The sequence below is a fragment of the Kangiella shandongensis genome (genome assembly GCF_020005365.1).
GTDB lineage: Bacteria > Pseudomonadota > Gammaproteobacteria > Enterobacterales > Kangiellaceae > Kangiella > Kangiella shandongensis.
In genome coordinates this window covers 57,370-115,040 of sequence record NZ_JACNML010000006.1, presented here as the reverse complement: position 1 = coordinate 115,040, position 57,671 = coordinate 57,370, and the positions used below count along the sequence as shown (strand labels likewise).

The window sequence follows — 57,671 nt, the reverse complement described above, 5'->3', positions numbered from 1 at the left end:
TATGGCTTTGTCGGTCACCCTTTCCGTAAAGATTTCCCACTGATTGGTAATGTTGAGCTGCGTTTTGATGCCAAACAAAACCGATGCGTCTATGAGCCAGTTTCCATCGAACCGAGAGTCTTGGTGCCACGGGTGATTCGTAAGCATAAAGATGAAACCATTTATGTCGCTGCTCCAGAACCGGGAGGCAAAGATGGCTGAGATTCGTAATTACACGGTAAATTTTGGGCCTCAGCATCCGGCAGCACACGGTGTGTTGCGGCTAATTCTGGAAATGGACGGTGAAACGGTGGTCAGAGCCGATCCGCATGTGGGCTTACTGCACCGCGCAACGGAGAAGCTGGCGGAAAGCAAGCCGTTTAATCAAAGCATTGGCTATATGGATCGTCTGGACTATGTGTCCATGATGTCTAACGAGCATGCTTACGTCATGGCGATCGAAAAGCTGATGGGGATTACGCCGCCAAAGCGTGCGCAATACATCCGAGTGATGTTTGCCGAAATCACCCGAATTTTAAATCACCTGATGTGGTTAGGCGCCCATGGCCTGGATATCGGTGCCATGACCGTCTTCCTCTATACGTTTCGTGAGCGCGAGGCACTGATGGACGCCTATGAAGCAGTCAGTGGTGCGCGCATGCATGCGACCTATTTCCGCCCGGGTGGTGTCTACCGCGATCTGCCGGAAACTATGCCGCAGTACAAGGAATCGCCTTTTACTGACAAGAAAAAAGCCGAGGAACTTAACGCCAATCGTCAGGGTTCTCTGCTGGATTATTTGTGGGACTTTACTGAGTACTTCCCGCAATGCATCGAAGACTATGAAAGCCTGTTAACCGAGAACCGTATCTGGAAACAGCGCACTGTTGGCGTTGGCATCGTACAGGCCGAGCGAGCCTTGCAGCTAGGTTTTTCCGGGCCGATGCTACGCGGTTCTGGTGTGGCCTGGGATCTGCGTAAAAAGCAGCCTTACGAGGTGTATGACGAACTCGACTTCGATATTCCGCTGGGCAAAACAGGCGACTGTTACGATCGGTATTTAGTTCGCGTTGAAGAGATGCGCCAGTCGAACAAGATTGTACGTCAATGTATCGAGTGGTTACGCAAAAATTCAGGCCCGGTTATGTTGGATAATTACAAGGTGACGCCGCCGGATCGTGAAACCATGAAACACGATATGGAAGCGTTAATTCACCACTTTAAACTGTTTACGGAAGGGTATTGTGTGCCGGAAGGCGAAGCTTATGCCGCGGTAGAGCATCCCAAAGGCGAGTTTGGTATTTATCTGGTATCCGATGGTGCGAATAAACCCTATCGGGTCAAAATTCGAGCGGCGGGTTTCGCTCACTTATCGGCCATGAATGAAATGGTGAAAGGGCACATGCTGGCGGATGTAGTCGCAGTGATTGGCACGCAAGATATTGTCTTCGGTGAAATTGACCGTTAGCGGGTAATTGAGCATATGACTGAAACGGCACCAAAAACATTAGAAAAGCTGCTCTCTAGCAAAGGTTTGGAGCAGGCCGCTGTCTGGGTAAAAAAGTACCCAGAGGAGCGTAAACGAGCGGCGATTATTCCGATTATGACCATCGTGCAGGAAGAGCTCGGTTATCTCACGCAGGAGTCGATGGATGCTGTCGCCGATTATCTGTCCTGCCCGAAAATTGCAGCCTATGAAGTGGCTAGCTTTTATTCCATGTTCCGTTTAAAAGAGGCAGGCAAGTATGTTATTTCTTTATGTACCAATGTCTCCTGTATGCTGGCGGGCAGTGGAGATATAAAACAATGGTTTCAGGATGAGCTCGGTATTGCTCCCGGTGAAACCACTTCTGACGGTAAATTTACGTTGAAGGAAGTGGAGTGTATGGCCGCCTGTGGAGGCGCACCGATGCTGGAAGTGGACAAGCAATATCACGAAAATTTAACGGTGGATAAGGTGGCACATCTGATCCACGAATTGAAATGATGGTGTAGGCGAAATCATGGCGAATGAAGTTTGTTTTAGAACGTTAGAGCTAGACAAGCCTTGGACACTACAGGCCTATGAGTCTGCCGGTGGTTATGCCATGTGGCGCAAAATCCTGGCCGAAAAAACGCCGCCGGACGACATTATTGAGCAACTGAAATTATCGGCTCTGCGTGGTCGCGGTGGGGCGGGTTTCCCAACCGGGCTTAAGTGGAGCTTTATGCCTAAGCATGACCCGGGGCAAAAGTACGTTGTGTGCAATTCTGATGAAGGTGAACCTGGGACCTTTAAAGATCGCGATATCTTACGCTACAACCCACACCAGCTGATTGAAGGCATGGCCATTGGCGGTTACGTCATGGGCGCGACGGTCGGTTATAACTACATGCGTGGCGAGTTTTATGAGCCGATTGAGCGCTTCGAACAGGCACTACAGGAAGCCTATGAAGCCGGATTACTGGGTAAAGATATTTTGCAGTCAGGCGTCGACTTTGATTTACACAGTCACATTGGCGCCGGTGCTTATATTTGCGGTGAAGAAACGGCGCTCCTTGAGTCGCTTGAAGGTAAAAAAGGCCAGCCTCGCTTTAAGCCTCCATTTCCGGCGAACTACGGCTTATTCGGTCGCCCAACCAACGTTAATAACACGGAGAGCTATGCTTCGGTACCGCTTATTCTGGAAAAAGGTGGGCAGTGGTTTTTAGACTTAGGAAAGGAAAACAATGGTGGTACGAAAATTTTCTCAGTCTCAGGGCATGTCAATAAACCGGGTAACTATGAAATTGGGCTAGGCACGCCATTTAAAGACTTACTGGAAATGGCTGGCGGTATGAAAGACGGTAAAAAGCTGAAAGCGGTCATTCCCGGAGGCTCCAGCGCGCCAGTGCTACCAGCAGATGTGATGATGGATCTCACCATGGATTATGACGCCTTGGGTAAAGCTGGTTCCATGCTTGGCTCGGGTGCTGTCATTATCATGGATGAAGATACTGACATGGTGGAAGTGTTAGGTCGCATCGCGCACTTCTATTATGAAGAGTCCTGTGGGCAATGTACGCCGTGTCGTGAAGGTACTGGCTGGATGTCGCGTATGATCATGCGTATTTCTCGCGGCGAAGGCCAGCTTGAAGACCTGGATAAGCTGGATGAAATCGCAGGCAATATTATGGGCCGCACTATCTGTGCTCTGGGAGATGCTGCGGCGATGCCGGTACAGAGTTTTATCAAACATTTTAAAGACGAGTTTGTGGCGAAAATTAAACAGGCTCAAGAGCAACCGCGTAAAGCGAGTTAACGATTTAGACGAGAACGAGGTTAGCGAGTTTCCATGGTTTCAATAGAAATTGATGGTAAAAAAATAGAAGCCGAACAAGGCGCTATGATTATTGAGGTGGCCGATGCCAACGGCATCACCATCCCTCGTTTTTGTTACCACAAAAAACTATCGATCGCTGCCAATTGCCGCATGTGTCTGGTCGAAGTGGATGGCGTTAAGAAACCTCTACCGGCCTGTGCGACCCCAATTTCCGATGGCATGGTGGTGAAAACTCAGTCCGACTTCGCACAAGAGTCGCAAAAGTCGGTCATGGAGTTTCTACTGATTAACCACCCGCTCGACTGCCCTATCTGTGATCAGGGTGGGGAGTGTGAGCTGCAGGATGTGGCGTTAGAGTATGGAAATGATGTATCGCGTTTTAGCGAGAAAAAAAGGGCAGTCGTCGATGAAGATTTAGGGCCTTTGATTGAAACCGAAATGACGCGCTGTATTCATTGCACCCGCTGCGTTCGTTTTGGTCGTGAAGTTGCTGGCATTCGTGAGCTGGGAGCGGTCGGTCGGGGTGAGCATATGGAGATCAGCACTTTCATCGAGCAGTCGGTCGACTCTGAGGTTTCGGGAAATATCATTGATTTATGTCCGGTCGGGGCCTTAACCGATAAGCCTTCTCGTTATCAGGCGCGTTCCTGGGAAATGACACAGCGTGATTCTGTCTCACCCCACGATTGTATAGGTGCTAATTTGCACGTACATACATTACGTAACCGGGTTATTCGCGTAGTACCAAAGGATAATGAAGCCGTTAACGAAGTCTGGTTGGCCGATCGTGATCGGTATTCCCATCAGGCGCTGGATAAAAGTGAACGCCTGTTAAAGCCGATGATGCGGCAAAACGGTGCTGACTGGAAAGAGGTCGACTGGGAGACAGCATTGGAGCGTACTGCCAGTAAACTCAACATGATATCGCAAACCGATGGTGCCGATCAGGTCGCTGCCATTGCGCACCCAAGCTCGACCACGGAAGAGATGTACTTGCTACAGAAAGTGATGCGCGGCTTGGGCTCCAACAATATTGATCACCGTTTACGGGTGACTGATTTCGCATGGCAAAAGTTTGAACCACTGCATCCCGAGTTAGGAGTCGAGCTGTCAGACTTAGAAAACCTGGATGCTTGTCTATTAATTGGTGCTAACTTACGCAAGGAGCAACCATTGGCATCGCTGCGAGTGCGTAAAGCGACGCGTTATGGTGATATTGCATCAATTGGTCTGTATCCGGTTTATCACAATTTCGATGTTAAGCATGAAATTATTACCGATGCTGAAACCTGGCTGGTGCAGTTAGCTGCGATAGCAAAATATCTTTATGAGAATCAAGCGGCTAGTGACAAAGAACATTGGGCTGACGCTATGGATCTGGAGGGGTTGGAAACCTTAATTGCTCCAATTAATGTGCAGGAGGAGCATCGTGAAGTCGCAGGTATGCTGCTGCAAGCGGATAAGGCCAGCATTATCCTTGGTGCCAGCGCCCTGGAGTTCAGTTACGCCGGTCATATTCGTTTGCTGGCAAAAGCAATCGCCAATCTGTCTGGCTCGAGTTATGGCTTTTTCCCTCACGGCGGCAATAGTGTCGGCGCCTATCTGGCGGGAGCTATACCGCACCGTGGTCCTGCGGGGGCTGACGTTGAGCAGAATGGACAACACATTAAAGATTTGTTTGAGCAGAACAAGAAATCTTATGTGCTGCTTAAAACTGAACCAGGTAAAGAAAGCGTCATTGCCGAAGAGGCTCGCCGAAGTTTAGCGCAGGCCGATTTTGTGGTGGCACTGACCTGTCATGCGGACGATGAGGCCTTTGAGTATGCCGATATCGTATTGCCAGTGGCTAGTTTTCTCGAAACGTCCGGGTCCTACGTAAACGTCAATGGGTTGTGGCAAGATTTTGCTGCTGTGGTCAGTGCGCCGGGCGAGGCCAAGCCGGCCTGGAAAGTGTTGCGCGTGCTCGGCAATTTACTTAATTTAAAAAATTTCGACTATGTCTCGGCAGAAGATGTGCGCAAGGAAGTCAAAGGTCGTCTAAGCGCTGTTGGCGATCGTATTAAGCCGAAATGGCAATGCCCGGAGACTCTACCACGCGATGGTTTCGCTCCTCGTCCAGTCAATATGTATCAGATTGATGGTTGGCTGCGTCGAGCACCATCACTGCAGCAAACGGCTTTGGCCCAGGGCCGTGAAATTCTGAAGCGTCCACGTTTAAGCCCATTCCATAATATTGTTGGAGGAGTCTGATGCTGGATATGATCATCGACTTCTTCGTTATCGGCGCCAAAATTGGTCTGATCCTGCTGCCTCTGATCCTTGCTGTGGCTTACACTACTTATGCCGAGCGTAAGATTATCGGTTACATGCAGATGCGTCTGGGACCAAACCGCGTCGGGCCCAAAGGCTGGTTGCAACCGATCGCTGACGTCATCAAATTATTGATGAAAGAGGTGGTGGTACCATCGGGTTCTAACAAGGCTTTGTTTCTGTTGGCTCCGATATTGTTTATCGCGCCGTCTTTTGCTGCCTGGGCGGTAATCCCCTTTGACGTCGAATTAGCACTGGCTAACAGCGATGTTGGTTTACTTTATATCTTGGCCATGACTTCGATTGCTGTCTATGGTGTGATCATTGCGGGCTGGGCATCGAACTCGAAATACGCCTTATTAGGCTCGCTACGCTCTGCCTCACAAATTATCTCCTATGAAATCGCCATGGGCTTTGCACTGGTTGGTGTGTTGATGGCATCGGGCAGTATGAACCTTGGTGAAATCGTCAAGGCTCAGGACGGTGGTTTGTTGCATTGGTTCTGGATCCCGCTATTGCCTCTTTTGGTTATTTACTGGGTTTCCGGTGTGGCTGAAACCAATCGTGCGCCATTTGATCTGCCGGAGGGCGAATCGGAAATTGTGGCCGGATTCCACGTTGAATATGCTGGAATTTCCTTCGCGCTATTTTTCCTGGCTGAATATGCCAATATGATTTTAATCTCGGTGTTAACCACCTTATTTTTCTTCGGAGGCTGGTTAAATCCCTTTCAGGGAATTCCATTTGTTGAAGAAGTAACGGGCTGGATTCCCGGTATCGCCTGGCTGCTTCTAAAAGCCGGATTCTTTTTATTCCTTATGATATGGCTAAGAGCAACTTTCCCGCGCTACCGTTATGATCAAATTATGCGCTTAGGCTGGAAGGTGTTTATTCCCGTAACGGTGGTTTGGTTAATGATATTAACCTTTATGATCAAAGCCGGTGTCGGTCCCTGGTTTACCGGAAGAGGTGTGTTATGAGTAAGTTAAAACACTTCTTTAAAAGCTTCACCTTGCGCGATCTGTTAACCGGGTTGCGCATCACCGGTAAGCATTTGTGGCGCCGAAAAGTCACCATCCAGTTTCCAGAGGAACAAACGCCACAGTCTCCTCGCTTTCGTGGACTGCATGCTTTACGACGTTACCCTAATGGCGAAGAGCGTTGTATCGGCTGCAAACTGTGTGAAGCGGTTTGTCCTGCGGCAGCAATCACGATAGATGCTGGCCCAAGACAGAGTGATGGAACGCGACGTACTACGCGCTATGAAATTGATATGTTCAAGTGTATCTACTGTGGCTTTTGTGAAGAGTCGTGCCCGGTGGATTCGATTGTCGAAACTCGTGTGATGGATTATCACTTTGAAAAGCGGGGCGATCATATTTTAACTAAAGCACAACTATTGGCGATTGGTGATAAATACGAAGAGCAGATCGCTGAGGATAGAAGGCAAGATGCAAAATATCGATAAGAACAGCACTGAGAAGGATGGCGAATGACCGTTGAATCCGTCGTATTTTATTTATTTGCAACGTTAACTCTTGTTGGTGCTATCGGTGTTATCACAATGCGTAACGCGGTGCAGGCCGTGCTGTGTCTGGTGCTGACGTTCTTCTCTGCTGCGGTCTTATGGATGCTGCTAGAAGCCGAGTTTCTCGCGGTAACTCTGGTTCTGGTTTATGTCGGTGCGGTCATGGTTTTGTTTTTGTTCGTGGTGATGATGCTGGATGTAGATTATGCCAGCCTCAAAGCTGGTTATACCAAATATTTGCCACTCGGCATTATTACTGCGCTAGCCTTGTTTGGCGGTATCTACTGGGTTATTCGCAGTGAAGTGTTTGGCGTGGAGCAGATGCCTGAGCCGGCAAAGCACGGCGCTGATTACAGTAACGTGACCGAGCTGGGCCGGTTGCTATATACCGATTACTTTTTTGCTTTTGAAGTGGCTGGCGTCATTTTGCTGGTGGCAATTGTCGCTGCCATCAGTTTAACGTTCCGTGGACGACGAGACCGTCGTGGCCAAAGCGTTCCGATGCAACATCAGGCGAGTAAAGAAGAGCGGTTGCGTGTTGTCAGCATGGAATCAGGGCCAAGGCAGGACGGTCAGGAGAAAACCGAGAAGAAGAAAAGAATACGACGCAAAAAAGGGGGCGGTTCATGAGCTTAACACACTATCTGATCGTCAGTGCTTTGCTGTTCTCGATCAGTGTTGTTGGAATCATCATCAATCGCAAAAATGTGATCACGTTACTGATGTGTATTGAGCTGATGTTACTTGCCGTGAACACTAATTTTATTGCTTTTTCACGTTACCTGAATGACGAGGTGGGACAAATTTTTGTCTTCTTTATTTTAACGGTTGCCGCTGCCGAAGCCGCTATTGGATTGGCGATTCTGGTAGTGTTGTTCCGCACCAATAAGAAAATTGACGTCGACGAACTGAAGGAGTTAAAAGGCTGATGACGATTCAAGCTCAGTTATTACTCGCTGTACTGGCGCCTTTGGTGGGGGCGATTGTTGCTGGTTTGTTGGGTAAAAAACTGGGCAAGGTACTGACCCACCGAATAACTATCGCCGGTGTTTTTATTTCTTTTGTTATTGCGGTGAACTGGTTCTTCAGTTTTTTATGGGGTGATGCTACAGCCGTGGATGTCACTGTATATGAGTGGGCCAGCTTTGGTGGACTCACGATTCAAATTGGCTTTCTGTTAGATAGCCTGACCGCAATCATGATGTTGGTGGTGACTTTCATCAGCCTGATGGTGCATATTTACTCGATCGGTTATATGCACGATGATGACGGTTATCAACGATTCTTCAGTTATATCTCCTTATTTACCTTTTCGATGCTGATGCTGGTCATGTCGAATAACTTTTTACAGCTGTTCTTTGGCTGGGAAGCTGTCGGTGTCATGTCTTACTTATTGATCGGTTTCTGGTACCAGAAAGAAACGGCCATTTTCGCCAACATGAAAGCCTTTTTGGTTAATCGTGTCGGTGATTTTGGTTTCATACTGGGAATAGGCGGCATTTTCCTGTTATTTGGTACTTTGGACTATGCACCGGTTTTTAAAACCATGGGACTGGCCGAAGAGCTGGTTTCTTTAGGCGATCAGCAACCCACCAATGCGCTGGCGCTGGTCGGGCTGGATCAGACGTTTGCTGTTTGGGGGGGGCTGGAATGGTCTGCGATGAGCTTTATCTGTATCTGCCTCTTTATCGGTGCTATGGGTAAGTCAGCCCAGGTCCCACTGCATGTGTGGCTACCAGATTCGATGGAAGGTCCAACGCCGATTTCCGCTTTGATCCATGCTGCTACCATGGTTACTGCCGGTGTCTTTATGGTGGCGCGGATGTCGCCTTTGTTTGAGTTTTCCGAAACGGCCTTAGCGATGATCACGGTGATTGGTGCCATAACGGCCTTGTTTATGGGACTGGTAGCGATTGTGCAAAATGACATTAAACGCATTATTGCCTATTCGACCCTGTCACAGCTGGGTTACATGGTCGTCGCTTTAGGCGTGTCAGCTTATTCGGCGGCTATATTTCATTTATTTACGCATGCCTTTTTCAAAGCCTTACTCTTTTTGGGCGCGGGCTCGGTTATCGTGGCGCTGCACCATGAGCAGGACATCCGAAAAATGGGTGGGCTTTATAAGAAGTTGCCGATAACTTACTGGTGTACGCTTATTGGTACTTTAGCGCTTATCGGGACACCTTTCTTCTCAGGCTTTTACTCAAAAGATACGATCATCTCTGCGGTCAGTAGCGCTCAGGGAGGTTTTAGCAGTTTTGCTTATTTTGCGGTATTAACGGGAGTACTTGTCACCGCCGTTTACAGCGTAAGGCTACTTCTGGTTGTGTTCCACGGCAAAACCAACGTAGAACCGCAGCTGTACGAAGAGTTACAGGAGTCACCTAAAGTGATCTCCTGGCCTTTAATAGCGTTGGCGGTGCCGTCTCTGGTCGCTGGTTTTATTTTTACTAAACCACTGCTGTTTACGACTTTCTTTGATGACTCGATTCGTGTGCTGGAGCAACATAATGTGCTGGCAGTTGTTGAACAGCATTATGACAGCGCTATCAATTTTGCTCTGCATGGCATGATGAACCCGGTCTTTATCATGTTACTAACCGGTATTACCATTGCCATCATCGTTTACGGTTGGGCGCCACGCTTTATTACCATGTGGGCCATTTTCCTTAAGCCGGTAAAGCGATTGTTGGAGCATAAGTATTTCTTTGATGAGTTAAACCAGAAAGTGTTTGCTCGTGGTGGTCATTGGCTAGGTCAGGTTCTTTGGCGCTATGGCGATAAAGCGGTGATCGATGAAGGAATCATCGATGGCAGTGCACAAACGCTAAAACATATTGCATTGAAAGTTCGTAAGTTACAAACAGGCTACCTGTTCCACTATGCGTTGTTTATGCTGGTGGGTTTGGTTGCCTTCTTGGCCTGGTTAATATTTAGAGGGTAAGAGGGGATAGACATGGATAATAAAAATTTATGTTAGAGCAGTTACCGGTTTTAAGTTTACTCATTTGGCTACCGCTTCTCAGCGGGGTGCTGGTGTTGCTTGGCCCCGGCGACAAGATGTTGGCCTGGAGTCAACGATTTGCGCTGCTGATTTCACTGATAGTACTGGTGTTGTGCGTTTGGCTGTTTGTTGAGTTTGATCGCACCACTGCTGCATTTCAGTTTAGTGAGCAGGCCAGATGGATCCCTTCCTTGAATATCGAGTATAAGTTGGGAGCCGATGGCATTTCCTTGCCGTTGGTGATGCTGACGTCACTGATTAACCTACTGGTGCTGTTTGGGGCGACCACATCCATTCGTTTTCGACAAACGCAATTTGTGGCAGCTGTATTGTTACTGACTGGTGCGATGAATGGTGTCTTTCTAGCACAGGATAGCATTCTGTTTTATGTCTTCTGGGAAGCGATGTTGATCCCGATGTTTCTCATGATCGGGATCTGGGGCGGTCCGAATCGAATTTATGCCACACTGAAGTTTTTTCTTTATACCTTTTTTGGTTCGATCTTTATGTTAGTGGCCCTGATTTATATGGGGCGAGATGCGGGCAGTTTTGCCATTGATGCGATGCGACAAATGCCTTTATCGGCTACAGAACAGAGCTGGATTTTCTGGGCTTTCCTGATCGCTTTCGCAGTGAAAATTCCGATGGTACCAGTACATACCTGGTTACCGGATGCCCATGTCGAAGCGCCAACCGGTGGTTCGGTGATTCTGGCTGCGATTATGTTGAAAATGGGCGGTTATGGCTTCCTTCGGTTCAGTTTACCGATTACACCTGATGCGGCTGCATCGTTCGCCGATATCCTGATCATCCTGTCTCTGATCGCCATCGTGTATATTGGTTTTGTGGCGCTGGCGCAAAAAGACATGAAAAAACTGATCGCCTACTCCTCCATCGCGCATATGGGTTTCGTGACTTTAGGTAGTTTTATCGTTTTGCAGTTGCTCAATCCCGATGCTCAGTCCATGGCAATGCAGGGTGCCATGGTACAGATGATTTCTCACGGCCTGATTTCCGGTGCACTGTTCTTCTGTATTGGGGTCTTGTATGACCGTTTGCACACCAGGCAAATTAGCGACTTTGGTGGCGTGGTAAACAGTATGCCTGTCTTTGCCACCCTGTTAATGTTATTCATTTTAGCCAACGCAGGACTACCGGGAACGTCAGGTTTCGTAGGTGAATTTTTTGTCATCATTTCTTCGTTTCAGGCGGACTGGCGGATTGCCCTGTTTGCTGCTTTGACCCTCGTCCTGGGTGCGGCCTACAGCCTTTGGTTCTATAAACGCGTTATTTTTGGTAAACCGGCGAATGAGAATATTGCACGGCTTGATGATGTTAATGGTCGTGAGAAGACCATTTTGATTGTATTAGCCATTTTTATTGTAACGCTTGGCGTCTATCCGCAGCTGTTAATCAGTGTGATGCAGCCGAGTATTGAGCAGTTACTGGATTTTGCTGGAAACAGTAAGTTGGGAGGAGGCTAGGCAATGTATAATTTGATGCACTTACTTCCTGAAATGTTCTTGCTGACTGCTGGCTGCGTGATCCTGTTGATTGATGTCTTCTCTAAAGACCTGGATCGCAATTTAACCTATCGCTTAACACAGTTGGCGCTATTAACGACTGCCATTATCTGTGTGGTGCAGTTCCCACAGTTACAGTACCACTTGTATGGACGGCACTATGTGCTGGATCCGATGGCAGGGATCATCAAAATTAGCGTTATCGTTTTGGCGATGTTAGCGTTATTATTCGCACGTCCTTATATTTTGCCGCGGCGTATTTTAAGAGGCGAATATTACCTGCTGCACTTATTTGCCGTGCTCGGCATGATGGTATTGGCCAGCGGTGGCAGCATGTTGACCTTATATCTTGGCTTGGAGCTGTTGTCGCTATCGTTATATGCCTTAGTCGCAATGCAACGTCACTCGTATCAGGCCGCCGAAGCCGCGGTGAAATACTTTGTGATGGGGGCGATAGCGAGTGGTTTCCTGCTCTATGGCATGTCCTTGATTTATGGTGTGACTCAGCAAATTCACCTGACCGATATTGCCGCGTACCTTGCTCAGAATGATGCCAGCTTAACGTTACGGTTCGGTCTGGTGTTTATTGTTGTCGCCATTGCCTTTAAGTTTGGCGCCGTGCCGTTCCAGATGTGGGTGCCTGATGTGTATGATGGCGCACCGACCTCGACCACCGCCTTCTTATCTTCAGCACCTAAAGTTGCTGCATTTGGTCTGGCCATCCGAATTTTTGGTTACGGTTTTATCGGTATTGCAGTGGACTGGCAGGGGCTCTTGATCATTCTCGCCAGCTTATCCATGCTACTCGGAAACATCGTTGCGTTAGCACAAAGCAATATTAAACGCTTATTGGCTTATTCGGCGATTGCCCATATCGGCTACTTCCTGCTGGGAATTATCAGCGGTACAGCCGCTGGTTTTAGCGCTTCTTTCTTTTATATTTTGATTTATGCCATCATGTCGCTTGGCGGCTTTGGTTGCTTGATTTATTTGGGACAGGGTTCTGAAGACGTTAAAGATATCGATCAGCTGAAAGGCTTGGGGCGGAAGAACCCATGGGGCGGTCTCTTGATCAGCTTCCTCTTCCTGTCCATGGCTGGTCTACCGCCATTCGTTGGTTTTTGGGCCAAGCTGGAAGTCTTCCTGGCGGTATTGAATGCAGGCTTTATCTGGTTGGCCGTGCTGGGTGCTGTGATGTCGATTATCGGACTGGTGTATTACCTGAAGGTGGTCAAAGTGATTTTCTTTGACGAACCCGAGACAGAGCAAAAGATCATTGCTGCTCGAGGCCTGCGTCTGGGGCTGGGACTGACCAGCCTTAGCGTGGTTGCACTAGGGGTATTTCCAAGTAAGTTGCTCGAATTATGCCGGCAGGCATTTGAGTATTTATAACAATATAATCATTCTAATATTAAGAAAATATAAGTAGAGAGGTGAAGGATGAAAAAAATCATCATAGGGATTCTTTTATTAATTATTTTTGGTGTTATTGTTTATCCGTACTATTTGGCCGGTGCGTTTAAAGAAAAAGTGGCGAATGCTGAGACTGCTGATGAATTACTGCAGTTAGTCGATGAAGAGGCATTAAAACAAAGTATTGCAACTAGCCTTAAAGCCGCTATGCAGGAACAAGTGAAGAAGGATCCGATGGCAGGCATGGCCATGGCATTTTTGGAACCGATGACAAAGATGATTTCTGAGATGGCGTTAAGTCCAGAAGGTTTGCAGGCGCTGCTCAAAGGAAAGTCAATCAAACAGATCCAACAAAAAGCTAAAGCAATTGAAGAAGATACCTGGCAGTGGGCTTACTTTACCGGCTTTAATCGCTTTAGAGTGGTGACCAAAGAAGTCGATTTTAACTTTGAAAGACAGAGTGGAAACTGGATTTTAAAGACGGTGGCGCTTAAGGCTGATGAAGAGCAGCGGTCAGCAAAGAAGTCAGAAACCACGACCAAGATTTACCAATCCGATGGTTCCATTAAGGAAGTTGAGGATTCTGATAAATATGGTAAAGCAAAGTACCACCAAACGAAAATTTCGTTCGAGCAGGCAAATGACAAAACATTTTTAAAAAATTATTTAAAGAAACACTTTTTCGTTTATGCCATATTTAATGAGCGGTTAGTTATACAAAATGACTTTGAGCAGCTGCCCTTTAACGTTGGATACAAGGTAGACTGGAATAAAGTTATTGGGAGTGATGGCAAAGATTTATTAAAGTCAGAGCTGACGGACAAGGAAGAAAAAAACTTAAAGGAACAGTCCGAAGAGTTTCAAGGACTTAGGTTTGGTGGTTGGCAGAGTGAAGCTTACATCAAAACTGGTGTGAAGGAAGACCAGCTGGCACTGGTTCAGGGGAATGTCACTTTTAGTTACCCAGCTGGTTGGAAACGGTTTGAGTTTGAGCTGTCAGAAGATGGTGAGAGCCAAACGGATGACCAGGTTAGCTTTACCGTAACTCAGGTTTCCAAGCAAAGGATAAAAATAGATTACTCTTACCCGACAAAGTACCATCAGTATGAAGCCATTATTATGGCTTTTGACGATGAAGGTAAAAGGCTTGAAGTGGATAGCAAAGGTGGAATGAGTATGAAAGGGCAGCAACAAGTTAATGGTAAAAAGGATGCTGTTTTTTATGGAAAAGCTGAGTCTATCGTTTTACTTTTCCCTACTAAGTATGAGCAGTTTACGGAGACGGTTCATGCTAATTTAGAACCGAAAGCAGAATCCATAGAACTTTTAGGGAAAGTCGATGTTGATCGTTACTTTGATAATAGCTTTAACGAGCCGGCGTTTAGAGATTTTGAAGAGGGTGAATTTAAGGAGCTGGTAGAAATTTCAGCTTACCGGAAAAGTGATGAGCGACAATTTAATTACCCTGCTTTAAAGCTGAAGGCTGAGGAGATAGCTAATAGCCGTTATGCAAGCTATGATGAAATCGAGTTGAAGGCTCTGAAGTCGGGGGTGCCTGTAGATAGTGTTAGATTTACTCCTCACCGCCATCGGAAGGGTTTCAACTTTTATGCTGACACCAAAGATAGAGAACAGAAACTACCTTTGGATATCGATATGTTTAAGGGCAGGATTGTTATTGACTACCCGGTGACTATTGAGACGCGAAGGTATCATAGTGGTGAAGCTGTTCCTGGGGTTATCTGGTTCCCCAGCGCCTTATCTCATAATAAAAAATTAAAAAAAGAGTGGCTTCGACTTAGAGGCTACAATAAAGAAGGGATGCGTCTAGCTGAAGTATCAAACGCATTGCCACATAACTGGGATAGTGAGGAGTATGTTTTTTGGGGCGACTTGGCTTATATAGAGGTCGATACGGTCTCAGAATGGGATAAAGTTACCTTTGAGATAGAACAGGAAGTGCCGGAGCTATTGGACGAAAAGTGTAAAGAAAGTAGCGATTGTTAGTCAGGTTTCTAGCCCTGATTTGATAAGCTGAAATCAGGGTTTGATAGCGTTATAAAGAAACTTAACAGAATCTTCAAAATACCCCTTGTCAAAGCGTTCTAAGTGAGTATAATGCGTCTCACGTTGATGTAGGGACAAGCTAAAACTTCCTACGGAGACATGGCTTTTAGAGTCAAACTTATTAGGTATACCAGAGTCTAATAAGTAAATATGGATGCGGGGTGGAGCAGCCTGGTAGCTCGTCGGGCTCATAACCCGAAGGTCGTCAGTTCAAATCTGGCCCCCGCTACCAAATTCTAAAAAGTCAGTCATTGGTGTAAAAATTGACTGATTTTATATTATGAATATAATAATAAAGCCCCTTCTATAGGGGCTTTGTTGTTTGTAGGTTTGCTCGTTTTAAACGACAAGCCGGTCTGGGTAAAGTGGATAACAGGCTTTATCGCTAGTATCCTTTAGCCCGTCATATAGATAGATTGAGCTTTATGCTCAACAGTTTAATAAATGATGGGGCCATAAGGGCCTTTTTTTGTATTTGGCATTTATGTTTTGTCGAATAAAGAGAGTATTTAGAGAGCGCAATGAGTAAACAGTCACAACTTGAGCAGATAATTCGCCCAGCCGTTGAAGCCGCTGGCTTTGAGTTCTGGGGTCTGGAATATTTGTCACAAGGCAAACATTCAATTTTGCGGGTTTTTATTGAGCATGAGAATGGCATCTCTGTGGACGACTGCGCGGAAGTAAGTCACCAGGTGAGTGGTGTGTTGGATGTAGAAGATCCTATTAACGGCTACTACAACTTAGAAATCTCATCGCCTGGGATGGATAGACCTTTATTTACGGAGCAGCAGTTTGCTCAGTATGTGGGTGAAGATGCTGAATTGCGTCTATCGGTGCCAATCAATGGCCGCCGTAAGTTTAAAGGTACTATTAAACAAGTAGATAATGGCATTATCAGTTTGGTGGTGGACGGTGAATCACACGATATTAACGTCCAGCAGGTTGAGAAAGCCCAGTTGATCGCAAAGTATTAATCTCGAAAGGATTAAAGTTAAAGATAATCGCGAGTTTTATTGAAGGTTAACACGTATGAGCAGTAAAGAAATTTTGTTAGTGGTTGAGGCCGTCTCCAATGAAAAGGACGTCAAGCCAGAGGTGATTTTCGGTGCTTTAGAAGCTGCGCTAGCTACAGCTACTAAGAAAAAGCACGGTGTGGATATTGATGTGCGTGTTGACATCGATCGTGAAACTGGTGAATACGATACATTCCGTCGTTGGACTGTGGTCGAAGATGATGCAGTTGAAGATCCTTTAACGGAAACAACGTTATCTGCAGCCCAGGTTGAGAGCCCAGATATTGAGCTTGGCGCTCATGTTGAAGAGCAGATCGAGTCGATTGAATTCGGTCGTATCGCAGCTCAAACTGCTAAGCAGGTCATTGTACAGAAGGTCCGTGAAGCCGAGCGTGCGAAGACAGTTGAAGCATTCCGCGATCGTGTGGGCGAGCTCATTACGGGCGTGGTAAAGAAAATCACCCGTGATTACATCTATTTAGATTTGGGTAATAACGCAGAAGCAGTCATTCAACGTGATGAAATGATGCCGCGAGAAACGGTGCGTGCTGGTGATCGCGTACGCGGTTTACTGTATACCATTAAGGATGAAAATCGTGGTCCGCAACTATTTGTGAGCCGTACGCGTCCCGAAATGTTGGAAGAGTTATTCCGCATAGAGGTTCCTGAAATTGGTGAGCAAATTATTGAAATTAAAGGTGCTGCTCGAGACCCAGGCTCTCGAGCCAAGGTTGCAGTTAAGACCAATGATAAACGCATTGACCCGGTTGGCGCCTGTGTTGGTATGCGCGGTGCTCGAGTACAGGCGGTGACAGGTGAGTTAAACGGTGAACGTATTGATATCGTGCTGTTTGATGACAATCCTGCGCAGTTTGTGATTAATGCGATGGCACCGGCTGAAGTTGTGTCTATTGTTGTTGATGAAGATAATCGCAGCATGGATATCGCTGTTGATGAAGAACAATTAGCACAAGCGATTGGCCGTAATGGCCAGAACATTCGCTTGGCCAGTGAGTTAACTGGCTGGGAATTGAATGTCATGACTGAGGAAGAGTTTGCTCAGAAAAACCAGTCGGAAACAGAAGCCATTGTTAGTTTGTTTACTGACGACTTGGGCGTTGATGACGATTTAGCACAGATTTTGGTACAGGAAGGCTTCACTACGTTAGAAGAAGTCGCTTATGTGCCTCAGTCAGAAATGCTGGAAATCGAAGGTTTTGATGAAGATTTGATCGATGCGTTAAAATCCCGCGCGAAAGACATTCTTCTAACCAAAGCGATTGCTAGTGAAGAACAGTTAGAGAAAAACGAACCAGCTGAAGATTTGCTTAACATGGACGGTATGGATCGTCACTTGGCGTACGTTCTAGCTAGCCGTGGCGTTATTACCATGGAAGATTTAGCTGAACAGTCAGTGGATGATTTAGTGGATATTGAAGAACTGGATGATGAGCGTGCTGCTCAATTAATTATGACCGCGCGTGCTCCTTGGTTCGAGGAGCAAGAATAACTTAAGCGGGGAGACTAAATGTCAGAAACTACAGTAAAACAATTTGCCGAAACCTTAAATACTCCAGTTGACAAACTGCTGGAGCAGTTAGAGGCGGCTGGCTCAAAAATAAAAAGTGCCGATGAAACGATTTCGGAAGAACAGAAGAAGTCGTTGCTCGCTTATTTGCAAAAGTCTCATGGTGGCGATGAGGCTACTGGCCCAAAGAAGATTACTTTGAGCCGCACTAAGAAAAGCACATTAAGCGTAACGAGTTCGGAAGGTAAGAAAAAGTCTGTACAAGTTGCGGTAAAAAAGAAGCGTACTTACGTTAAGCGTTCTAGTGAAGAAGTCGAAAAGCTTGCTGCGGAAGAAGAAGCGGCTCGTCAGGCAGAAGAGGAAGCCAGACGTAAGGCGGAAGAAGAAGCGAAACGCAAAGCGGAAGCAGAAGCCGAGGCCAAGCGTAAGGCGGAAGAGGAAGCTAAGCGCAAAGCGGAGGCAGAAGCCGAGGCTAAGCGTAAGGCGGAAGAGGAAGCCAAGCGCAAAGCGGAAGAGACTGGGAAAACCGCCAAGCAAGATAAAGGGCAGGCGAAGAAACCGAAAAAGTCTGTTGAAAAAGTTAAGCAAAAGATTGAAAAGCAGTTAGAGGAAAAGCAGGAACCAGAAGAGAAAGTGGTAAAAGCGGATCCGAACAAACCTGCGAAACCAATGTCTTTGCGTGACTTTGAAGAGAAATCAGGCCCGAATAAGAGACGTAAGAAGAAAAAAGGCAAAAAGAAAACCAGTGATGCAGATTTGGTCGCAAAAGCTTTTGAAGAAAAGAATAAGCGCGGCGGTGCATCCAAAAAGAAAGTGTATCAGGCACCCGATAATATGAAGAAACATGGCTTTAAGAAGCCAACAGACACCATTATTCATGATGTTCAAATCCCTGAAGCGATTACCGTTGGGGAATTGGCAAAAGCAATGGCTGTGAAAGCGCCAGAGTTAATGAAGGCTATGATGAAAGTTGGTGTTATGGCAACCGTTAATCAGTCAATTGATCAGGAAACAGCCAGTTTGATCGTTGAAGAGATGGGCCATAATCCAGTGTTGGTTAACGAAAACGCGATGGAAGAAGCTGCGCTATCAGAAGCAATGACGGATGAAGGTGACGGTAAACCGCGTGCTCCTGTGGTGACCATTATGGGCCACGTTGACCATGGTAAAACATCGCTATTGGACTACATCCGTGCGTCTCACGTAGCGACGGGCGAAGCCGGTGGTATTACTCAGCATATCGGTGCTTATCATGTTGAAACTGAACGCGGCATGGTGACATTCCTGGATACGCCAGGCCACGCAGCGTTTACCTCGATGCGTGCTCGTGGTGCCGAAGTGACCGATATCGTAATTTTAATTGTGGCTGCCGACGATGGTGTTATGCCACAAACAATCGAAGCGGTTCAGCACGCGAAAGCTGCTGGTGTTCCGATGATTGTAGCAGTCAACAAAATTGATAAACCTGAAGCCGATGCCGATCGTGTGAAAAATGAGTTATCACAGCATGACGTTATCCCGGAAGACTGGGGTGGTGACGTGCAGTTTGTGAACGTTTCCGCGAAGTCGGGTGAAGGTGTTGATAATTTATTAGAGTCAATCCTATTGCAGTCAGAGTTATTGGAACTAACAGCTGTTGATGAAGGTGCTGCGAAAGGCTTCGTGATTGAAGCACGTCTGGATAAAGGTCGCGGTGCGGTTGCTTCCATTCTGGTTCAAAAAGGGCAGTTGCATAAAGGGGATATCCTGTTAGCAGGGACTCACTATGGTCGTGTTCGAGCCCTATTGGATGAAAATGGACAGAACATTGAGTCAGCTGGCCCTTCTATTCCAGTTGAGGTACTAGGTCTGTCAGGTGTCCCTGTGGCCGGTGATGAAGCTGCGGTTGTCGCTGATGAGCGTACTGCTCGTGATATTGCCGATCGTCGCGAAACCAAACAGCGAGAAGAGTTCCAGGCGCGTCAGCAAAAAGCCAAGTTAGAGAATATGTTCGCTAACATGGGCAGCGATGAAGGAACCAAACAGTTGAACGTGATTATTAAAGCTGACGTTCAAGGTTCGGTTGAAGCCCTGAGTAAATCATTAACGGATTTGGCGACTGATGAAGTTGAAGTTAAAGTGATTTCCAGCGGTGTCGGCGGCATTAAAGAAACTGACGTTTCGTTAGCTGCTGCGTCGAGTGCTGTGATTATTGGTTTTAACGTTCGTGCAGACGGCACGGCGCGTAAAGTTGCTGAAAAAGAAGCGGTAGAAATCCGTTACTACAGCGTGATTTATGAAGCGATTGAAGATGTGAAAGCTGCTCTTAGCGGTATGCTGTCGCCAGAATCGCGTCAAGAAATTATTGGTTTGGCTGAAGTGCGTGATGTCTTTAAATCGCCAAAACTGGGTGCTATTGCCGGCTGTATGGTGGTTGAAGGCGTCGTTAGGCGTCACAGTCCAATTCGCGTTCTTCGTGATAACGTGGTGATTTATGAAGGTGAATTAGAATCTCTTCGCCGTTATAAAGACGATGTGAATGAAGTTCGTAAAGATATGGAATGTGGTATTGGTGTTAAGAACTACAATGACGTGAAGCCTGGTGATCAAATCGAGGTTTTCGAAGTTTTTGAAGTGAAACGTACACTGTAATTCCATCAAGAAACATCGAGTAACAATATGTCCCAAGCAAGAGCCAGTAGAGTTGCCGATCAGATCCAGCGTGAGCTGGCTCTGGTCTTCCAACGTGAAATGAAAGATCCTCGACTTGGTTTAGCGACCGTTTCTGCTGTCGAGGTCTCTAGTGATCTGCAAAATGCCAAAGTTTTCATGACTTTTCTCGGCAAAGATGAGCAGGAAGAGATTGATGAAGCGTTGGAAGTCGTGCGGGGAGCTGCTGGCTTTTTACGCACTCAACTCGCCAAAGAGATGCGTTTGCGTAGTGTGCCTACATTGCGCTTTTTCTATGATAAGTCGATTAAGGAAGGGCAACGTATGTCCAGCCTTATCGAAGACGCCATATCGGCGGATAAGAAAAAACACTCCTAAGTTCAGTTCTTAAATTCTGGAGCAACTAATGGCAAGACGTCGTAAACGCGGTCGTGATATTACCGGTATTTTATTGCTTGATAAACCGATGGATATGACCTCGAATAAGGCTCTACAGCAGGTTAAATATCTTTATTTCGCGCAAAAAGCCGGTCATACCGGAGCTTTGGATCCTATCGCCACCGGGGTACTACCCATTTGCTTCGGCGAAGCTACTAAGTTCTCTCAGTTTTTGCTGAATGCGGATAAAAAATATCGTGTGGTAGGCAAGTTGGGTCAGAAGACTACAACGTCAGATCGTGAAGGCGAAGTAATCGAAGAGAAACCGGTGGATGTTACGGAGGAGCAACTGGTTAAGGTTGTGCAGCAATTTATTGGTACTATCAGTCAAGTACCATCGATGTATTCTGCCTTAAAGAAAGACGGGGTACCGTTATATAAATTAGCTCGAGAAGGTATCGAAGTTGAAAGGGAAGCACGGGAAGTGACTATTCACTCCATCAATTTGTTAAGTTTCGACGGCGATACTTTTGAACTTGATGTTCATTGTTCAAAGGGAACTTATATCAGAAATTTGGTCGAAGATATTGGGGATGAACTGGGTTGTGGGGCGCATGTTCGAGACTTGTGCCGCACGGCAGTCAGTCATCTACAGCTGTCAGACTGCGTTACTATGCCGCAGCTGGAAACGATGAAACAGGCTGATGAAAAGCGGGCGATGGATGAGCTATTAATACCGTTAGAAGAAGCACTGCAACATATCCCTTCGCTCGAGCTGGATGATGATCAGGCGTATTACATTTGCCTGGGGCAGTCTGTTCAAATAAGCGGTGCTCCAGAAAGCGAAGAGTTTATTCTGAAAAGTCCACAGGGCTTTTTGGGAATTGGTTGTCTTGATGACGATGGCAAGGTTGCCCCTCGTCGTTTAATAAAGCAGGATTAAGAAGGATGCTATGAACCCAGTGGTAAAGCCATTAGTTATATTTTCTCACGGTAAAGTATCTGGCCCAAAGGGCAACAGGATTCAAGCCTTGTCAAAAATTTGCGAAGAGAAAGGTTTCGACGTCGAGTCTCTGGACTACCGTCGATTACCGACCAATGAGCGGGTCACGAAGCTTAACAATTATTTAATGAACCTGTCACGACCTTACATTTTGGTAGGGACAAGCATGGGTGGGTATGTTTCTGCGGTAGCGGGGTTGAGCAATGATCCCATGGGGATATTTTTGATATCTCCTGCGGTCTATATGGATGGTTATGCAGAAGCAGAGTTAGAGAAGCTGAACTGTCCGGTAACTGTTGTTCACGGCTGGCGTGATGATATTGTTCCGGTGGATAACGTTATCCGTTTTGCCCAGACGGCAAAAGCCGATCTACATGTATTTGATGGTGGTCACAGATTACGCGAAAAGTTGTCTGAAACAGAGTCCTGTTTTATACAATTTTTGCAGAACTGTCGCCGCCAATATCCCGAACTATCGTTGCGTAGCGTGGCGAATCAGTAGAAAATACCCCGAAACCCCGGCTACTTTTCTTTTTAAGGTAGAATCTATGCGCGGAGATGGGTTTTTCTTGCTGAAAGCCCCGAAATTAAGGTACAATCGCGCATTCATTGAGTCGGCTGAATTAGTGATTGGCTGGCTTGTACATAAAACTTGGGTCTTGTGCCCGAAATTGGAGACAAAGAAATATGTCACTAAGTGCAGAACAGAAAGCAGAAATTGTAAAAGAACACGCTCGCGTTGAAGGCGACACGGGTTCTCCGGAAGTGCAAGTAGCGTTACTATCAGCGCAAATCAACCACTTGCAAGATCATTTCAAGGCTCATAAGCATGACCACCACTCTCGTCGTGGTTTGCTACGCATGGTAAGCCAGCGTCGTAAATTGTTGGACTACTTAAAGCGTAAAGATCAAGCACGTTACTCAGACTTAATTAAGAAACTGGGTCTACGTCGCTAGTCAGAATTAAGGGGCCGTCAGGCCCCTTTTTGCTTTCAGACGAAGTAGGTTCTGGAAGTGTAGTAACTAAAACAGGAAAATATTGTGGATTATACAAAAAAATCATTTCAATACGGTGGCCGTGAAGTCACTATCGAAACAGGACGTGTAGCTCGTCAAGCATCAGGAGCAGTAATTGTTGATGTTGAAGGAACTACAGCGTTTGTATCCGTTGTTGGTAAAAAAGAAGCAAAAGAAGGTCAAGGCTTTTTCCCGCTGACAGTTAACTATCAAGAAAAAACATATGCTGCGGGTAAAATCCCTGGCGGTTTCTTGAAGCGTGAAGGTCGACCTTCAGACGAAGAAACGCTAACCGCGCGTTTAATTGACCGTCCATTGCGTCCATTATTCCCAGAAGGGTTTTTGAACGAAGTTCAGGTCGTGATCACTATCGTTTCAATTAACCCAGAAGTTGATCCTGCAGTACCATCAATGATTGGTGCATCAGCAGCACTAGCTATTTCTGGTATCCCATTTGCTGGCCCAATTGGTGCAGCGCGCGTGGGTTATATCGATGGTGAATATGCGTTAAACCCTTCAACAACTGACATGGCTAACTCAAAGCTAGACTTGATGGTTGCGGGTACGGATAAAGCGGTATTGATGGTTGAGTCAGAAGCTGACGAATTACCAGAAAACGTAATGCTTGGTGCGGTCATGTATGGCCATCAAGAATTACAAGTTGCTATCCAGGCAATTAAAGAATTACAAGCTGAAGCAGGTAAGCCTGCTTGGGATTGGACAGCACCAGAGAAGAACACGGCTCTGTACACTGCTGTTAAAGAGAAAATGCATGGCGCTATCGTTGAAGCGTATCAAATTGCCGATAAGGCTGATCGTTATGACAAAATTAGCGAGCTATCTGCAGAAGCAGTAGAAGCTTTAGCGGGCGAAGAAGAAGGTCAACCTTCTGCGGATGAAGTGAAAGAAATCTTCCACGACATCGAAAAAGAAGTGGTACGTACTCGCATCGTTTCAGGCCAGCCACGTATCGATGGCCGTGAACCAGATATGGTTCGTGCATTGGATATCCGTACTGGAGTATTATCTCGCACGCACGGTTCTGCAATCTTTACTCGTGGTGAAACTCAGGCTTTAGTCGTGGCGACTTTAGGTACTGAGCGTGACGCACAGATTAAAGACAGCATTATGGGCGAAGGCAAAGACCACTTCATGATGCACTACAACTTCCCTCCATACTGTGTAGGTGAAACTGGCTTCATGGGCTCACCGAAGCGTCGTGAGATTGGTCACGGTCGTTTGGCCAAGCGTGGTGTTGCTGCGATGGTTCCAAGCATGGCTGACTTCCCTTATACGCTACGTGTCGTTTCGGAAATCACTGAATCAAACGGCTCAAGCTCAATGGCTTCTGTTTGTGGTACTTCACTGGCATTAATGGATGCGGGTGTACCGATGAAAGCTCCTGTTGCTGGTATCGCCATGGGCTTAGTTAAAGAAGACGAAAACTTTGTGGTTCTATCTGACATCCTGGGTGATGAAGATCACCTTGGTGATATGGACTTTAAAGTTGCGGGTACTTCTGACGGTATCACAGCTCTTCAGATGGATATCAAAATCGATGGTATCACTCAAGAAATCATGGAAAAGGCATTACACCAGGCAAAAGGTGGTCGTTTACATATCTTGAGCGTCATGAACGAAGCAATCGACAAGCCTCGTGATGATATTTCTGAGCACGCTCCGCGTATTACAGCGATTAAGATTCCAGTAGACAAAATTTCAGAAGTTATCGGTAAGGGTGGTTCTACTATCCGCGCCCTAACAGAAGAAACAGGTGCTACAATTGAAATCGAAGACGATGGTACAGTTAAAGTTGCATCAAGCGATTCGGAAGGTGCTGCAGAAGCCGTTCGCCGTATCGAAATGATGACAATGGAAATTACAGCGGGCATGGAGTTTGACGGTAAGGTTGTTCGTATCGCAGACTTCGGTGCTTTCGTTGAGTTGACTCCTGGACGTGATGGTCTGGTACATATTTCACAAATCGCTCATGAGCGTGTGAACAAAGTAACGGACTACCTGAAAGAAGGTGACATTGTTAAAGTTAAAGTACTGGAAGTTGATCGCCAAGGTCGAATTCGTTTAAGTATGAAAGCTTTAATTGATCCGCCTGCGCAGGAAGAAGCGCCGGCTGGTCAAGAGTAATTATTTACTCGTTACATATAAAAAAGGGAGCTTCGGCTCCCTTTTTTATTATTACCTTTTTGAGTTTCCTATACACCAAATATCAATTTATGGTCAATCTGGTCTAACTTTGTGGATAAAAATTTACTATTAAGAGTATGTTTCGCTACTCAGCGAGTTACTCTTTCTTGTGTGGACAAGGAAAAGTAACCAAAAAGAAGTCCACCCCTATATTTAGGCCATTCAAGGAATGGCTGCCTTCGCAAACTTTAAGTCACTATACGCACCGTTAAATACAGCACCTCCATGTGCTGAATTTAACTATTCAAATCATCCACGATTTGAATTGCTATGACTTTAAGTGTACTCAGCTAAATATAACGGGATCCAGGGTGCTAAAGGTTTGCACTTGTTACTCTCCCTTAAAGTTTGCCAATTATCACGAGAAACGCAAGGGAGTCGAAGACCAGGTGACCGGAGTGTCGTTTCTTTTGGTTCCTTTTCTTTGGATAAGTGACCGTAGGGAATGCTTGAAGAACAAAGAAAATGAACATATAAAATAGTGTGCGGTAACTGAATAAGACGGAGCATTTATGAAATACCTGATACTAACTTTATTATTAGTAACTGGCTTTATAGCCAGTGGAGCTGAGAAGAAACAACAGCCATGTTCTGATGATGAATATCATCAGTTCGACTTCTGGGTTGGCGAGTGGGAGGTGTTTAATCCTAAAGGTAAGAAGGTTGGGGAGAATACGATCGAGAAAATTCTCAATGATTGTAGTTTAAAAGAAAGCTGGCGCGGTGTTAGTGGTAGTGTCGGGCATAGCTTTAATATCTACGATAACAGCAGTCAGCAGTGGCATCAGACCTGGGTCGATAACCGTGGAAGTTTACTGCAATTGGATGGCGGTTTAGTGAAAGATGCGATGGTATTGCAAGGGGTAACTCAAGGTCGTAATGGTGTTGTACTCAATAAAATTACCTGGACACCCGTTGCAGATAATGTGCGTCAGGTATGGCAGGTGTCTACGGATGAAGGTAAGACCTGGAAAACTATTTTTAATGGTTTGTATAAAAAAGCCAGCAAGTAGTTAAAAAAGCACACATCCTTGTGCGCAAATGGCTGTGGAAGCCAAACCCGTTTATTGTGGCGTTGCTTCAATAGTTAAGTTGAGTCCTGAAACTGCGTTATAACCACGGATACCGATGTGCCAGGTACCCGACTGTGGTGCGTTGAAGGTACAGGTTTCTTCGTTGCCCCACTTGTATGGACGGCAGTCATAACTTGATGTTGTTGGCTGTGAACCATGACGAACGTACAGATCGGCATCGCCAGTGCCGCCAGTGATGGTGACGGTCAGTGTACTGTAATCACCGTTTAAGTCTTGAGTGAAATACTCCCAGCCACCTTGTGCCACCGAGATATTGCTATAAGTTTCGTCGACTGGTGGAGTCGTTGGATCGCCACCGTCATTATAGCTACCGGTTAATGTGACGCCAGAGAAGCTACTGTAGGCTTTTACACGAATGTAATAAGTCCCACCACCTGAGCCGGAGCAACTTTCTTCGTTGCCGTTTTTGTATGGACGGCAGTCGTAGCTTGAGTCAGTTGGCTCTGAGCCTTTACGGACATACAGATCGGCATCGCCTGAACCACCCGTGATAGTGAAGCTGATATCGGTCGCGCCGGTTGGTACTTCCATGGTGTACATGATGTCGTCGCCGGTCGAAGCCGAAAGATCCGTTTCTGGAACACCATTTTCAAGGACGTTATCGGTTGGTGGATCCGTTGGATCTTGTCCGCATTCGCGTCCAGGGCTGACACTACTGTTTACACCAACAGCTTGCAATGTGGCATTAACCTCGTTGACGTCATAACCTAAGTCACAGGCAGCGTCTAAGACACCGTCACCGGCATTATCCCAGTTAGTGCTGGAGGTCCAGTAGCTCTGGTTTGCCTTGGTGTAAACCTCGAACGCCTTTTTGGTATCCCAGTTAGTAGTGGTCGCCAACAGGTAGAAGGCCTTGTTAAATACGCCTGAGCTATGGTGAACATCCATACCAGAATAATAATCGTCCTGGTGATCGATAGAACTACCATCCTGCGGTGGGTTGTTCATATAACGAAGTGCACCGTCAGACTTAAAGATTTGTTCGCCAACCAGGAAGTCGTTACTGCCATGCATATAAAACTCTGCTGCTTCACCCGCCATATCAGAGAAGGCTTCGTTTAAGCCGCCTGATTTTCCGCTGTAGACCAGGCCTGAGTTTTGCTCGGTGAAACCGTGACTCACTTCGTGCGCCATCACATCCAATGAAACCAGCGGATAGAAAGTGCTGGCACCGTCACCAAAGGTCATTTGTTGCCCGTCCCAGAAAGCATTCTCGTAGTTGTTGCTGTAGTGAACGCGCACACGAAGTTTTTGCGTTAGCGGGGCGGTATTGAACCAGTCGCTGTACATGTTAAACACTACGCCACCAAAGAAATGACCATCGTTTAACGGAGAGTAAGCACCGTTAATTTGCTTTACCGTATTTTCAGGACAGTCAAAGCTGTGTATGTCGCCACCATAGGTTGCATGGTTCATATTCACCGTTTCAACATTGGTGTTACTCATTGAACAAGTACCGCCGGATTGAGCCACGTTCATTGGATCAAAGTCCGTGCCGTAAAAATATTGCCCGGTCTTCTGGTTACCCCCAGGCCCGGTAGCATCAGCAGTTTGCAAGTTGTTATACGAGTGCAAAACATCACCAGTTTTCGCATCAATAAACATCTGTGGACGTGATGGTGATTCACCGTATGCGACATAACTCACAGAATAGGCCAGCTTGGCAACGCCACTGTTATCTTGCCAGATCACAAGCTGAGAGGATTCGTTTTCAACCTGTTGCGTTATACGACTGGTTTTACTGGTAACGCTGAGCGGCTGAGTATTTTTGGCGATGGATAAGGCTTCGGCTGATGTGATATCTGGCTTAACGTTTGGTACGTCCTGTTCAATATCACTCAGTACGGCACCGTGGGCAAAAGCAAACGCCCCCGAGGCTTTGCGAGTAATAATAACGTCATCGCCGACTACAGGGATGCCTTTATAGTACTGCTGATAGCGCTTGGTCACATTGCCGTTAGCGTTGTGATAGCTTTTGCGAACCTGGAGTGCGTCACTGCTGCTGGTTAAGCCAGCGATTTGCTTGGCGTTCATCGAAATTGAACCCGGTAGAGCCTGCTGCTCAGCAATCAGGTTATTGACGGTGGGGTTGTCACGTAGTGACTGTCGTTCGGCGGCATGACTAACGGCGGTCAGCATGCACAACGATACAGCACTTAACATGAACCTTGAACTAGTGTTCATAAACTTCTCCTTCTCTTTTTTTAATAAAAAAGCTGAGGATAACCTACTGTTGGAGGGGAACTGCTAGGTATAACCTCAGCAAAGTGTTTAGTTTTAACGGAAATATTTCCTAAACACGCTAGGTACGCTAACAGTGCCTTACCCCTTGTTCAATTATTAGGCGGTGTTACTTTGTAGCGTTCTGTAGCTTTGTGATAGAAGTGATTAATGCAGTGTGAGCCGCTGCCCACATTGGTCAAAACTGACTTTGCGTAAGATGCAGATATGAAAGGTTGTTTTGAGCTTTAAATAAAAAAAGGGCGCTAAGCGCCCATAATGTCAGTGTGGAGGAGAGTCTCTTATTGTTATTTTATTGGCAGTAACTAACTGCATTTGGGGATAACAATGTTCTGGGGTAACGTCCGTGTCCATTTGTCCTATGCTGGGGGAACGAAATCAGTTTTGTGCAATGCTGTTTTGATTCAACTGTTGCTCTAAATCCAGCTCGCTGGTTTGATGAAAGCCAACCAGTAACTGAGAATTCAACTCGTAGCGAACTTGATAGGTAATGCTTTCACCTTGTTTTAAGCTTAGCTGCTGTGGGTCATCCAGCTCGACAACAGCTTGATCAGACGTGACCTCGTAGTTAAGCAAGGCGCCTGGATTTGGTAGAGGCAAGTGATAGTAGCCTTCCAGTGGAGCCTCGCTGTTATTCTTAAAAGTTTGTGACAGGGTCAGAATGGTTAACCCATCTTTATGCTCTTGTTTAATGCTGCTTGAGCTAGGCTGCAAGTGTCGTACCTGACGAGATTCGTCGATGGTGTTTACCACACCAAACAGCTTAACGTTTTCCAGTGGCTCCGTTGGTTGATCGGCATAGCTGGCAGTGGTCATAGTGATGGCTGTAATAGTTAATGCTGTTACCGATAGTTTCTTTAGTAGGCTTACAATAGTCATGGTGTTCTCCTTAAACTCGTTTTTGGTTTGAGCTATCTCGTTGCTCGATGGTGTTATTAAACCGCATCTTTGTGGAGTTAATCTGGGAACAAAATGATAGAAACTTTATTGAATCGGGCAAAAAAATGGCGGCTAAAAAAGCCGCCAGGATAATTGGACTAACTATTTGGTCTTATTCACTTTTCTCTTGTTGTAAAGAGATATCAAAGGTTACAGGGACCACATAATCAATACTCTTTAATCCGGCAATTTCGCGTAACTTATTAACGCCCTCGACGACACCAAGTGCCTTAGCGGAAAGTAAGATAGGTTTACTGTTAGTGACTCGTAATGTTTGCGTGCTGATGGGTTGGACAGTCACTTCAGTATTTAATAGTACAGAGTTGCCAGCGATACTGAGTGTCGCCTGTAGCGGGTATTTGACCGGGTTGGTCCCTTCCAGGCTGCCGATAAAGGCTGGTTCAATCTCAGCGTTTAAAGTCGCCGCCGGAAACTGCTCTGTATCGAACAAATATTCCTTAAGGCGCTGATCACGAATTTCAATACCCGTATCAACGCTATTTAAATCAATCGTAATACTTAACTTACCAGCGTCAGTTAAGTCGCCACTAAAGGTTTTAAAATGGTGAGTTTCGCCTACAGCATCGTTTTTAACGCTAATAAAGTTAATTTCCGACTGCTGCGGATCCACTGTCCAGCCGGCGTGTGCGTTGAGGCCAGCCAAGCTTAGCAGCGAACCGATTAAGACTTTAGTTAACATTGGATACTCCATCTGTTGAGTAAATTTCACTGAATGGTATTGAGTGTAACAAATTCTTCTGAAGAAAAAGTGAATATGACAAGATTTTTTTAAGGTGAAACCTAATGAACACGGGACTTGTGGTAACATGGTCTTGCTTAAAAAATAGCCAATCAATACTGGCTTAGGAAGGGCTGCTGATGGTATAATTCGCGCCCTTTTTTAAACAAATCGGCTAAATTTAGCGAAATTGCTAAGCGTCAGGAGCAAGCAAGGTCACATGAGCAAGAAACTATTTATCAAAACCTGGGGCTGCCAGATGAACGAGTATGATTCGTCGCGTATGTCGGATCTACTGAATAAAACTCACGGTTTAGAAGCAGCGTCGTCGGCAGAAGAAGCGGATGTGGTCTTGCTGAACACTTGCTCGATCCGTGAAAAAGCTCAGGAGAAAGTGTTTTCTCAACTAGGGCAATGGAAAAACCTGAAAAAAAATAACCCTGATTTGATCATTGGTGTGGGTGGCTGTGTGGCTTCGCAGGAAGGTGATGCGATTCGCCAACGCGCGCCTTACGTTGATGTGATTTTCGGACCACAAACCTTGCACCGTTTACCTGAAATGATCAAAGAAGCGAGTGCAAAGGACGGTAAAAAGAAAGCCGTGGTTGATATTACCTTCCCTGAAATTGAGAAGTTTGACCGTTTACCTGAACCGCGCGCCGAGGGCCCGACAGCATTTGTCTCCATTATGGAAGGTTGCTCGAAATATTGTTCGTTCTGTGTTGTGCCTTACACCCGCGGCGAAGAAGTCAGTCGTCCGTTTGACGATGTGTTAGCCGAGTGTGCGCAACTGGCTGAGCAGGGCGTGCGTGAAATTAACCTGCTGGGTCAGAATGTGAATGCTTATCGAGGTCCAACGCACGAGGGTCACACCGCAGATTTAGCTGAGCTGATTACCTATGTGGCAGCGATTGACGGTATCGATCGTATTCGTTTCACCACATCGCACCCGGTTGAATTCTCTGATCGTTTAATTGAAGTTTACGCTGAAGTGCCGGAGTTGGTGAGTCATTTACACTTACCGGTACAGAGCGGCTCCGATCGCGTACTCGCCATGATGAAACGTGGTCACACGGCGCTTGAGTATAAGTCAAAAATTCGTCGCTTGCGTAAAATTCGCCCGAATATGTCGATGTCTTCGGACTTTATCATTGGCTTCCCGGGTGAAAGTGAAGCGGATTTTGAAGATACCATGAAGTTAATCGGTGAGATTGGATACGATCACTCATTCAGCTTTATCTATAGTGCACGCCCAGGTACACCAGCGTCGGACATCGTGGATGACACACCGATGGAAGTGAAGAAACAGCGCCTGTCGATTTTACAGCAACGTATTAACCAGCAAGCCTTTTCTATCAGCCGTAATATGGTTGGTAATAAAGAGAAGATTCTGGTCGAAGGCCCTTCTAAGAAAGATCCAATGGAGCTACGCGGTCGTACTGAAAATAATCGCATCGTGAACTTTGTAGGTCCCCACAGCTTGATTGGTCAGTTTGCGGAAGTCACTATTACTGAGGCATTCCCTAATTCATTACGCGGTGAGTTTGAGCCGGATGGTCTGGTTCACTAAGCGCCGTTAACATCATTGCAAAGGATATTTTTTGTCACAACTAGCAAACGAAACTTTTGATTTGCTGCCGGCTGATAATGATCGGTTATCAGCTTTATGCGGCTATTTGGATGAGCATCTAAAGCATATAGAACGTCGACTGGGTGTTGAGGTCAATGTGCGCGGTAACTCGGTCAGTCTGATTGGTGATGGCGTTAATACAGCGGCAGCTCGTCAGGTGGTGGAGAAGTTATACGCCGACACCGTCAAGAAAAAATTATTGGATAGCGCCGATGTTCATCTGGCTATCCAGGAAATTTCGACCGAGCTGGAAAACGCTCAGCCTAAAGGTCACGTCGATGATGATGTTAAATTGGTGACCAAGCGTGGCTTAATTAAACCGCGTAGTCCAAATCAAAAACAGTATTTGCAGAATATCATTCACCACGACATTAGCTTTGGGATCGGACCTGCGGGCACGGGTAAAACCTATCTTGCCGTTGCTAGCGCGGTCGATGCCTGGGAAAAACAGCAGGTGCGTCGTATCTTGTTAACCCGCCCTGCGGTGGAAGCTGGTGAACGTTTAGGTTTTTTACCGGGCGATCTGGCGCAGAAAGTGGATCCTTATTTACGTCCTCTGTATGACGCCCTGTATGAAATGTTTGGCTTTGAGAAAGTGGCTAAACTGATGGAGCGTAATGTCATCGAAGTGGCTCCATTAGCCTATATGCGTGGTCGTACTTTGAATGATGCCTTTATTATTCTGGACGAAAGCCAGAACACCACGATTGAGCAGATGAAAATGTTCCTGACGCGTATTGGCTTCAGTTCGAAAGCGGTCGTCACGGGTGATATCACGCAGGTGGATTTACCGCGTGGACAAAAGTCGGGGTTACGCCATGTGATCGATGTGTTAAAGCATGTCGACGGCATCAGCTTCACCTTCTTCCAGTCAAAAGACGTGGTGCGTCACCCGGTGGTGCAGCGAATTGTGCAGGCGTACGAAGAAGCAGATTCGGCAGAAGCCAAGCGCTCAGCTGATACCGCCAATGACGCCGCTAAGAAGCTGTAAATTGATGAGCGAATTAGATCTTGAATTACAAGTTGCCTGTGAGGCCACCGAGTTACCGAGCGAAGCTCAATTCACAACCTGGTTGAACACTGCGTTACAGCATTTGAATGAAGAGCAGATCACGGCCGTTACCGTGCGCATCATATCCGCTGATGAAAGCCAGTCGTTGAACCATCAATATCGTGGCAAAGACAGACCAACCAATGTATTGTCTTTTCCGTTTGAATTGCCGCAGGGGTTGCCTCAGGAACTAATGCCTGAAGAGCGGATTTTGGGCGACTTGGCTATTTGTGCCGAGGTGGTTGCGGCAGAAGCCGAGCAACAAGAAAAAGCGCTATTTGACCATTGGGCACACATGACCATTCACGGGTGCTTGCATTTGTTAGGCTACGATCATATAAATGACGATGAAGCTGAAGTCATGGAAGCGATAGAAGTCGCGATTTTGGCTCAGCTGGGTATTGATGATCCATATCACATTGAAGACTAACCATCATCATTAGTATCCTATTGGTTTTCAATGAATTTTCAGGTAATTAGAGGACAAGATAAAGCGCAATGAGCGATGACAAACCTCCGTCGAGGAGCTTTTTTCAACGAATTTTCGATATATTCCACACCGAACCCCAAGATCGCCAGCAACTGGTCGACGTGCTGCGGGTAGCCAAAGACGATAAACTGATAAAAACTGACTCCCTGGCGATGATGGAAGGGGTGTTGCAGGTTGCTGAAATGCAGGTACGCGACATTATGATCCCTCGGTCGCAAATGAACGTGATCCATGAAGATGCATCGCTGCAGGAAATCTTACCGATAGTCAGCGAAACACGACACTCGCGCTATCCTGTGGTGGGTGAAAACCGTGATGATATTGAAGGCATTATGCTGGCCAAAGAGCTGCTGAGTTATGCCTTTGATGATGAGGGAAAAGACAACTTCGACATCAAGGACGTTTTGCGTCCGGCTTATATCATTCCTGAAAGTAAACGCCTGGATATTTTGTTAACAGAATTTCGTTCCAAGCGTAATCATATGGCAATTGTTGTTGATGAGTATGGCTGTGTTTCCGGCTTAGTTACCATCGAAGACGTATTGGAGCAGATTGTTGGAGATATTGAAGATGAGTTTGATATCGACGAAGAAGAAAGTAATATCAAACTGCATTCAAATGGTGAGTACATCATTAAAGCGCAAACCGATATCGAAGACTTTAATGAACGCTTAGGTTCAGACTTTTCGGATCAAGAATTCGACACTATCGGCGGCTTGTTAGTTAACAAGTTCGGGCATATGCCAGCACGGGATGAAGCCATTACCATGGGTGATTTCAAATTTACCGTGCTTAATGCCGATCAACGTCGTGTTCATTTGCTGCGGGTCAAGCCTTTGGTGAGTGAAGAGTCTGTTTAATATTGGCCTGTTTAGGAAAACAGGCTTCTCTCTTGGAAGGTGTCTACTGGGCTAATCAAGTAAACTTTCTTCTAGAAACTAAGAAAACGAAACCGATTAACTGATAATAATACGATAGAGAGTCAATGATGACAGATAAATTTGCCAGTCCGACAGGCTGGCTGGCATTTTTTGTTGCCTTAATAGCTGGTGCCATTTATCCCCTGGCCTTCGCCCCATTGAAATGGTGGCCATTAGCGCTGTTATCCATCGCAACCTTTTGGTGGTTAATTACCGATAAATCCCCGAAGAAAGCTTTTCGGCTCGGCTGGGGCTATGGTTTTGGGCTTTTTTGTGCAGGCGTTTCGTGGGTTTATGTCTCGATTAATACTTTCGGAAATGCTTCGCCGCCATTGGCTGTTATCCTGACGATTTTATTCGCTGCCATTCTCGCCTTGTTCTTTGCTTTGCTCGGCTGGGCCATGCAGAAATTCTTCAGTCAGTACTCACTAATCTCACGTATCATTATGTTCAGTCTACTGTGGGTCGGTCTCGATATTGCCCGAGGCTCAGGCTTTGTCAGTTTTCCGTGGTTATATGCGGGTTACAGTCAGACCGAAGCATTGATGCAAGGACTCGCCTCGTTTCTGGGAGTGCATGGCGTGACCTTATTTGTGGTCGTGCTGAGCTGTTTTTTATCAGAGGTGGTTGCGAGCAAAGGTTATGCGCAGCAACGCCGCTTTATTTTGCCAATCTTGATGGTGTTAGCGATTCCTTTTGCTTCGACCCTGTATCTATTTTCAAAGGAGCCTGAGAAAGAGCAGACGTTAACTCTGGCCTTGATTCAGCCGAACGTGGATCAACATATTAAGTGGAACCCAGAGTATTTTAATTCGATCATGAACGATCTGTTTGAACAGACCGAGCCTTACTGGGGAGCTGACCTCGTGGTGTGGCCGGAGGGTGGAATTCCATCTTTTGAAAACCGGGTACAAGGTTTGATGTACCAGATCGAGCAGAAGGCTCTGAACAGCGACAGCCAGTTTATTACCGGTATTCCCATGTATGAGCCAGATAATAAATCGATTTATTATTCCGGTATACGTCTCCTCGGCGAGCAGAATCAGGCCTACCATAAACAGCAGCTGGTACCGTTCGGCGAGTATATTCCGTTTACCGAACTGCTCCGCGGTGCCATCGACTTTTTTGATCTGCCGATGTCCAGCTTCACGCCAGGTAGTCCGGAGCAGGAGCCATTACGCACGGAAAAAGCAGCTCTGGTACCGGCTATTTGTTATGAAATAGCTTTCTCTGGTTTAATTCAAAGTCTCGGCCAAAAGTCACAAGATCAATTCACCGCCATTTTAACCATCAGTAATGACACCTGGTTTGGCGATAGCTGGGGGCCGCTGCAACATTTTCAGATAGCTCAGATGCGTGCCATCGAAACCGGTTTGCCCGTCATTCGTGGTACCAACAACGGCTTAACCGCCGTGATTGATTCGCAAGGTCGCGTGCTGGATCAAGTTCCTCGCTTCGAACGTGACGTTCTGGCTGGTGCCTTTATTCTGGATAATAAACCGACCTGGTTTCTAAAATATGGCTATTGGGGGTTGCTGGTGCTGGCAGCGAGTTTGTTAGTGTCGGCCTTTGTGCTTAAGAAACCTCGAAAGTAGCATAGTGCTTATTTTCGATGGGTACGCATAGCTAACCTGTCCTATATGCTCTAAGAGCAGGAGACTGGGTCTCAACACTCTGTGGCTAAGAAGCTCATTCTTATATTTTTAGATAAATATAAGAGGTGTTTGAAATGTTGTCTATGCCTGATAGAATGCCGGCCAGCGATTTGAGTTATACCCACCCTGTTTAGGCAGTGCTGAGGTATTGCAGGAGTCGCGAATATTGACCCCAACGGATGACGTAAAAGTAAGCATAAGGACATATTATGGACAATAATTATAGTGTTAAAGACATTCCTTTCGATATTAGTTTTCAAGACTTACCGCCGAAAAGCAAAGTTGTGCAAGTGCTGGGCATCATCGTTTGTTGCATCGGTCTAGTTGGTTCTTTATGGGCTTTGTATCAAATGTTTGCGGGAGGGGCGGTTATGTTGAGAAGTTATAACATGATGGATTTCCTCGTCGCTAACCCTCGCTACGTTTTGATGTTGACCGGCCCAATAACGATCCTGGGTGCATTTATTTTTGTGTTAAGTAGTCACAAAAAAGATCAGGAAGCGATAAGGCGTGTTAATGAATTGCTTGGAATAGAGAATAACGAATTAAGTGATGGTCGGAAGATCAGGCTTATTGGCATTGGAGAACAGCGTTATCGAGTGAGCTTTCAGAACCAATAGAAAGTTTAAAGATAACAAGGAGCATATGATGAAAAAACATTCTTTAGAAGATTTACCCGTCGACATTGAGTTAGATGTAGCCGAGTCAGGTGGTTTGGGTACCAGCATTTTTTTGTTACTCAGTTTTATTGGTATCGGCTTAATTCTGGTTGGCGGCTATTTTATTATCTGGGGGCCTGAACGAGTCAGTTACAGTTTACCCGATATTGAATTTTTCTTTAAAGCATATCCGGGACCAATTGCTTCTATGGGCTTTATCCTGGTAGCTATCAGTAATGCCATACGTAATCAGATGGATCAGAAACACCTTCAAAAAATTGATAAGCAGCTCAGTGACCAGATGAGCTTTTCTGAAGACGAGCTGCCTGAGGGGAAGTTATTAAATATTGCACCGCTTGATTCTGGGAGATTCCGCTTGGAGCTTGTGGATGCGCCAGAGGAAATGTCACAGGAGGTCGCTCAGCCGAAAGAAGTCGAGCAGGACTCGGGACCTGTTGTTAAAAAATAGGGAAGTGTCATCAGAATAAAACCTTTAAAGTAGTTAAGTTGAGATAGGTTGGGGTGACGAATGAACCTCAACACCAACCTACGAAGCTGAGTATTAGATTTTAATAGCAGGTAGAATACATGGAAAATAACAACTTCCAACAGACAAAATATAGTCCAGATGATTTACCCGTAGACCTATATCTTGAATTACCCGAGCCGAGTGGTAGTCGTAACAATATCTCTATTCTATTCATTGTTATCGGGATTATTATTGGCTTGGTCGGTGGATATTTTATGATCTCCGGGCCAGAAACTGTTTATTATGATCCTGTCGCAGGAATGACTTTCACGCAATTCCTGCAAGCATATCCTGGCCCAATAGCAACTTTGGGAGTGGCCTGTTTTGGTATTGGAAACGCAATAGCCAAATCAGGTCATCAAAAGCTTGTCAGTGAGTTAGATAAGCAGCTATCCGAGAAGTTGGACTTTAACGAAGATGACCTGCCTGCGGGAAAGATGCTGGATATTCAGCCGCTGGAGGATGGTCAATATCGGGTTTCAAGTATTGATATCCCAGAAAAAAGTGAACAGAAGTCCTGGTAGGTCAAATTTTAAAGCGAACTCCCAGTATTTTGCCTCTAGTACTTTTGCCTTTAATAGAGCTGAAAGCTTGTTGCTATCCCCCCTCTCAGGTAACATTAACGGTTTCTAGTTGAGGCTTTGTGGGGCTTTGCGCCTGATTCCTCCTAATCCGATTCCATAATTAAAGAATTTTTTGACAATGCAACTAACTGAGCACTACCAACCTTCTGAAATTGAAGGAAAAATTCAAGAGAAGTGGCAAAAGAATAAAACCTTTAAAGCAGTCGAAGACGCTTCGAAAGAGAAGTATTACTGTCTGAGCATGTTTCCCTATCCAAGTGGCCGTCTACACATGGGTCATGTGCGAAACTATACGATTGGCGATGTGATCGCGCGTTTCCAGCGGATGCAGGGCAAAAATGTGTTGCAGCCGATCGGTTGGGATGCGTTCGGATTACCGGCGGAGAATGCGGCGGTGAAAAATAAGGCGTCGCCCGCACCCTGGACCTACGAAAATATCGAATACATGAAAGGCCAGCTGAAAATGCTGGGCTTTGCCTATGACTGGGATCGTGAGTTAGCGACTTGTCAGCCTGAGTACTATCGTTGGGAACAGTGGTTCTTCACTAAGTTGTATGAAAAGGGTCTGGTCTATAAGAAGACATCCTCGGTTAACTGGTGCCCGAATGATCAGACGGTATTGGCTAATGAGCAGGTAGTGGAAGGAGCCTGCTGGCGCTGTGACACGCCGGTGGAGCAGAAGGAAATTCCACAGTGGTTTATTAAAATCACGGAATACGCCGATGAATTGCTGGCAGATCTGGACAAGCTGGAAGGTTGGCCGGATATGGTCAAGACCATGCAGCGCAATTGGATCGGTCGCTCGGAAGGGGTGGAAGTTGAGTTTGGTTTTGGCGATGAGAATGATCACAGCGATAACCTTCGTGTCTACACCACACGCCCGGACACGCTGTATGGCGTCACCTATCTGGCGGTTGCCGCAGGTCACCCGGTTGCTGCGATGGCGTCTAAAAACAACCCTGAGCTTGCTGAGTTTGTGGATGAATGCAAAAACAGCAAAATGTCAGAAGCCGAAATGGCAACCATGGAAAAGAAAGGCATGGCAACAGGCCTGTACGCCAAGCATCCATTAACGGGTAAAGATGTACCGATCTGGGTCGCTAACTTTGTCTTGATGGATTACGGCACCGGTGCGGTGATGGCGGTACCGGCGCACGATCAACGTGACTGGGAATTTGCTACTAAGTACGGCATTGATAAAGCTCCGGTGATTCAGCCAGCCGACGGCTCTGAGCTGGATATCAGCGAAGCGGCCTATGTTGAAAAAGGTACTTTGTTTAATTCCGATGAGTTTGATGGCTTATCTTTTGATAAGGCATTTAATGCTATTGCTGAGAAATTAGAGTCTTTGGGCAAGGGCGAAAAAACCGTTAATTATCGTTTGCGTGACTGGGGCGTTTCCCGTCAGCGTTACTGGGGCGCGCCGATCCCGATGATCAATATGCCGGATGGCTCGGTAGTACCAGCTCCTGAAGATCAGTTGCCAGTACGCTTGCCGGAAGATGTGGTGATGGACGGCGTGACCAGCCCGTTGAATACCGATGACAAGTGGAAGAAAGCCGTGGTCGATGGCGTTGAAGGCATCCGTGAAACCGATACCTTCGATACCTTTATGGAGTCGAGTTGGTACTACGCGCGTTACACCAGTCCAGATTATGAAGACGGAATGCTGAACCCTGAGCAGGCCAATTACTGGCTACCGGTGGATCAGTATATCGGCGGCATCGAGCACGCCACCATGCACCTGATGTATTTCCGCTTCTTCCACAAGTTGCTGCGCGATATCGGTCTGGTCAATTCTGACGAGCCAGCGAAAAAGCTACTCTGCCAAGGCATGGTTTTGGCGGATGCGTTTTATTACACCGATGAGAAAGGTGCGCGTCACTGGGTTTCGCCACTCGAAGTCGAAGTGCAGGAACGTGATGATAAAGGTCATATCGTCAAAGCCGTTGATAAAGACGGCAATCAGGTGACTCATGCCGGCATGACGAAAATGTCCAAGTCGAAAAATAATGGTATTGACCCACAGTCGATGGTGGAGCAATACGGTGCTGATACCATGCGCTTGTATACCATGTTCGCCTCGCCACCGGATCAGGCTTTGGAGTGGCAGGATTCTGCTGTGGACGGTTCGCTACGTTTCCTACGTCGCCTGTGGAAAATGGTGCAGTCACACCAGCAAAAAGGTGCGGTTGTGGCGTTAGATCGCAGTAATTTGAACGCGGATCAGAAAGCATTGCGTCGCAAAACACATGAAACGATTGCTAAAGTTACCGATGATTACGCACGCCGTTATACTTTCAATACGGCTATCGCAGCGGTGATGGAGTTGATAAACCATGCGGCGAAAGCAGAAGAAATGTCCGAGCAGGACCGGGCGGTTCTGCATGAAGCATTAGAAGTTGCAGTCTTACTGCTAGCGCCGATCGTGCCGCATATCTGCTCAGAGCTATGGACTGTGTTGGGTGAGCTGGCTAACGATACAGAGCGTACGGATGTCGTGGACGCTACCTGGCCGGTTGCTGATAAAGACGCCATGGTACAGGATGAGAAGCTGATCGTGGTTCAGGTCAATGGTAAGGTTCGTGCAAAAATTACCGTGCCTGCCAGCGCCTCGAAAGAAGCGGTTGAAGCACAGGCTTTGGCTGATGATAATGTGAAGAAGTTTATTGATGGCAACACGGTGCGCAAAGTGATCGTTGTTCCGGGTAAACTGGTTAATATCGTTGCAAATTAAGCGACGTTAATACACTAGGATCTTAATGAAGACACGTCTAATTACTATATTGCTGGCTTTCAGCGGTCTTGTGACCGCTTGCGGCTTTCATTTGCGTGGCGCGGGCACTGAGCTGGATGATGCCAGAGTCTGGCTTATCAGTCAGACTCCGGATGCCGAGTTTGAGCGTACCCTGAAACAGCGCCTTGCGTATCAGGGAGCGAACTTGGTTAAGGCGGCAGAAGACTCACAAATGCAGCTCGCTATTGTCGGCTACAATACTGAGAAACGTACGGTTGCCCGGGACAGCTTTGGTCGCGCCAGTGAGCTGGAATTGATCTTCACGCTGCAATATCAGTTGCTGACACCGGCGATGGTGACCGAAGGTGAGCCGCAGACACAGACGTTAAACAGTCGCCGCGAGTTTGCCTACCAGCGAACCCTGGAATCTGGTCAGGAAAATGAGCAGCAGCGTTTGATCGCCGACATGCATCAGGATGTCATTAGTCGTCTACTCCTTCAAATGGCGACAACACACCATTTGAAAGCAAATCCGTAACGGCAGGAAACGAAAAATCCCGTGAAGGTTTATCCAGAGAAATTACAGCAAGCACTGAACCAGCACTACCCAGTGTATCTGGTGGCCGGCGATGAACCTTGGCAGAAAATGGAAGCGGCCGATCAAATTCGAGCACACTGTAAAGCGCAGGGTATTCTTGAACGACAGCTCATCGAAGACTCGAATGCGAGTAACCCACTGTTGGATCAGGCGGGAACTATGTCTTTATTTGCGGAAAGCCGTTTGCTTGAGTGGCGCTTTGATAAGTCAATTAAAAAAGCTCAGGGCGAGGCGATCCAAAGTTTCTTAAGCAGCCAGCCGAGCGATGTCTTACTCATAACGGCACCAAAACTGTCTAACGAAAAGCGAACCTCCTGGTTTAAGACGTTAGAGCAGGCAGGTATTGTGGTCGAGGTGTGGCCAATCCCGGCCGAGCGCCTCGGAGGCTGGTTGCGGCAAAGAGCGACGGGTCTTGGGATACAGCTGGATAAAGATGCGCTCGAAGTCCTAATTGAGCGTTGTGAAGGTAACCTGTTAGCAGCGCATCAGGATCTACAGATGTTGTCTCTACTGGCTAAGGATCAGGTGATTACCGGTGATAACATTCGTGACTATGTGGGTGAAAGCGCTCGCTACTCAATGTTTGAATTGGCCGATGCCTGTCTATCGGGGCAGGCCGAGCGCGCCCTGCGGATGCTAAGCAGTATTCAGGCTGAAGGGACTTACCCGCTGCCTGTGGTTAATCAGTTATTGCGTGAATGTCAGAACTTGGCGCAATGGTCTACTGAAGTCGCGGCGGGAACGCCTATTCCTGACATCTTCAAAGCGAACCGCGTGTGGCCGAAAAAGCAAAAAGTACTGCAAGTGGCGCTAAGTAAGGGCAGCGTTAAAAAGTGGTATGCCATGATCCAACGATTGACCATGATCGATAAAGGGATTAAAGGGCAGGCCGATATTGATGTGTGGCAGGAAATGGCACATGTGGTTTGTCTTATTGCCGGAGTGAACCCCTTCCGGGCACGGGAACCATCTTCTCCTCAAAATACCGAGCCGACTAAGGCCGCGAAAGAAGGTTTGAGCGACCTTAAAAAAGCCTTTGGGATGTCGTAATCATGCCGCACGATAAGACCATGCATATTATTCTGGGCGGTACTTTCGATCCGGTTCACTTTGGTCACCTGCGTATGACCCAGGAGATGCTCAACCGCTTCCCGCATGCTAATGTTTCGCTCATGCCGGCAGCTTATCCGCCGCACCGTCCCGAACCCGGGGCGACGCCGCAGCAGCGCATTGAAATGTTGCAGTTAGTGCTGGCGCAATATCCGCAATTGGGCGTGGATGCGCGAGAGCTGGAGCGTCAGGAGCCGAGTTACAGTGTGGTGACATTGCGAGAAATTCGTCAAGAAGTGGCTGACGATTGTGTCGTTTTTCTGATGGGGACCGATGCTTTTGCCAAACTTGATCAGTGGTATGAATGGCAGAAGCTTATTAAGTTAACCAATATATTAGTGGTGGGGCGTCCGAGTAGTGAGCTACCAACTACCGGCACTGTCGCCGACTTTTATCATCAGTATGCGCTGGATGATTTGTCTGAGCTGCCGAGTTATAGCCATGGCAAGATAGGCTTTTGCCAGATGCCGCAACTGGACATCTCCTCCAGTTACATTCGAGAGCAAATAAATCAAGGCTTTTCACCCCGATTTCTATTGCCAGATGGTATACTGGACTACATGTATCAGCATGGCCTTTATGGCTTAAACCCTAAGAGTTAAGGTAATCAATGCAAGTTGAGCAAGTTAAGAATATTGTTGTAGAGCAACTGGAAGACTTAAAAGCTAAAGAAATCAGTGTATTAGACGTTAAAGATTTAAGCACTGTTACAGACTATATGATTGTTGCCAGCGGTACCTCAAACCGTCATGTCAAATCCGTAGCGCATAATCTCATCAGCGAAATGAAGGATCAGGGCGTTCAACCGTTTGGGGTTGAAGGTGATGATGTTGCTGAATGGGTGCTGGTTGATCTAGGTGATGTGGTGGTGCACATTATGCTGGCGCAAACACGTGATTTTTATCAGCTTGAGAAATTGTGGGATCCAAACTGGAAAGAAGCGCGCTCTAACTAGCCCCCGGCTCTGATCGGGTCGCTAACAGTTCTGGCCTTAAGGAATCTAAACACTGATGCGAGAGAGTTTAAAACAAAAAATCATTGCTGTTTGTGAACAGAAAATCCTCAGTAAAGGCGGAAATGTTGGACTGTCATTTTATGCATTCTTTGCCAACAAGAATGACGATCCCGAATTACTGATGGAGGCAGCTACCTGGTGGATTCAAGAGCATCAGTTAGATCACTTTGAAAAGGCCGTAAAAGTCAAAGGACTGGTAGAATCGTTGTAAGACACTGCCAGTTTTTCTTTATTATCGAATAGTATTTTTGTTGTTAATGATTGTTGGTATCTACTAAATGCAGTTGCGCTTAATCACGGTCGGTCAAAAAATGCCAAGCTGGGTTGAGCAGGGCTATAAAGAATATGCTCGGCGTTTTCCCCGGGATTTTCCGTTGGAACTCGTCGAAGTTCCTGCGGTCAAACGAGGCAAGAATGCGGACATAGCTCGTCTGACGGATAAAGAAGGTGAGGCCATGTTGTCGCATATTTCGAGTGGTGACTGGGTCATTGCTTTAGATGTTAAGGGCAAACAACTGTCGACACCACAGCTGGCTGCACAGATAGAGCATTGGCAACTGCACCATCCCAGTGTTGTATTTTTGGTAGGTGGCCCGGAAGGGGTAGCACCAGCTTGTTTGCAGCGGGCAAACCAGAAAATCTCTCTATCCAGTTTAACGTTTCCGCACCCCTTGGTTCGCGTGTTAATTGCAGAGTCGTTGTATCGCGCCTGGTCAGTCACGGTGAACCATCCGTATCACCGAGAATGATAATGGTCGATTGGAGTGTAAATAAGAACCTTAGTACAGGTCGAGTCATTAAGTATGTTACGAAAGCGTGAAGCGATAAAGGATGTGGGGCGCGAAACCTCCATCTTCTACATGCGCTGTGTCATAGCCTTGATCATTGTGGTCGGCTTGATGGGTTTTCTATTGGCTCGAGAAATAAAATTGCAAGTTCTGGATCATCAAAAGTATCAAACGCAGTCTGAAAACAACCGTATTCAGGTTAGGCCGATAGCGCCGGTACGTGGTCTTATTTATGACCAATCTGGTAAGTTGTTGGCGCAGAATCGTTCCATTTTTGCTCTGGAGGTGGTGCCGGAGCAGGTTGATGATATGGGCGATACGGTTAAGCGCTTGAAAGAGATGTTCGACATTTCAGATGAGCAGATCGAGGCGTTCTTAGAGCAAGTCAAATTCCGTCCCAAGTTTAACTCTTACGCCATTAAAACCAACCTGACCGAGCAGGAAGTGGCTATATTTTCGGCCAATCAGCATTTCTTCACGGGGGTTAGCGTCGAAGCGCGTCTGGAACGTTATTATCCTTATGGTTCCACTCTGGTGCACGTGCTTGGCAGAATGGGCGCGATCACCGAGGAAGACCTTATCCGTATGGATGAATGGGACGTCGAGAACAACCGTGAGGTTGGAACCACCCGCCAGCGTTATGCGGCGACCAGTAAAATGGGCAAGCTGGGTCTTGAACGTTATTACGAAAATAAGCTGCACGGTGAAGTGGGCAGCGAAAAAGTGGAAACCGATGCCCGTGGCCGTGTGGTTCGTGTTTTAGAGCGGCTTGAGCCAGAAACAGGGCAGGACCTGCATTTATACTTGAACTTGTCGCTGCAACAGAAGATTACTCAATTGATGCAGGATAAGGATGTGCGAGGTGCAGTGGTTGCTGTGGAGCCATCGACCGGTGGCGTGTTAGCTATGGTCAGCCAGCCCGCTTATGATCCCAATATGTTTACCGGCGGGATTTCGAGTAAAGATTATAAGAAACTGCTGACACCGGAGCGGCCATTATACAACCGCGCTGTACAGGGCACCTACCCGCCGGCTTCGACCATTAAGCCGCATCTGGCATTTTTAGGCTTAAAGGAAGGCGTTATTACGCCGAGTACCCGTATTCGTGATCCTGGCTGGTTCTCGTTACCCAATAATAATCATCGTTATCGTGACTGGCGACCCTGGGGACATGGCGCCACGGTAGATGTGACACAGGCTATCATCGAATCTTGTGATACCTTCTTTTACGACTTATCGGTGCGTCTCGGGATAAATCAGATTTATGAAGGGATGACCCAGTTTGGTTTTGGCCAGAAGACCGGGATCGATATCGTTGAGGAAAAAGTGGGTATCATGCCGTCGCGTGACTGGAAAAAAAGCATGCGCAAAGAGCCCTGGTACAATGGCGACACCGTCAATATCGGAATTGGTCAGGGCTTCTGGACTGTCACGCCTCTGCAGCTGGCTAATGCCACCGCGGTTCTGGCCAACGACGGCATTCGCTACAACCTACAGCTGGTCAAAGAATTTGCACAGGCGAATCGTTATGAAGCCAATACTCCGGTGATGGCCTATCACCAGATTGATACCAGTGACGGTAGTTGGCTGGATCTGGTCAAAAACAGTATGCGGAAAGTGACAGAGCCGCCGCGAGGTACGGCGCGAAGCGCATTTGCCGATGCGGAATATACGGTCGCGGGTAAAACTGGTACGGCACAGGTGAAGAGTATCGCGCAAGACGAAAGTTACGATGCCAGCAAAATTGCAGAAAAATTCCATGATAATGCCTTATTTATCGGTTACGCTCCTTTCGAACAGCCAAAGGTAGCGGTGGCTGTGATGATGGAGAATGCCGGTGGCGGTGGCTCCAATGCCGCACCTTTAGCCCGTGAGATTATGGATTTTTATTTGTTGCAGGAATTAAAGATCAATCAGACGTCCGATACTGAAGACGAGGAGTCCGCCGATGGCGCTGCGAACTAGTACCGCCAATACGCATAAAGCGCGTAGTAGTTTACTATGGCGGTTACATATTGATGTGCCTTTGCTGCTAGGCTTATTGGCTTTGATGGCATTCAGTTTGGTGGTGGTTTATAGTGCTGGCGGTGAAAGCCTGTTCCTGGTCGAAAAGCAGGTCATACGTTTTGGTGCAGGCTTGCTGGTGATGTTCCTGCTGGCGCAGGTGGCGCCGCGGACGCTAAAGGAGTGGGCACCGCTCTTTTTCGTGGTTGGTATCGCCTTTTTGCTCGCGGTACTGTTTTTTGGCGAGTCGAGTAAAGGTGCACAGCGCTGGATTAATATCGGTATTCGTTTCCAGCCTTCAGAAATAATGAAGCTAGCCGTACCCATCATGGTCGCTTCTTATTTTGCCGATAAAGCCCTGCCGCCGAGCTTTAAGCATTTACTGATCAGTTTAGTGCTGGTGCTCGTACCCACGTCACTGATTATTTTGCAGCCGGATCTCGGAACTTCGTTACTGATTGCTGCGTCGGGAATCTTTGTGATTTTCTTTGCCGGGATTCGTTGGCGTTATATGCTAGGAGCGGCGCTGGTTGGCGTGATTATGGCGCCGATCATGTGGTATTTCGTGATGCATGATTATCAAAAAGGACGGGTCTTGACCTTTTTGAATCCTGAGAGTGATCCGCTGGGCTCGGGCTATCATATTATTCAGTCCCAGATTGCTATCGGTTCGGGTGGGATTTATGGCAAAGGATGGCTTAACGGTACTCAGTCGCAACTGGAGTTTTTGCCAGAGCGACACACGGACTTTATATTTGCGGTGCTGGGTGAAGAATTTGGACTGATCGGTATCGTTGCCTTACTGGCTCTGTATTTGTTTGTGATCTGGCGTGGGCTCTATATCAGCCTGCAAGGCCAGGATACGTTCAGCCGTTTGCTTGGGGCGGCTTTGACGTCGACCTTTTTTGTTTATTTGTTTGTAAATATTGGAATGGTCAGTGGTTTGTTACCCGTGGTCGGGTTACCATTACCGTTGATTAGTTATGGCGGTACTTCTATTGTAACCTTGATGGCCAGTTTCGGGATTTTGATGTCGATACAAACGCATCGAAGACTACACTCAACTTAACGTCTTGTTGATAGATAATAGTAAATTATCCCAGGAGAAGAAAGTGAAGAACATCATAGCAACAGCATTATTGGGTTTAAGCTGTTTAGCAGCCAGCGCTGGTGGTGCGCCGACAGAGCCGAAGGCTTTTGCCAATTATATGCAGCAAAAGCATGGTTTTACCGTGGACTATATTCAAATGGCTTTGGATAAGGCGGAAAAACGTCAAAGTATTCTGGATGCTATCAGTCGTCCTGCTGAAGGTAAAGACTGGTACCAGTACCGTCCTATTTTTATTCAGCAAGAGCGTATTAAACAAGGTGTTAAGTTTTACGCCGAACATAGGGCCTTATTGGAGCGGGCAGAGAAACAGTATCAGGTTCCTGCAGAAATTATCACGGCGATTATCGGGGTTGAAACTAAGTATGGCCGCATACAAGGGAGCTACCCGGTGATTGATGCGATTAGCACTTTGGCTTTTCACTACCCCAAGCGCGGCAGTTTTTTTGCTGGTGAGTTAGAGCAGTATTTTGTGCTGGCCCGTGAGCAGGGTTGGAAGTTGGACGAACCAAAAGGCTCTTACGCTGGTGCTATGGGAATGGGGCAGTTTATTCCAACCTCTTACCGTCATTATGCGGTAGATTTTGACGATGATGGTAAAGTCAATTTATTCAGCAATACGGCCGATGCTATTGGTAGTGTGGCAAATTACTTTAGCGTGCATGGCTGGCGTTTAGGTCAGCCGGTGGCAGAATTTGTCGATGCGGATAAAGTCATCGCAACAAAGTTTAAAAACGACAAGTTAAAGCCACAATTTACCATCGGCCAGATGAAAAAAGCGGGCTTGAACTATCAGGGACAGGCTAACGATAGCGATATCGCGGGTATTTACCATTACAAGCAAAAAAATCGTTATGATTACTGGTTAGGTTTTCATAACTTTTATGTCATTACGCGCTATAACCGCAGTCCCTTGTACGCCATGGCGGTGTATCAGCTGAGTCAGGAAATTAAAGCTGAGTATGATGTTCAGCAACAAAAGAAACTGGCTAAGCAACCGGCTGTGGCTAAAGGTAAGTCTTAATTAATTGAGATATAGCAAGATGCAAATAAAACAAACGATTCAATGGGTTAGCGCACTCGCCGTTCTGGGCGTATTGAGCGCCTGTACGACCACAGGGCAGCGCAGCGACGACGATGCTCCGGCATACGGCAGTGCGGCCGATCGTAAGATTCCAGATTATGCGCCTGACGGCAGCGCCAGTTCCTTTGAGGACGGGCCTATTTCCGAGCCGACACCAAGGGTGGAAGAAAAAAGTCCATTTGGTAATCCGCCTTACTATGAAGTCGACGGCGTGGTTTATCATGTTCTAGCCTCGGGCAATAACTACAGTGAAGTAGGAACCGCCAGTTGGTATGGACAGAAGTTCCATGGCCGCCGTACATCCTCAGGTGAAGTGTATGATATGTATCAGTTCACCGCAGCCCATAAAACTCTGCCTTTGCCCAGCTATGCGCGGGTGACGAATGTAGATAACGGCAAATCGGTGGTGGTGAAAATCAATGACCGTGGTCCTTTTGTTAAAAACCGCTTAATCGATCTGTCCTATGCGGCAGCGAAAAAACTGGGCTATGACAATCACGGCACGGCTCGGGTGGAAGTCAGGGTTCTTGCATCACCGGGGGGATCGAGAAAAGTACCCAGCTCAACGGGGGAATTAGAAATTCCGCCAATGGATAGGCAGCACGATAATGCCAAGCTGTATGTTCAGGTTGGTGCTTTTTCTGACGAAATGCGTGCCGATACCCTGGCCTCGAGATTACGAGAGCATTTTCGCCAACCGATTACACTAACGCCAGTGAATGTCAACGGTCAAAGGTTGCAGCGAGTTCGTATCGGACCGCTGAAAAGTGCGCGGGCTGCGGAGGCCATTCTGTCGCAGCTTAAGCAGTATAGCTTTGGTTCGCCACGTGTAGTAACCGATTAATTTTTTCCAGTTTAAGTAGATAGTGTTGAAATCATGATGAAACGTATTTTTTCAGTTGTTGTAGTTCTTATTGGTATCGCATTGTGGACGGTTTCCGGCGCCGTGCAGGCGATTCAACCAGGCAAGCCTAATGTAGGAGCCAGCTCGTGGCTGTTGATGGATTATGAAACGGGGCAGATTTTGATGGAGGAAAACTCCAGTGAAAGGTTGCCCCCGGCCAGTTTGACCAAAATGATGACCAGTTACATCATTGCTGATCAATTACATAAAGGTAATATCAGTAATGAAGATAAGGTCCTGATCAGTGAGAACGCCTGGGCGCAGAATCCAAAACTGAAAGGCAGCTCCTTGATGTTCGTTGAGGTTAACAAGTACGTTTCGGTTGAAGATCTGCACCGGGGAATTGTGATTCAGTCGGGTAATGATGCCAGTATTGCCATGGCCGAGCATATTGCTGGTAGTGAAGAGGCATTTGCCGATTTGATGAACCAGTATGCCAAGCGTCTGGGGATGAATGATACTCACTTCATGAACAGCACAGGCTTGCCGCATGAACAGCACATGACCACCGCGCAGGATTTAGCCAAACTCGCCCGTGCCTTGATTTCTGATTTCCCTGAAGATTACTCCATGTACTCGGAGCGCGAGTTTACCTACAGCGGCATTACACAGAAAAATCGAAACGAGTTATTAGGTGATACCACGTTGGGCGTCGACGGTATTAAAACCGGCCATACTGAAGCCGCCGGTTATTGCCTGGTTTCTTCTGCCGAGAAGAAAAACATGCGTTTAATTTCGGTGGTTATGGGAACCGAGAGTATGAATGCTCGCGCCAGTGAAAGCCGTAAACTGCTCAACTTCGGCTTCCGTTTCTACACCAATATCAAAGCCTTTGCCGCAGGAAAAGCCTTGAAGCAGGCGGAGGTGTGGAAAGGTGAGGAAGAGCAGGTCGGCGTTGGCCTGGCTCAGGATGCGGTGCTGACGGTCTTGAAGAGCGAAAAAGATCAGTTAAAAGCCAATTACACCATGAACGGTAAGCTGATCGCACCGATCAAAAAAGGCCAGGTCGTCGGTGAGGTACATTTTAATATGGGTGACAAAGTGGTGAAGCGACTACCCATGGTGGCCCTGGATAATGTTGCAGAGGCGGGCTTTTTTGGCCGCATGTGGGACTCAATGGCGTTGTGGTTTGAAGACTAAGTATTTGGTCGAGTCCGTACCGTCGGATAAAAATGTTATGTTGTATAACGTTTTAGTATAATGAGCCTATGTCTATTGCATACCTTAATGGTCATTATATAGAGCTTGAACAGGCAAAAGTCCCGGTCTTGGACCGGGGCTTTTTGTTTGGTGACGGGGTTTATGAAGTGATTCCGGTGTATGCTGGAAATCCCTTCAGGTTATCCAGCCATATCAACCGCTTACGTAAAAGTCTGGCTGCTATATACATGTCTCTGCCGCAGTCAGACGAAGACTGGCTTAACCTGTGCAATACTCTGATTGAACACAATCATTATGAGAATGCCTCGGTTTACCTGCAAGTGACTCGTGGTGCCTACGTCGAGCGCCATCATGACTTCCCAGAACTTAGCGAACCGACCATCTTTGCCATGATGTCACCGCTACCTCCGGTGCAGAAGTCTTGGCAAGCTACTGATATTAAAGATTTTTCGGTGATTACGGCGGAGGATATTCGGTGGCAGCGCTGCGATATTAAAGCCATCACCTTGCTGGCCAACTGTATGTTAAGACAGCAGGCGCTTGAATCTGGGGCGGATGACACCATATTAGTGCGTAACGGTGAGGCGAGTGAAGCAACATCGAGTAACCTGTTTATTGTACGCGATGGTGTTATCATTACGCCGCCTTTAAGTGAGCATCTGTTAGCTGGTGTAACGCGTGAGTTTATTCTAAGCCTGGCGCAGCAGCACGGCATACCTTACGAGGAACGACCGATACCGGAACATGAGTTGTTATTAGCGGACGAGGTTTGGCTGACCAGTTCAACCAAAGAAATCCGCCCAGTCGTCCGAGTAAATGATGTTACAATTGGTAACGGTGAACCAGGCCCTGTCTGGCGCCGAATGTATGAATATTATCAGGTATTAAAAGAGCGTTTATACCTGGGAGAAATTAGTGGTGAGGCACAGTTATGACACATTATGATCGTGATAAAGTATGGGAATTTCCATGTGAAATTTGCTTTAAGGTCATGGCCGTCCATCGTGAGGGCGTTGATATGGAAGTGGCCGAAATTGTGAATCGTCATGTGCCTAGTGATTACTCGCCTACCACTAAGTTGAGCCGTGATGGTAATTATGTCTCTTTATCCTTTATGGTGACTGTGGAAAGCCGTCAGCAGGTGGATGCCATGTATAAAGAGGTTTATACCGTCGAAGGCGTAAAAATGACCTTGTAACTAAGAAGCGACAATGAGTAACGACAATACGGTAATTATCCGTGAGCTGGGGCATGAAACCTATGTCCCGGTGTGGAAGAGGATGCAGCGTTTTACTGATGAACGTGATGCCGAAACGACCGATGAGATTTGGCTGGTTGAGCATGCTCCTGTGTTTACCCAGGGGCAGGCCGGTAAGCCTGAGCATTTATTATTCCCTGGCGATATTCCTGTAGTACAGGTCGATCGCGGGGGGCAGGTGACCTATCATGGTCCCGGACAGCAAGTGGCCTACTTTATGGTCGATTTGCGCCGAAAAAGTATGGGCCCACGAGATCTGGTCTCAGCGATTGAAAACGCGATTGTGGATACTCTGGCAATGTACGGTATTGAGGCCTATCCACGCTCGGATGCACCGGGCGTCTACACCGATGAGGCTAAAATCTGCTCGTTAGGCCTGAGAATTCGCAAGGGCAAGTCATTTCATGGCTTGGCCTTGAATGTTAATATGGACCTTGAGCCGTTTGCACGGATTAATCCTTGCGGCTATCAAGGTATGGCGATGACCCACATCGCCGAGCGTGGTGGTCCTGAGACGCTGGAGCGTGTAAAGCCAGACTTAGTGGATCAATTATGCAGCAAATTAGGTTATACTAGCCGTCTTGAAATGAAGGGCCTGCCTGAGTAATCGGGTTAGGTTTGAGTACTTTTTATGTCAAAACCAGAGTCTGTTGCCCAGACATCTCCTCGTAAGAAGAAAGTTACGGGTAAAGTCATTCCTGGACACAAGATGCGTGCCGAAGAAAAGATGGCGCGTATCCCAGTGAAAATCATGCCGACAGAAGAAATGCCGCGTAAACCGGACTGGATCCGCGTGCGTCTACCGAATGGCAATCAAATTACCAAGATTAAAGATATGTTGCGTGATAAGAAGCTGCACACGGTATGTGAAGAAGCTTCCTGTCCCAACCTGCCTGAATGTTTTGGTCACGGTACGGCAACCTTTATGATCATGGGTGACATCTGTACTCGACGTTGCCCCTTCTGCGATGTGGCGCATGGTCGTCCATTACCGCTGGATCCGGAAGAGCCGCAGCATCTGGCGGATTCGGTTAAGTCGATGAAACTCAATTATGTGGTGATTACGTCTGTGGATCGTGATGATCTGCGTGATGGTGGTTCAGAGCATATTACCGAATGTGTTCGCGTCGCTAAAGAGCAAAATCCTGGCTTAAAGGTTGAGGTGTTAGTTCCCGACTTTCGTGGTCGCATGGAAGTGGCGCTGGATAAAATGGAAGCTGGTTTGCCTGACGTTTTCAATCATAACTTGGAAACGGTACCACGCTTGTATAAGCAGGCGCGTCCCGGTGCCGACTATCAATGGTCTTTAGATTTGCTGAAACAGTTTAAAGAACGCTACCCAGGGATCCCAACGAAGTCAGGTTTGATGGTTGGTCTAGGTGAGACCAATGAAGAGATTATTGAAGTGCTGAAAGATTTGCGTGCACACGGCGTAGATATGTTAACGCTAGGTCAGTATCTGCAGCCGAGTAAGTACCACCATCCGGTGATGCGCTTTATGCCACCAAAAGAGTTTGATGAGTTAGGTAAGATTGCTGAGGATTTAGGATTTACCAATGTGGCGAGCGGACCGATGGTGCGGTCGTCGTATCATGCAGACCAACAGGCGGCGGGAGAAAAGGTCAGCTAAGAAGCATCTCTTTGTCCTAGAGCTGTGTTATTTGAATTTAAGGGCTCGGTTATGTAGTTAGATATATATTCCCTCACTCTCAAAATCAAATGCCTTGCTCTAGAACAAAAATCTAGCTTCTTACGTTTATGCCTTTCGGAGCTTGTTCTAACTCTAAGGCAAAATATTAGCTTGTGTCATTCTGAACTAGATTCAGGAGCTTGTTTGATTTCTATAAGACTCCAAATCGAGTTTAGAATGACAGTAGTGAATTGTTGAGTGACCGGGGTTGTATTTAAATTTACCATCCCCATGTTTAATACTAGTGTAAGACTAGCCAAAATTTGATTACTCTGTATAAGAGTTTCCCTGTCGATATTCCCACTTCATATTCTTTTATTCTCCAGAGTTTAGTATTTCGTATCCAGCATTGTTTGCATAATGTCTGGATAAAATTTTATAGATAGTAAGTGAGTTGATTATGCAAATTGAAGAAAACAAAGTCGTAAAGATTGAATACACTGTCAAAACAGATGAGGGTGTATTGGTTGATACATCAGAAGGTAACGAGCCATTGGCCTATTTGCATGGTCATAAAAACATTATTCCTGGTTTGGAAAGTGCTCTTGTCGGTAAAGCGGTTGATGACGAGTTGTCAGTAACGGTAACACCTGACGAAGCCTATGGTGATCGCCACGAGCAACTGATCAAAGAAGTACCAATGCAAGCGTTCCAGGGCGTTGATAAAGTTGAGCCGGGTATGCAGTTCAATGCAGAATCGCCACAGGGCCCTCAACTGATCACGGTAACAAAAGTTGAAGGCGATACAGTAACGGTTGATGGTAACCATCCATTAGCAGGCGTTACGTTAAACTTTGACGTTAAAGTGGTTGAGGTTCGTGATGCCAGTGAAGAAGAACTTTCTCACGGTCACGTCCATGGTGCTGGCGGTCAAGAGCACTAATTATGGTAAAAGGCTTTCTTCGGAAAGCCTTTTTTTATGGGGTTTAGATCAGGAAAGTATTGTTGCTTTTCCACTAAATCCGTTTTACATTAACTTAAGATACTAACTTTAAGTTGTGAATATGGCTTCTTTAGAACAACCTATTTTAATAAGCTTTAAGTTATGTCCGTTCGTACAGCGAGCGGTAATTACGTTATTGCATAAAAAGATTGATTACACGATAGAGTATATCGATCTTCAGAAGAAACCGGACTGGTTTCTCGATATTTCCCCTCTCGGTAAAGTGCCGTTGTTGCGTGTTAAAGATCGCGTTCTTTTCGAGTCTGCCGTGATTAATGAGTATTTGGATGAGACGCATGGTGCTCCCATGTTGTCGCAAGATCCTTTGGATAAAGCCGAGCAACGCGCCTGGATAGAGTTCAGTAGCAGTTTGTTCAACGCCCTGCACCAGTTAACTCAGGCCAGACGAGAAGAAACGTACCTCAAGATTGAAGAAGATCTGACTAAGAAGTTAGCGCCTCTGGAGCGTAAGGTTGGTGACAAGGGGTATTTTGAAGGTGAGAGCTTTAGCCTGGTCGACAGTGCCTTTGCACCATTTTTAATGCGCTCGCAGATTGTTGCAGATAATACCGGAATTGATCCGGTGAGCGATTATAAGAAAATTTCAAAGTGGCGAGATAATATGCTCTCCCTTCCAGAAGTTCAAAAATCGGTGGTTGAAGATTTTGAAGAACTGTATATGGAAGGCATCTATGAAAGGGGTGGCTATTTGGCGGATCTTTAATCCCCGCCAAATAGCTGACGCTGTGCTTTATAGACGGCAGTTTGGTCTCTTTCCCTGTGCCCGAGCCTGCTCATAGAGCGGCATATTTCTATTCATCAAGCCTTGTAATGCTTTTATCCGGGTTTGGGGCGCCGGGTGTGTGGACAGTAATTCAGGTGTCCTGCTACCGCTTTGTTTCGCCATATTTTTCCACAGCTCCACGCTTTGTCTCGGATCAAAGCCTGCCCGGGCCATTAATTCCAACCCAATTTCATCGGCTTCAGATTCATCGGCCCGATTAAAGGGCAGAAGTACACCAACTTGGGTACCGACACCGAGCAAGCCTAATAGTTGTTGTTTTTCTGCGGTAGGTTCGCCAGCAGCAATGGCGGCCAGTTGCAGGCCGGTAGAGGTTAAGAACTGATTAGAGACCCGTGCGTTACCATGGCGCGCCCAAACGTGGCCAATTTCATGGCCTATTACAGCCGCCAGCTGATCGGCACTCTCGGCGACCTTAAACATCCCCGTGTGGACGCCAATCTTGCCGCCTGGCAAGGCAAAAGCATTCGCCGAATCGTCGACAAAGACCTTGGTTTCCCAGCGCGTAGAGCGCATATCAGGCGCTTTTTTGTTGAGCTCAGGGATCAGGGCGTTAACAATACATTGAACATAACGGTTATGCCGCTGACTGGTATCGACTGTCTGGCTTTTCTTCATTGAGGTGAAACTTGCAGCGCCCATCTCTGCCATTTGTGTTTCTGAGAACACAAGAACCTGATTGCGGCCGGTAGGTGATGTTGCACAGGCTGTTAATAATGCAACGGCCAGTCCTGTTAGTAAATGCTTTCTCATATTGAGACTCCTTGGCAAGATTGTATTAAATTATAGTAGAAGCTACGGATGATTATGACAAGATTGATAGAAAAGATTTAACAATAGTTGTCTTTGATTGAAAAACTGTGCCAAATAGAGTACTTTTTATACAGCCTACTAATTAAATGGAGTATTAATAGTGATGGATGGCGATAACATGAGTGAAGAGTGCTTGCAGCAATTTCAGCAATCATATAAGGATATTGATGTGATTGTTTCGGTGACCGGCTCTGGTAATGAAGAAATCATCATTACATTGTCGGAAATCATTAACCGTTTTAATGGTCGATTACAGGCGTCACGCTTTAATCGAATGAACAATGTATTTAACGGTTTGCTCTATATTTCTATAAATCCTGCCTATTTTGGTTCATTCCGAGCTTGTCTGGACAGTTTGAGTTCAGAACGGCTGAATTTTGAGTTGTCTCCCGCGGAAGATTTCGATAGTAAGCAACAAGATCGGGTGCGCTTCGAAGTGGAGCTTTTTGGTTTGAAAGATCACGCGGTTGACGTGGCGTTGCTCCGAGCTCTGGCGCGTAATCAGTTAGTCATTGATGAACTATCGAGAAAGCGCTACATGCATAATGTTGGAAAGCCGCTGTATAAAGTGCGCCTGCAGGTGTCAACGGACTACATTATTGATATGGGCGAGGTGGAAAAGGAGTTGCAGCTGGTGGCTGAAGATTTGGCTATTAATCTGGTGCTGCGTCTCGATGAAGAGGATATGCAGGAAGCGATATAGCTCCCTGCTTTTACCATTACTCTTCGGTTTCTTCGCCATCAATAACGAAGCCAATGCGTCTATCGGGTTCCTCCTCCGGTACTTTCTGAATATAGCACAATAGCTCGACATTGCTTTGGTGCGAAAGAACCATGCAAGGGTTGCCGCCGGACGTTCCTTCGATTCGAATGCCGTGGAATGATTCCTGAACGAGCCTGGCCACATTAATTTGTAAGCCCCCATTGAGCATAGCAACAATCACTGGTTGAGCGCCTTTGGGCATGTTTAGTCGCCACTTCTTAATAGTTCGTGCAAGACTACGAATCAGCTCTCCCGATGAACGGTAATCGTTAACCTTTTGATGATCGGAATAGATTTCGTCCAGCTCCATCTTGGGTGGCTTTACGTCAGGGTGCACATTGTGGAAAATTTCAACGTCCTGTGGCTGGCGCTGTTGGATTATCGTTTTGTATTTATCATTCATGGTGTTTAAACCTGTTTTGAAGTCCATAACTGAAGTATTCAAACGATAAACGAGCCTCAATAAATAAGCAAGAAAGATAAGCCATTGGGAGCTGTGCAATAAAAGCTTACAAATAGTTGTCGACTTTTTGTCAGACTTTATTCATTATTAGCTCCCATGGAAGAGATCGTAAATAATATCATTGAGTGGATACGAGCCAACCCGCATTGGGCCGGGGCGGTAGTATTTGCTATTGCCTTTCTAGAATCGTTGGCCATTATCGGTCTGGCGATGCCGGGGTGGTTGCTGCTGGTTGGCGTTGGTAGCCTGATTGGAACTGGAACACTGAGTTTCTGGCCGATTGCTTTTTTCAGTTTCGCCGGCGCGGCTTCAGGGCAGTCATTGTCATTTTTAGTCGGTGTTGCGTTTAAAGAGCGAGTCCACCACTGGTCGTGGGTCGAAAACCACCAAAAATTGTTGCATCGAGCAGAAGATTTTTTTAAGCGGCATGGCTTTGCCGGTATTTTGATAGGGCAGTTTATTGGTCCTATCCGTGCGGTTATTTCGTTAATTGCTGGCATTCTGGATATGCCCGCAAAGAAGTTCTTAATCGCAGTGCTGATCGCCAGCATGATTTGGGCACCAGTCTATTTAATGCCTGGAGTTGTATTGGGCGCAGCACTGAGTTTTGAGAAAACACAAGTCATCGTTTTACTCAGCTGTATTATCACCATGGCTGTCTGCCTATGGTTACTGGGTGGTCATATGAAACAGTTATGGCTCCGCCGAAAACTAAGCAGGCAAGGTGAGAAAGCAGCGTTAAGCAACTATTTTGAATTAAAATTATCAGCGACGATTACCGTTTTGGTGGCTGTTATTATCTTTCTTATTGTCAGCTCCTTTGGCTCCCTGATGTTTGAGCTATCGCAAAAAATATTGAAGGTTATAGGGTAATTGGTTTGCAGGACTTTATTACTTTACTTGGTCAGTACTGGCAGCAGTTTGTCCTGATAGCCTCGGCTCATGCTTTAGCCGTGGCTAGCCCCGGCCCTGATTTT

General features: G+C 46.7%; 56 protein-coding genes and 1 tRNA gene (2 of these 57 only partly in view). 52 read left to right on the top strand and 5 right to left on the bottom strand.

Going from position 1 to position 57,671, the window contains the following annotated elements; all coding sequences use genetic code 11:
• From H7708_RS08540 to H7708_RS08430, 23 genes are all read left to right on the top strand, one after another.
• Window positions 1-201 carry the 3' portion of an NADH-quinone oxidoreductase subunit C gene (locus H7708_RS08540; RefSeq protein WP_235727574.1) on the top strand. Its footprint begins 477 nt before the window's first position, so 201 of the gene's 678 nt are visible here — the last part of the coding sequence; its start codon lies beyond the left edge, outside the window; its stop codon occupies window positions 199-201.
• Window positions 194-1,447, top strand: coding sequence for an NADH-quinone oxidoreductase subunit D (locus H7708_RS08535; protein WP_235727567.1), 1,254 nt, complete (start codon window positions 194-196; stop codon window positions 1,445-1,447). The genes H7708_RS08540 and H7708_RS08535 overlap by 8 nt, the downstream gene beginning before the upstream one ends.
• A gap of 15 nt (window positions 1,448-1,462) precedes the next feature.
• Window positions 1,463-1,966: an NADH-quinone oxidoreductase subunit NuoE family protein gene (locus H7708_RS08530; RefSeq protein WP_223670170.1), complete on the top strand. Its 504-nt coding sequence runs from the start codon at window positions 1,463-1,465 to the stop codon at window positions 1,964-1,966.
• A gap of 16 nt (window positions 1,967-1,982) precedes the next feature.
• A complete protein-coding gene (gene nuoF / locus H7708_RS08525) occupies window positions 1,983-3,260 on the top strand; it encodes an NADH-quinone oxidoreductase subunit NuoF (protein WP_223670168.1) in 1,278 nt (425 codons plus the stop codon).
• 33 nt (window positions 3,261-3,293) lie between these two features.
• Window positions 3,294-5,531, top strand: a complete 2,238-nt coding sequence (nuoG, locus tag H7708_RS08520) for an NADH-quinone oxidoreductase subunit NuoG (protein ID WP_223670166.1) — start codon at window positions 3,294-3,296, stop codon at window positions 5,529-5,531.
• On the top strand, window positions 5,531-6,571 hold the full coding sequence (gene nuoH, locus H7708_RS08515) for an NADH-quinone oxidoreductase subunit NuoH (protein ID WP_223670165.1): 1,041 nt from the start codon (window positions 5,531-5,533) through the stop codon (window positions 6,569-6,571). The genes nuoG and nuoH overlap by 1 nt, the downstream gene beginning before the upstream one ends.
• Window positions 6,568-7,059: an NADH-quinone oxidoreductase subunit NuoI gene (nuoI, locus tag H7708_RS08510; protein ID WP_223670163.1), complete on the top strand. Its 492-nt coding sequence runs from the start codon at window positions 6,568-6,570 to the stop codon at window positions 7,057-7,059. Before nuoH ends, nuoI begins: the two co-directional genes overlap by 4 nt.
• A 24-nt stretch (window positions 7,060-7,083) precedes the next feature.
• Window positions 7,084-7,749, top strand: a complete 666-nt coding sequence (locus H7708_RS08505) for an NADH-quinone oxidoreductase subunit J (protein ID WP_223670161.1) — start codon at window positions 7,084-7,086, stop codon at window positions 7,747-7,749.
• The gene (nuoK, locus tag H7708_RS08500; protein WP_223670159.1) at window positions 7,746-8,048 is read left to right on the top strand and encodes an NADH-quinone oxidoreductase subunit NuoK; all 303 of its coding nucleotides are present in this window, start codon (window positions 7,746-7,748) and stop codon (window positions 8,046-8,048) included. The genes H7708_RS08505 and nuoK overlap by 4 nt, the downstream gene beginning before the upstream one ends.
• Complete coding sequence (nuoL, locus tag H7708_RS08495; protein WP_223670157.1) at window positions 8,048-10,066, top strand: NADH-quinone oxidoreductase subunit L; 2,019 nt, start codon at window positions 8,048-8,050, stop codon at window positions 10,064-10,066. Before nuoK ends, nuoL begins: the two co-directional genes overlap by 1 nt.
• A gap of 29 nt (window positions 10,067-10,095) precedes the next feature.
• Entirely contained in the window at window positions 10,096-11,610 is a 1,515-nt protein-coding gene (locus H7708_RS08490; RefSeq protein WP_223670155.1) for an NADH-quinone oxidoreductase subunit M, read from the top strand.
• A 3-nt stretch (window positions 11,611-11,613) separates the two neighbouring features.
• A complete protein-coding gene (gene nuoN / locus H7708_RS08485) occupies window positions 11,614-13,041 on the top strand; it encodes an NADH-quinone oxidoreductase subunit NuoN (protein WP_223670153.1) in 1,428 nt (475 codons plus the stop codon).
• A 48-nt stretch (window positions 13,042-13,089) separates the two neighbouring features.
• Window positions 13,090-15,069, top strand: coding sequence for a DUF2939 domain-containing protein (locus tag H7708_RS08480; RefSeq protein WP_223670151.1), 1,980 nt, complete (start codon window positions 13,090-13,092; stop codon window positions 15,067-15,069).
• Between the two features lie 215 nt (window positions 15,070-15,284).
• Window positions 15,285-15,361, top strand: a tRNA-Met gene (locus tag H7708_RS08475).
• A 289-nt stretch (window positions 15,362-15,650) separates the two neighbouring features.
• Window positions 15,651-16,103 carry a ribosome maturation factor RimP gene (rimP, locus tag H7708_RS08470; protein WP_223670149.1) on the top strand — a complete coding sequence of 151 codons (453 nt, stop codon included), beginning with the start codon at window positions 15,651-15,653 and terminating at the stop codon, window positions 16,101-16,103.
• A 55-nt stretch (window positions 16,104-16,158) separates the two neighbouring features.
• Window positions 16,159-17,652 carry a transcription termination factor NusA gene (gene nusA / locus H7708_RS08465; protein WP_223670148.1) on the top strand — a complete coding sequence of 498 codons (1,494 nt, stop codon included), beginning with the start codon at window positions 16,159-16,161 and terminating at the stop codon, window positions 17,650-17,652.
• Window positions 17,653-17,670: 18 nt separating this feature from the next.
• Entirely contained in the window at window positions 17,671-20,301 is a 2,631-nt protein-coding gene (gene infB / locus H7708_RS08460; protein WP_223670146.1) for a translation initiation factor IF-2, read from the top strand.
• 27 nt (window positions 20,302-20,328) lie between these two features.
• Window positions 20,329-20,697 (top strand): 30S ribosome-binding factor RbfA, encoded by a 369-nt coding sequence (rbfA, locus tag H7708_RS08455; RefSeq protein WP_223670144.1) that lies wholly within the window; start codon window positions 20,329-20,331, stop codon window positions 20,695-20,697.
• A gap of 28 nt (window positions 20,698-20,725) precedes the next feature.
• Window positions 20,726-21,640 carry a tRNA pseudouridine(55) synthase TruB gene (truB, locus tag H7708_RS08450; protein ID WP_223670142.1) on the top strand — a complete coding sequence of 305 codons (915 nt, stop codon included), beginning with the start codon at window positions 20,726-20,728 and terminating at the stop codon, window positions 21,638-21,640.
• A gap of 88 nt (window positions 21,641-21,728) precedes the next feature.
• Window positions 21,729-22,202: an alpha/beta hydrolase gene (locus H7708_RS08445; protein ID WP_223670140.1), complete on the top strand. Its 474-nt coding sequence runs from the start codon at window positions 21,729-21,731 to the stop codon at window positions 22,200-22,202.
• A gap of 185 nt (window positions 22,203-22,387) precedes the next feature.
• Complete coding sequence (gene rpsO, locus H7708_RS08440) at window positions 22,388-22,657, top strand: 30S ribosomal protein S15 (RefSeq protein WP_223670138.1); 270 nt, start codon at window positions 22,388-22,390, stop codon at window positions 22,655-22,657.
• 84 nt (window positions 22,658-22,741) lie between these two features.
• Window positions 22,742-24,862, top strand: coding sequence for a polyribonucleotide nucleotidyltransferase (pnp, locus tag H7708_RS08435; protein WP_223670136.1), 2,121 nt, complete (start codon window positions 22,742-22,744; stop codon window positions 24,860-24,862).
• A gap of 572 nt (window positions 24,863-25,434) precedes the next feature.
• A complete protein-coding gene (locus H7708_RS08430; protein ID WP_223670135.1) occupies window positions 25,435-25,935 on the top strand; it encodes a hypothetical protein in 501 nt (166 codons plus the stop codon).
• 51 nt (window positions 25,936-25,986) lie between these two features.
• On the opposite strand, the gene H7708_RS08425 is transcribed toward H7708_RS08430, so the two are convergent.
• The 3 genes from H7708_RS08425 to H7708_RS08415 all read right to left on the bottom strand — a co-directional run bounded on the left by H7708_RS08425 (window position 25,987) and on the right by H7708_RS08415 (window position 29,896).
• A complete protein-coding gene (locus tag H7708_RS08425; RefSeq protein WP_223670133.1) occupies window positions 25,987-28,200 on the bottom strand; it encodes a M4 family metallopeptidase in 2,214 nt (737 codons plus the stop codon).
• A gap of 435 nt (window positions 28,201-28,635) precedes the next feature.
• Entirely contained in the window at window positions 28,636-29,136 is a 501-nt protein-coding gene (locus tag H7708_RS08420; protein ID WP_223670131.1) for a hypothetical protein, read from the bottom strand.
• 172 nt (window positions 29,137-29,308) lie between these two features.
• Window positions 29,309-29,896 (bottom strand): YceI family protein, encoded by a 588-nt coding sequence (locus H7708_RS08415; protein ID WP_223670129.1) that lies wholly within the window; start codon window positions 29,894-29,896, stop codon window positions 29,309-29,311.
• 259 nt (window positions 29,897-30,155) lie between these two features.
• On the opposite strand from H7708_RS08415, the gene miaB reads away from it, so the two are divergent.
• The 26 genes from miaB (at window position 30,156) to H7708_RS08285 (ending at window position 54,577) form a co-directional block, all read left to right on the top strand.
• Window positions 30,156-31,505, top strand: a complete 1,350-nt coding sequence (gene miaB, locus H7708_RS08410; protein ID WP_223670128.1) for a tRNA (N6-isopentenyl adenosine(37)-C2)-methylthiotransferase MiaB — start codon at window positions 30,156-30,158, stop codon at window positions 31,503-31,505.
• A gap of 31 nt (window positions 31,506-31,536) precedes the next feature.
• Window positions 31,537-32,556: a PhoH family protein gene (locus tag H7708_RS08405; protein WP_223670127.1), complete on the top strand. Its 1,020-nt coding sequence runs from the start codon at window positions 31,537-31,539 to the stop codon at window positions 32,554-32,556.
• 4 nt (window positions 32,557-32,560) lie between these two features.
• Window positions 32,561-33,046: an rRNA maturation RNase YbeY gene (ybeY, locus tag H7708_RS08400; RefSeq protein WP_223670126.1), complete on the top strand. Its 486-nt coding sequence runs from the start codon at window positions 32,561-32,563 to the stop codon at window positions 33,044-33,046.
• Between the two features lie 68 nt (window positions 33,047-33,114).
• Window positions 33,115-33,966 carry an HlyC/CorC family transporter gene (locus H7708_RS08395; RefSeq protein WP_223670124.1) on the top strand — a complete coding sequence of 284 codons (852 nt, stop codon included), beginning with the start codon at window positions 33,115-33,117 and terminating at the stop codon, window positions 33,964-33,966.
• 125 nt (window positions 33,967-34,091) lie between these two features.
• On the top strand, window positions 34,092-35,621 hold the full coding sequence (lnt, locus tag H7708_RS08390; protein ID WP_223670122.1) for an apolipoprotein N-acyltransferase: 1,530 nt from the start codon (window positions 34,092-34,094) through the stop codon (window positions 35,619-35,621).
• Window positions 35,622-35,890: 269 nt separating this feature from the next.
• A complete protein-coding gene (locus H7708_RS08385) occupies window positions 35,891-36,301 on the top strand; it encodes a hypothetical protein (RefSeq protein WP_223670120.1) in 411 nt (136 codons plus the stop codon).
• A gap of 28 nt (window positions 36,302-36,329) precedes the next feature.
• On the top strand, window positions 36,330-36,809 hold the full coding sequence (locus H7708_RS08380; RefSeq protein WP_223670118.1) for a hypothetical protein: 480 nt from the start codon (window positions 36,330-36,332) through the stop codon (window positions 36,807-36,809).
• 119 nt (window positions 36,810-36,928) lie between these two features.
• Window positions 36,929-37,393 carry a hypothetical protein gene (locus tag H7708_RS08375; RefSeq protein WP_223670117.1) on the top strand — a complete coding sequence of 155 codons (465 nt, stop codon included), beginning with the start codon at window positions 36,929-36,931 and terminating at the stop codon, window positions 37,391-37,393.
• Window positions 37,394-37,571: 178 nt separating this feature from the next.
• Window positions 37,572-40,190 (top strand): leucine--tRNA ligase, encoded by a 2,619-nt coding sequence (leuS, locus tag H7708_RS08370; RefSeq protein ID WP_223670115.1) that lies wholly within the window; start codon window positions 37,572-37,574, stop codon window positions 40,188-40,190.
• A 25-nt stretch (window positions 40,191-40,215) separates the two neighbouring features.
• Window positions 40,216-40,728 carry an LPS-assembly lipoprotein LptE gene (locus tag H7708_RS08365; protein WP_223670113.1) on the top strand — a complete coding sequence of 171 codons (513 nt, stop codon included), beginning with the start codon at window positions 40,216-40,218 and terminating at the stop codon, window positions 40,726-40,728.
• Between the two features lie 21 nt (window positions 40,729-40,749).
• Window positions 40,750-41,838: a DNA polymerase III subunit delta gene (gene holA / locus H7708_RS08360; protein ID WP_223670110.1), complete on the top strand. Its 1,089-nt coding sequence runs from the start codon at window positions 40,750-40,752 to the stop codon at window positions 41,836-41,838.
• 2 nt (window positions 41,839-41,840) lie between these two features.
• A complete protein-coding gene (gene nadD / locus H7708_RS08355) occupies window positions 41,841-42,500 on the top strand; it encodes a nicotinate-nucleotide adenylyltransferase (protein WP_223670108.1) in 660 nt (219 codons plus the stop codon).
• 8 nt (window positions 42,501-42,508) lie between these two features.
• Window positions 42,509-42,853: a ribosome silencing factor gene (gene rsfS, locus H7708_RS08350; RefSeq protein WP_223670107.1), complete on the top strand. Its 345-nt coding sequence runs from the start codon at window positions 42,509-42,511 to the stop codon at window positions 42,851-42,853.
• 55 nt (window positions 42,854-42,908) lie between these two features.
• Window positions 42,909-43,124, top strand: a complete 216-nt coding sequence (locus H7708_RS08345) for a DUF6500 family protein (protein ID WP_223670105.1) — start codon at window positions 42,909-42,911, stop codon at window positions 43,122-43,124.
• 67 nt (window positions 43,125-43,191) lie between these two features.
• On the top strand, window positions 43,192-43,662 hold the full coding sequence (gene rlmH, locus H7708_RS08340) for a 23S rRNA (pseudouridine(1915)-N(3))-methyltransferase RlmH (RefSeq protein WP_223670104.1): 471 nt from the start codon (window positions 43,192-43,194) through the stop codon (window positions 43,660-43,662).
• Between the two features lie 54 nt (window positions 43,663-43,716).
• Window positions 43,717-45,666: a penicillin-binding protein 2 gene (gene mrdA, locus H7708_RS08335; protein ID WP_223670103.1), complete on the top strand. Its 1,950-nt coding sequence runs from the start codon at window positions 43,717-43,719 to the stop codon at window positions 45,664-45,666.
• Entirely contained in the window at window positions 45,650-46,774 is a 1,125-nt protein-coding gene (gene rodA / locus H7708_RS08330; protein WP_223670102.1) for a rod shape-determining protein RodA, read from the top strand. Before mrdA ends, rodA begins: the two co-directional genes overlap by 17 nt.
• Window positions 46,775-46,817: 43 nt before the next feature.
• Window positions 46,818-47,837, top strand: a complete 1,020-nt coding sequence (gene mltB / locus H7708_RS08325; protein WP_223670100.1) for a lytic murein transglycosylase B — start codon at window positions 46,818-46,820, stop codon at window positions 47,835-47,837.
• Window positions 47,838-47,856: 19 nt separating this feature from the next.
• Window positions 47,857-48,741: a septal ring lytic transglycosylase RlpA family protein gene (locus H7708_RS08320; protein WP_223670098.1), complete on the top strand. Its 885-nt coding sequence runs from the start codon at window positions 47,857-47,859 to the stop codon at window positions 48,739-48,741.
• Between the two features lie 33 nt (window positions 48,742-48,774).
• Window positions 48,775-49,941 carry a D-alanyl-D-alanine carboxypeptidase family protein gene (locus tag H7708_RS08315; protein WP_223670097.1) on the top strand — a complete coding sequence of 389 codons (1,167 nt, stop codon included), beginning with the start codon at window positions 48,775-48,777 and terminating at the stop codon, window positions 49,939-49,941.
• Window positions 49,942-50,009: 68 nt separating this feature from the next.
• Window positions 50,010-50,897 (top strand): D-amino acid aminotransferase, encoded by an 888-nt coding sequence (locus tag H7708_RS08310; RefSeq protein ID WP_223670095.1) that lies wholly within the window; start codon window positions 50,010-50,012, stop codon window positions 50,895-50,897.
• The gene (locus H7708_RS08305; RefSeq protein WP_223670094.1) at window positions 50,894-51,160 is read left to right on the top strand and encodes a YbeD family protein; all 267 of its coding nucleotides are present in this window, start codon (window positions 50,894-50,896) and stop codon (window positions 51,158-51,160) included. Before H7708_RS08310 ends, H7708_RS08305 begins: the two co-directional genes overlap by 4 nt.
• Before the next feature lie 13 nt (window positions 51,161-51,173).
• Entirely contained in the window at window positions 51,174-51,827 is a 654-nt protein-coding gene (gene lipB, locus H7708_RS08300) for a lipoyl(octanoyl) transferase LipB (RefSeq protein ID WP_223670092.1), read from the top strand.
• Window positions 51,828-51,929: 102 nt separating this feature from the next.
• Window positions 51,930-52,850 (top strand): lipoyl synthase, encoded by a 921-nt coding sequence (gene lipA / locus H7708_RS08295; protein ID WP_235727571.1) that lies wholly within the window; start codon window positions 51,930-51,932, stop codon window positions 52,848-52,850.
• A 460-nt stretch (window positions 52,851-53,310) separates the two neighbouring features.
• The gene (locus H7708_RS08290) at window positions 53,311-53,793 is read left to right on the top strand and encodes an FKBP-type peptidyl-prolyl cis-trans isomerase (protein ID WP_223670087.1); all 483 of its coding nucleotides are present in this window, start codon (window positions 53,311-53,313) and stop codon (window positions 53,791-53,793) included.
• Window positions 53,794-53,914: 121 nt separating this feature from the next.
• Entirely contained in the window at window positions 53,915-54,577 is a 663-nt protein-coding gene (locus tag H7708_RS08285; protein ID WP_223670085.1) for a glutathione S-transferase family protein, read from the top strand.
• 27 nt (window positions 54,578-54,604) lie between these two features.
• Here the strand turns inward: H7708_RS08285 and H7708_RS08280 are convergent, their stop codons facing one another.
• Window positions 54,605-55,408: a M48 family metallopeptidase gene (locus H7708_RS08280; protein WP_223670083.1), complete on the bottom strand. Its 804-nt coding sequence runs from the start codon at window positions 55,406-55,408 to the stop codon at window positions 54,605-54,607.
• Between the two features lie 178 nt (window positions 55,409-55,586).
• On the opposite strand from H7708_RS08280, the gene H7708_RS08275 reads away from it, so the two are divergent.
• A complete protein-coding gene (locus H7708_RS08275) occupies window positions 55,587-56,171 on the top strand; it encodes a hypothetical protein (RefSeq protein WP_223670081.1) in 585 nt (194 codons plus the stop codon).
• Between the two features lie 16 nt (window positions 56,172-56,187).
• Here the strand turns inward: H7708_RS08275 and H7708_RS08270 are convergent, their stop codons facing one another.
• Complete coding sequence (locus tag H7708_RS08270; RefSeq protein WP_223670079.1) at window positions 56,188-56,634, bottom strand: hypothetical protein; 447 nt, start codon at window positions 56,632-56,634, stop codon at window positions 56,188-56,190.
• Between the two features lie 156 nt (window positions 56,635-56,790).
• Here H7708_RS08270 and H7708_RS08265 point away from each other — a divergent pair, with 156 nt between their 5' ends.
• Window positions 56,791-57,567: a DedA family protein gene (locus H7708_RS08265; RefSeq protein WP_223670077.1), complete on the top strand. Its 777-nt coding sequence runs from the start codon at window positions 56,791-56,793 to the stop codon at window positions 57,565-57,567.
• Window positions 57,568-57,572: 5 nt separating this feature from the next.
• Window positions 57,573-57,671 carry the start of a LysE family translocator gene (locus H7708_RS08260; protein WP_223670075.1) on the top strand. It continues 570 nt past the right edge of the window, so only the first 99 of its 669 coding nucleotides appear in the window; the start codon lies at window positions 57,573-57,575; the stop codon falls past the right edge of the window.

What these genes read in the sequence shown, in the direction of transcription:
- H7708_RS08535 (WP_235727567.1), top strand. Translation starts at nt 194, where the DNA reads ATGGCTGAGATTCGTAATTACACGGTAAATTTTGGGCCTCAGCATCCG.
- H7708_RS08530 (WP_223670170.1), top strand. Translation starts at nt 1,463, where the DNA reads ATGACTGAAACGGCACCAAAAACATTAGAAAAGCTGCTCTCTAGCAAA.
- nuoF (WP_223670168.1), top strand. Translation starts at nt 1,983, where the DNA reads ATGGCGAATGAAGTTTGTTTTAGAACGTTAGAGCTAGACAAGCCTTGG.
- nuoG (WP_223670166.1), top strand. Translation starts at nt 3,294, where the DNA reads ATGGTTTCAATAGAAATTGATGGTAAAAAAATAGAAGCCGAACAAGGC.
- nuoH (WP_223670165.1), top strand. Translation starts at nt 5,531, where the DNA reads ATGCTGGATATGATCATCGACTTCTTCGTTATCGGCGCCAAAATTGGT.
- nuoI (WP_223670163.1), top strand. Translation starts at nt 6,568, where the DNA reads ATGAGTAAGTTAAAACACTTCTTTAAAAGCTTCACCTTGCGCGATCTG.
- H7708_RS08505 (WP_223670161.1), top strand. Translation starts at nt 7,084, where the DNA reads ATGACCGTTGAATCCGTCGTATTTTATTTATTTGCAACGTTAACTCTT.
- nuoK (WP_223670159.1), top strand. Translation starts at nt 7,746, where the DNA reads ATGAGCTTAACACACTATCTGATCGTCAGTGCTTTGCTGTTCTCGATC.
- nuoL (WP_223670157.1), top strand. Translation starts at nt 8,048, where the DNA reads ATGACGATTCAAGCTCAGTTATTACTCGCTGTACTGGCGCCTTTGGTG.
- H7708_RS08490 (WP_223670155.1), top strand. Translation starts at nt 10,096, where the DNA reads ATGTTAGAGCAGTTACCGGTTTTAAGTTTACTCATTTGGCTACCGCTT.
- nuoN (WP_223670153.1), top strand. Translation starts at nt 11,614, where the DNA reads ATGTATAATTTGATGCACTTACTTCCTGAAATGTTCTTGCTGACTGCT.
- H7708_RS08480 (WP_223670151.1), top strand. Translation starts at nt 13,090, where the DNA reads ATGAAAAAAATCATCATAGGGATTCTTTTATTAATTATTTTTGGTGTT.
- rimP (WP_223670149.1), top strand. Translation starts at nt 15,651, where the DNA reads ATGAGTAAACAGTCACAACTTGAGCAGATAATTCGCCCAGCCGTTGAA.
- nusA (WP_223670148.1), top strand. Translation starts at nt 16,159, where the DNA reads ATGAGCAGTAAAGAAATTTTGTTAGTGGTTGAGGCCGTCTCCAATGAA.
- infB (WP_223670146.1), top strand. Translation starts at nt 17,671, where the DNA reads ATGTCAGAAACTACAGTAAAACAATTTGCCGAAACCTTAAATACTCCA.
- rbfA (WP_223670144.1), top strand. Translation starts at nt 20,329, where the DNA reads ATGTCCCAAGCAAGAGCCAGTAGAGTTGCCGATCAGATCCAGCGTGAG.
- truB (WP_223670142.1), top strand. Translation starts at nt 20,726, where the DNA reads ATGGCAAGACGTCGTAAACGCGGTCGTGATATTACCGGTATTTTATTG.
- rpsO (WP_223670138.1), top strand. Translation starts at nt 22,388, where the DNA reads ATGTCACTAAGTGCAGAACAGAAAGCAGAAATTGTAAAAGAACACGCT.
- H7708_RS08430 (WP_223670135.1), top strand. Translation starts at nt 25,435, where the DNA reads ATGAAATACCTGATACTAACTTTATTATTAGTAACTGGCTTTATAGCC.
- H7708_RS08425 (WP_223670133.1), bottom strand. Translation starts at nt 28,200, where the DNA reads ATGAACACTAGTTCAAGGTTCATGTTAAGTGCTGTATCGTTGTGCATG.
- H7708_RS08420 (WP_223670131.1), bottom strand. Translation starts at nt 29,136, where the DNA reads ATGACTATTGTAAGCCTACTAAAGAAACTATCGGTAACAGCATTAACT.
- H7708_RS08415 (WP_223670129.1), bottom strand. Translation starts at nt 29,896, where the DNA reads ATGTTAACTAAAGTCTTAATCGGTTCGCTGCTAAGCTTGGCTGGCCTC.
- miaB (WP_223670128.1), top strand. Translation starts at nt 30,156, where the DNA reads ATGAGCAAGAAACTATTTATCAAAACCTGGGGCTGCCAGATGAACGAG.
- ybeY (WP_223670126.1), top strand. Translation starts at nt 32,561, where the DNA reads ATGAGCGAATTAGATCTTGAATTACAAGTTGCCTGTGAGGCCACCGAG.
- H7708_RS08395 (WP_223670124.1), top strand. Translation starts at nt 33,115, where the DNA reads ATGAGCGATGACAAACCTCCGTCGAGGAGCTTTTTTCAACGAATTTTC.
- lnt (WP_223670122.1), top strand. Translation starts at nt 34,092, where the DNA reads ATGATGACAGATAAATTTGCCAGTCCGACAGGCTGGCTGGCATTTTTT.
- H7708_RS08385 (WP_223670120.1), top strand. Translation starts at nt 35,891, where the DNA reads ATGGACAATAATTATAGTGTTAAAGACATTCCTTTCGATATTAGTTTT.
- H7708_RS08380 (WP_223670118.1), top strand. Translation starts at nt 36,330, where the DNA reads ATGAAAAAACATTCTTTAGAAGATTTACCCGTCGACATTGAGTTAGAT.
- H7708_RS08375 (WP_223670117.1), top strand. Translation starts at nt 36,929, where the DNA reads ATGGAAAATAACAACTTCCAACAGACAAAATATAGTCCAGATGATTTA.
- leuS (WP_223670115.1), top strand. Translation starts at nt 37,572, where the DNA reads ATGCAACTAACTGAGCACTACCAACCTTCTGAAATTGAAGGAAAAATT.
- H7708_RS08365 (WP_223670113.1), top strand. Translation starts at nt 40,216, where the DNA reads ATGAAGACACGTCTAATTACTATATTGCTGGCTTTCAGCGGTCTTGTG.
- nadD (WP_223670108.1), top strand. Translation starts at nt 41,841, where the DNA reads ATGCCGCACGATAAGACCATGCATATTATTCTGGGCGGTACTTTCGAT.
- rsfS (WP_223670107.1), top strand. Translation starts at nt 42,509, where the DNA reads ATGCAAGTTGAGCAAGTTAAGAATATTGTTGTAGAGCAACTGGAAGAC.
- H7708_RS08345 (WP_223670105.1), top strand. Translation starts at nt 42,909, where the DNA reads ATGCGAGAGAGTTTAAAACAAAAAATCATTGCTGTTTGTGAACAGAAA.
- rlmH (WP_223670104.1), top strand. Translation starts at nt 43,192, where the DNA reads ATGCAGTTGCGCTTAATCACGGTCGGTCAAAAAATGCCAAGCTGGGTT.
- mrdA (WP_223670103.1), top strand. Translation starts at nt 43,717, where the DNA reads ATGTTACGAAAGCGTGAAGCGATAAAGGATGTGGGGCGCGAAACCTCC.
- rodA (WP_223670102.1), top strand. Translation starts at nt 45,650, where the DNA reads ATGGCGCTGCGAACTAGTACCGCCAATACGCATAAAGCGCGTAGTAGT.
- H7708_RS08320 (WP_223670098.1), top strand. Translation starts at nt 47,857, where the DNA reads ATGCAAATAAAACAAACGATTCAATGGGTTAGCGCACTCGCCGTTCTG.
- H7708_RS08315 (WP_223670097.1), top strand. Translation starts at nt 48,775, where the DNA reads ATGATGAAACGTATTTTTTCAGTTGTTGTAGTTCTTATTGGTATCGCA.
- H7708_RS08310 (WP_223670095.1), top strand. Translation starts at nt 50,010, where the DNA reads ATGTCTATTGCATACCTTAATGGTCATTATATAGAGCTTGAACAGGCA.
- H7708_RS08305 (WP_223670094.1), top strand. Translation starts at nt 50,894, where the DNA reads ATGACACATTATGATCGTGATAAAGTATGGGAATTTCCATGTGAAATT.
- lipB (WP_223670092.1), top strand. Translation starts at nt 51,174, where the DNA reads ATGAGTAACGACAATACGGTAATTATCCGTGAGCTGGGGCATGAAACC.
- lipA (WP_235727571.1), top strand. Translation starts at nt 51,930, where the DNA reads ATGCGTGCCGAAGAAAAGATGGCGCGTATCCCAGTGAAAATCATGCCG.
- H7708_RS08290 (WP_223670087.1), top strand. Translation starts at nt 53,311, where the DNA reads ATGCAAATTGAAGAAAACAAAGTCGTAAAGATTGAATACACTGTCAAA.
- H7708_RS08285 (WP_223670085.1), top strand. Translation starts at nt 53,915, where the DNA reads ATGGCTTCTTTAGAACAACCTATTTTAATAAGCTTTAAGTTATGTCCG.
- H7708_RS08280 (WP_223670083.1), bottom strand. Translation starts at nt 55,408, where the DNA reads ATGAGAAAGCATTTACTAACAGGACTGGCCGTTGCATTATTAACAGCC.
- H7708_RS08275 (WP_223670081.1), top strand. Translation starts at nt 55,587, where the DNA reads ATGAGTGAAGAGTGCTTGCAGCAATTTCAGCAATCATATAAGGATATT.
- H7708_RS08270 (WP_223670079.1), bottom strand. Translation starts at nt 56,634, where the DNA reads ATGAATGATAAATACAAAACGATAATCCAACAGCGCCAGCCACAGGAC.
- H7708_RS08265 (WP_223670077.1), top strand. Translation starts at nt 56,791, where the DNA reads ATGGAAGAGATCGTAAATAATATCATTGAGTGGATACGAGCCAACCCG.